Raw genomic sequence first — 55,181 nt, 5'->3', positions numbered from 1 at the left:
TTCCTCGAGACCAAGGCGGTCATCGGCTACAAAGCCGCGTGACGCCATGACCGAACGAGTGGCCGGTGCGAGTGCCCTCGCCCGGCCACTTGGCAGTGCCGAGGGGTCGCACCTCGGCTGCTGGCATTGGCAGCGGCGCATCTGCCATACTTCAGCAATGCAGCATCCCGAGTCGCCTTATACGCCCGTCGACATCGCAATCGTCGGCGGCGGCGCCAGCGGTGTTCTGCTGGCCGCACAGCTCGTTCGCAAGACCCGCCTGCGCGTCGCCCTCATCGAGCGCGACGCCCAACCCGGGCTGGGGGTCGCCTATTCGACGCGCAGCCTGGGCCACCTCCTCAATGTCCGCGCCAGCGACATGACGGCCCTGGCCGACGAGCCCGACCACTTCGTCCAATGGCTCGCGCGCGACCGAAGAGGCTACGGACGAACGGATTTCGTTCCCCGCGCCATCTACGGCCGGTATCTGCAAGACCTTCTCGCCGACGCCGTCCAGCGCTCCGATGGCCGCCTCCAGGTGATCAGGGGCGACGTCGTCGCCGTTCGACACGAGGACGATGGCGTCGAACTCGACATCGACGGCTGTGCCTCACTCAGGGCGCGCAAAGCCGTCCTGGCGACGGGCCACCGCCCGCCCTCGAAGGATTCCGGGGCCTATTTCGGCAATCCCTGGCGTGACGACGCCGTCTCCGGGCTCGCGCCCGATGCGTCGATCCTGCTGATCGGCACCAGTCTGACGATGATCGACGTGTTGATCTCGCTGCTGGAGCATGGACACAAGGGCCCGATCGTCGCCCTTTCGCGGCGAGGACTGGTGCCGCATCGCCATCCGCCGGCACCGATCCCCACGCCCGAAGCCGATACGAGCGATCTTTTCACCGGCAGCCTGTCGCGGCGTACCGCGCGTTTCCGCGCCAGGCTACGGGCCGGCTTGGGTTGGCCGGGCCTCATGCAGCTCCTGCGGCCGCACAACAACGAACTGTGGCACGGCCTCGACCTCGATCAGCGGAAGCGTTTCCTGCGCCACCTGCGTCCCTGGTGGGACATCCATCGCCATCGCGTCGCGCCGCAGATCGGCGCTCAGATCGACGCCGCCCGGGCGCGGGGGCAGCTCTCGATCGCCTCGGGCCGGATCGAGATCGGGCCCAAGATGGACGACAAGGTCGAGGTCACGATCATCCGCCGCGGCTCGGACGTTCGGGAAAGTCGCAGCTTCGACCGCGTGATCGATTGCCGGGGCCCCCGCAACGAGGTCGACGTGCATGTGCCATTGCATGCGCAGCTGGTGGAGGATGGGCTGCTGCGGCCCGATCCTCTCAACCAGGGTTTCGACGTCGCGGTCGACGAGGTGCTGATCGGGCGGGACGGGAGGCCGTCGGACCGGCTCTTCGTCCTCGGACCTCCCACCCGCGGCCGCTATACCGAGATCGTGGCGATCCCCGATATCCGCCTGCAGGCGGCGGATATCGCCAATCGGCTGGTCGCCGCCCTGCAAGAGCCATCTGGCCTTGCAGGCAGTCCCGCCGCATAATCTGCGCATGGGACGTGGACCTGCAAAAGCGGCGGCCAAGCCGGCCGAGAAAACCTCCTTGCACCTCCGGATCGATTTCGGCGGCGAACGCTCGATCGGCCCCGGCAAGGTCCGGTTGCTCGAACTGATCAACGAGACCGGATCGATCTCCGCCGCCGGGCGTGCCCTTGCGATGTCCTACCGGCAGGCCTGGCTGCTGGTCGACGAGATGAACCAGATGTTCCGTGAACCCGTGGTGACGGCCCAGACCGGCGGCGGCGGCGGCGGCGGCACGTCGGTCACCGAAACCGGCAATGACATCGTGCGCCTCTATCGCGAGATGGAGCGGCGGGCCTACGGTGCCTCGTCACCGGAAATCCGCTCGCTGGCCCGCCTGCTCACGCCTCCGGACGCCAAGTTTCACTAGGGTTCGCGGCCGATCCTCCGTACCGCGACCACTTGCGCGCCTCATCGTTATATCTTACTAGATATAACGTCATTCACGGCAGCGGGGTGTCGATCATGGAGATCGTCGGCAAGGGTCTGACGGATTGTCAGGTGGACCCGACAGGCGTCTCGTTCCGCCTCAACCTCGAAAGCGTCGACGGTCATCCGGCCTCGGTGGTCCTGCCGGTCGACTGCCTGCGTTCGCTGCTGATGACCCTGCCGAACGTGATCGAGAAGGCGCTGAAGGCGCGCTACCAGGACGACACGCTGAAGATCGTCTATCCGATGGGTGGTTTCACACTCGAGGCCGCGGCCGGCAGCGACAGCACCATCCTGACGATGAACACGCCCGATGGCTTCAAGGTCTCCTTCGCCCTGACGCCCGAGGACGCCGGTGGCCTCGCGACCTCGCTGGTCGGGATCGACATGATGCAGCCGCACGCGACGTTCAATTGATGCCCGATGACGGCCAACGGATAGATTTCCGCCAGGCCGCCGAGGTCAGCGGCGAGTTGCTGCCGCAGGACAATGCCGTCCTGATCACCCTGGTAGGCCACGACGGCGGGCGCTCTACCCTGACCATCCCGGCCGCAGACCTGCAACGGCTGGTGCCTCTCCTGCTCCTGCTGGGCCGCGCCCTGCCGCAAAGCGAGCCGTCGGATTCCGCCAGTCTCTCCCTGGTGCCGACCGATTCGCTGAGCGTCGGCGGCCTGCCGGGCGGCGAAACGCTGCTCGCCGTGGCGGTCGGTCCCGCCACGGTCGGCTTTTCGATGCCCGCCTCCGCCGCCGAGAAGCTGGGACGATCCCTGCTCCTCGCCGGCAGCGACTCAAGCGAGACTACTTTAATACAGTGAAGCCCTGCTTCTCGAAGAAGGGTTTGGCGGCCGGGGTCCTCAGGTAGTCGATGAAAGCCTGCGCATCCGGATTGGTCGAGCTGGCAAGCAGCGCCATCGGGTAGATGATCGGGGGATGCGAACCGGCCGGGAAGGCGCCGACGATGCGCACGGCCGGATCGGACGCCGCATCGGTCGTGTAGACGATGCCGAACGGCGCCTCGCCGCGCGAGACCAGGGCGAGCGCCATGCGAACGCTCTCGGCCTGCGCGACGCGATCGGAGACCGACGGCCAGACGCCGAGATATTCCAGCGCTGCCTTGCCGTATCTGCCGGCCGGAACCGCGTCGACGCTGCCCATCGCGAGGCGCCCGTCCTTGCCCAACGCGCCACGCAGGTCGAAGCCCTTGTCGATCTTGAGGTCGATTCTGGAGTCCTTGCCGGCGATCAGGACGATCTGGTTGCCGAGGAAATCCGAGCGGCTGGCCGGCTTGATGAGCTTGCGCTCCGCGACATAGTCCATCCACGGCACGTCGGCCGAGATGAAGATGTCGGCCGGAATGCCTCCCTCCATCTGCTTGGCCAGCGCAGAGCTGGAGGCATAGGAGATCCTAGTCTTCTGGCCGGTCTTCTTCGTCCAGTCGGCCGACGCTTCGTCCAACGCGTTCTTCAGGCTGGCGGCGGCGAGGATGACGACGTCCTTGCCCTGCGCGGCGGCCTGCTGCGCGAGACCTCCGGCCGACAGGACGAAGGCGGCCGCGGCGAGGGCAGACGTGAAGGCCCGACGAGTACCCAGCATGTAATCCTCCAGTTTGATGAGGTTCGATATATCTCACTGAACATATCGTTTATCCACTCGAATCGCGGTTTTACGACATGGAATGGTATCGTTATGACAGAATGGATATGAATGTCCTCCAGCCCTATACTCCGGTCGTCAATTCTGAGGGGGAAGCATGCGGATCAGCGCCAGGAACCGGTTGAAGGGCACCATCGTCGAGGTCAGGAAGGGCCAGACAACCGCCCATGTCCGGATCGACGTGAAGAGCATCATCGTCACCGCCGCCATCACCAACGAAGCGGTCGACGAGCTTGGCCTGACGGCCGGTCAGGAGGCCTATGCGATCGTCAAGGCGTCCGACGTCATGGTCGGCCTCGACAACTAGCCGCCATGGTCCGGCTGAACGAAATCCGCCAGAGCGAGCGGGCGGTCGATCTGCCGAACCGCTTCGACGCCTCCCTCTACTTCATCGGGCGCATCCGCACGCCGTGGACGTCGCGGCTGGAGACGCCGCGCCAGGGCCGGCTCGACGGTCCGACCTGTCGTATCGAGTTCGACGCCCATTGGGCCGACGGCCTGCGGGGCATCGACGCGTTCGAGCGCCTGGAGGTCCTGTACTGGCTGCACGAATCGCGGCGCGATCTCGTCCACCAGAGCCCGCGCAATGACGGCGAGGCGCGCGGCGTGTTCTCGCTGCGCACGCCGGTGCGACCCAATCCCATCGGCACCTCGATCGTCCGGCTCGTGAAGATCGAGGGCCCGGTCCTGATGGTGCGCGGCATGGACTGCCTCGACGGTACGCCCCTGCTCGACGTGAAGCCCGACCGTACCCTGTTCGAACCGCTGGCGCCGGCCCAGCCCGGCGACTTCCAGATCGGCGACAAGTGAAGCGGCGCAGCGCCCTCGCCCTGCTCGGCGCCGGCCTGCTGGCGAGGCCAGCCCTCGCGCAAGCCACGCGCACCCTGGTCGACTCGACCGGCCGCAAGATCACGCTGCCGGCGCGCATCGAGCGTGTCTTCGTGGCGGGGCCGCCCGCCTCGGTGCTGACCTACACCCTGGCCCGCGATGCCATGGTGGGATGGGTGCGCACGCCCTCGCCCGTTGAGAAGGAATTCCTGGCCGCCCCTGCACGCGATCTGCCCGAAACAGGCCGGCTCACCGGGCGCGGCGATACGGTGAGCCTCGAGCGGCTCGTCGCGGCCAAGCCCGACATGGTCCTGGATTTCGGGTCGACCTCCGACACCTTCGTGTCGCTGGCCAACCGCGTGCAGGAACAGACCGGCATACCCTACGCGCTGATCGACGGCCGCTTCGCCGCCACGACGACCTCGCTGAAGCTCGCGGCCGAGATGCTGGGCAGGATCGAGCGCGGCACCGCGCTGGCCGCCTATGCGGAGGCGGCCTTAGCCCAGGTCGACGGCGTGCTCGCTCGCGTGCCCGCCGACAAACGGCCGCGGGTCTATCTGGCCCGTGGCCCCGAGGGCCTCGAGACCGGCAGCCGCGGCTCGATCAACACCGAGATCATCGAGCGTGCCGGTGCGGTCAACGTGGCGGAAGGCCTGGGCGGCGGCGGCAACATCTCCAACGCCTCATTGGAGCAGATCATCGCGTGGCAGCCCGACATCGTGGTCACGCTGGATCGCGACTTCTTCAACGTCGTCGCAACCAAGCCCGGCTGGAAGCAGGTCCGCGCCGTTGCGAACAGACAGGTCTATCTTGCGCCCGGCCTGCCCTGGGGCTGGATCGATGCGCCGCCGTCGCTCAACCGGCTGATTGGCCTGCGCTGGCTGCTGTCGATCTTCTATCCCGCCGAGGCCAACCTCGACCTCAAGGCGGAGACGAGGAAGTTCTATGACCTGTTCTACGGCGTGGCCGTGACCGACGATCGACTGGCGCGGCTGCTGGGTGGCACGGCAAACTGACGGCGTCATGCGCGCCGGCATCGTCCTTGCTCTCCTCGCCCTGTGCATGGCCGCTTCCATGCTGGCCGGCAGCATCATCGGCCCCTACCAGATCCCACCCGGCGACGTAATGAAGGCCCTCTTCGCGCGGTTTACCGGCGCGCCGGCCGCGGCGCCCATCGACACGATCCTGTTCCAGATTCGCCTGCCGCGGGTGCTGGCCGCCGCGCTCGTCGGCGGGGCGCTGGCGGCGGCCGGCGCGAGCTACCAGACCCTGTTTCGCAATCCCCTCGTCTCGCCCGACATATTGGGCGTCTCGGCCGGCGCCGGGCTGGGCGCCGTGCTCGGCATCCTGCTGTCGTTGCCGGTCATCGCCATCCAGGGGTTGGGCTTCGTCACCAGCCTTGTCACCGTCGTCATCGTCTACGCACTGGCGCGTGCGCTGCGCAGCCAGAACGAGGTGCTCGTCCTGGTGCTGGCCGGCATCGTGGTCGGTGCGCTGGCCGGCGCCGGCATCTCGCTGGTGAAGATCCTGTCCGATCCCTACAACCAGCTCCCCGCAATCACCTTCTGGCTGCTGGGCAGCCTGTCGGGGATCAAGGTCTCCGATGTCTGGAACGTAGCGCCGTTGGTGGTCGCGGGCCTCGTGCCGCTTGTGTTGTTGCGCTGGCGGATCGGCGTCCTGTCGCTGGGTGACGACGAAGCCCGCGCGCTCGGGGTCAATGTCTTGTTCATCCGAGGTATCGTCATCGCGGCGGCGACCCTCGTCACGGCCGCCGCAGTTTCCGTATCGGGCGTAGTCGGCTGGGTCGGCCTGATGATCCCGCACATGGTCCGCCCCCTGGTCGGGCCGCGCTACGACCGCGTCCTGCCGGCCGCGATACTGATGGGCGCCGCCTTCCTCGTGCTGGTCGATACGCTCGCACGCTCCGCCGCGCGCATCGAAATCCCGCTCGGCCTGCTCACCGCCCTGATCGGTGCACCGATCTTCGTCTGGCTGCTGGCGCGCGGCCGCCGCGTGTGGAGCTGACGTTGATCGAGGCCCGCGGTCTCGCGATCGGTTACGGCATGACCCAGGTCGCCACCGGCATCGATCTGGCCGTTGTCCCGGGCGAGATCCTCTGCCTGCTGGGTCCGAACGGCGCCGGCAAGACGACCTTGTTCAAGACCCTGCTTGGTCTCATTCCCGCCCTGAAGGGAACGGTTTCCATGGGCGGCAAACCCGTCGATGAGCTGTCGCGCGCCGCCCTCGCCCGTTCCGTCGCGTACGTGCCGCAGGGACAGGTGATGGAATTCGCCTACACCGTCCTCGATCTGGTGCTGATGGGCCGCACCGCGCATCTCGGCCCGTTCGCGGCGCCCGGCGCGGCCGATCACGACCGCGCACGCTACGCGCTCGACTCGCTCGGCATCCTCGATCTCAGTGAGCGCGAGGCCAATCGCATTTCCGGCGGCCAGCGCCAACTCTGCCTGATTGCACGCGCCATCGCGCAAGATGCGCCGATGATGGTGATGGACGAGCCGACCGCCAGCCTCGATCTCGGCAACCGCTTCCTCGTGCTGGATCGGATACAGGCGTTGCGTGACCGCGGCTTCGGCGTCGTCTTCTCGACCCACGATCCCGACCAGGCCCGCGAACTGGCAACCCGCATCGCCATCATCGCCGACGGTCGCCTCGCCGCCTACGGCACGCCCGATGAGACGCTGACCGCTGCGACACTATCGGAGGTCTATGGCGTCCCGGTTGCTCTCGAACGGACCAATACCGGCCGCACCGTCATTGCACCGGTCAGACCAGCCTCCTACTGAAAACGGCGCCCGCGGGGGCGCCGTTCCGGCTCAAGAACTCCCGATGAAGGGCCCTCTCAAGCAGCGTAGCGGCTTTCGGTGAGCGCGGGCCACAGCTCGTCCTTGCCGGCCTTGGCGAAGGACTGGCCGATCTGTTCACCCCAGAAGCTTTCGCTGCCGAAGTCGCGCCGCCACACCCAGAGCCTGCGCGTGTAATGGTGCAGGATGTGCTCGTGGGTGAAGCCCATCGCGCCCATCGACTGGTGCGAGATGGCGGCGATGCGGTGCGCGAAGTCCGAGCACTGCGTCTTGGCGGCGGCGATCGAGAAGCTGCCACCATTCTCCAGCCCGCCCTCGTCGGCGTCGCGCGATGCCGCCTCGGCGGAGGCGATGGTCGCAGCGACATAGCTCGCCAGTTCGGCCAGCATGTGCTGGATCGCCTGGAAGGTCGAGATCGGTCGGCCGAACTGGACGCGCTGCTTGCAGTATTCCGTTGCGGTCACCAGCACCTTGTCGGCCGCGCCCGCCATCTGCATGGCGCGGGCGAGTGCGGCGAGCTCGAGCGCACGGTCAGCGCTGACCGGGGACGGCGCCGAATATTCCGGCGTGGCGCCGTCGAAGGTCACGGTGCCATAGGGCTCGCCGGCATGGCTCGGCGCATCCTCGATCTTGACCGCGTCGCGCGGCACGACCACCAGGGTCGACTTGCCGCCGGCCGTGACGACCGAGACGAAACGCTCGGCGACACCAGCGAAAGGTACGCGCGCGACCTTGCCACTGACCCTGCCGCCCTGGAGCGACAGTTCGCCCAACGCCACGGTCGACGGGCCCGTAGCGGGCTTGCCGCCCGCGGCGGAGACGAGAAGGTTGGCAAGCGCAGTCTCGGCGACCGGCACCGGCACAGCATGCTCGCCGGCCACGCGCAGCAGCGCCATCAGGTCGGCCAGCGTGCCGCCCACGCCTTCCTGTTCCTCGGGCACCGCGATCAGCGGCAGGCCCATCTCCTCGATCTCCTTCCAGAGATCGCCGGGCCACAGGCCCTTCTCGACGCCGTTCACGACGTCCTTGCCGGCGCGCTCGGCGAAGAAGCGGCTGGCGGTTTCCAGCAGCATGTCACGGGTATCGCGATCCATGATCTTTCTCCTTCAGCGCAGACCGAGGCCGCGGGCGACGATGCCGCGCAGGACCTGGGTGGTGCCACCCTGGATGGTGTAGCTCGGCGCCATCATCGAGGCGTATTGGGCGATGTCGAGGAAGTCGGCGAGATCGTCCTCGGTGGTGGCATCGGATTCGGCCAGCGTGCGCGCGATCTCCGGCAGGTCCTGCTGGTAGATGGTGCCAAGATCCTTCACCAGCGACGCCTCGATGGCGGGCGACTTGCCGCCCTGCATCATACCGGCGACGGCGGTCGACATCTGCCGCAGCGTCCACAGGCGCGCAATCAGGCGGCCCAGGATGGCGCTGGCGCGCTTGGCCGGCTGACGACCCAGCACGCGCACCAGTTCGCGCAGCACGTAGAAGTTCTGCATGAAGCGCTCAGGGCCCGAACGCTCGAACGCGAGTTCGCTGGTGACCTGCAGCCAGCCGTCGCCCTCGTTGCCGATCAGGCAATCCTCGGGGATGAAGGCGTCGGAGAAGGTCACCTCGTTCCAGTCGTGGCGACCGGCAAGGTTGATGATCGGGCGGATGGTGACGCCCGGTGTCTTGAGGTCGACCAGCAGCTGGCTCAGACCCTTGTGGCGATCGCCGTGCTGGCCGGACGTGCGCACCAGCGTAATGCAGTAGTGGTTGCGATGAGCGCCGGAGGTCCAGACCTTGGTGCCGTTGACGCGGAAGCCGCCGGGCACCGGCTCGGCGCGCGTGCGCACGGAAGCGAGGTCGGAACCCGAGTCCGGCTCGCTCATGCCGATGCTGAAGTAGCACTCGCCGCGCGTGATGCGCGGCAGGATCGCCTGACGCTGCTCTTCGGTGCCGAACTTCAGCAGCAGCGGGCCCGACTGGCGATCGGCAACCCAGTGCGAACCGGCAGGCGCGCTGTTGCCGAGCAGTTCCTCGGTCACGACGAAACGGTCCAGGAAGGAGCGCTCGCCGCCGCCGTACTTCTTCGGCCAGGTGACGCCGAGCCAGCCCCTGGCGCCCAGTGCCTTGCTGAACTCGGGCGACGCCGTGTTCCAGCTCGCGAAGCGATCCTCCGATTTGATCTTGGGCAGCGTTTCCTTGAGGAACGCGCGGACCTCGCCGCGCAGGGCCTCGGCCTCGGCCGGCAGATGGAAGGGCGGGAATTCGAGCTTGGGAATGGACATCATCATCTCGACGGTTGGATGCCTCTTCTCTGTCGGCTAATCCTGTGCCGCGCAACCCGTGAGTTTCGAGGGTCGAATGCCCCGCCGCATGCCACGCCTGCCGCCGCTCTTGGCGGAATTCGACGATGACGAACGCGACGCCGTCCTGGCGGCCAACCGCGCCTTCTATCGTGCCTTCAACGATCGCGACGCCGCGGCGATGGACCAGATCTGGGCGCAGACCGGCTCGGTGATCTGCCTGCATCCGGGTCAGCCGGCCCTCCACGACCGCGCCGAGATCATGGCGAGCTGGCGCGCCATCATGAAGCATCCGGAGGCACCGCGCGTGCGCTGTACCGAGGAATGGGTGGTCGGCCGGCCGGGCCTCGCCCTCGTGATCTGCCGCGAGGTGCTGCCCGACGGCCAACTCATGGCCAGCAACCTCTATGTGCGCGCGAGCGATGGTTGGCACATGGCGAGCCACCATTCGGGCCCGGTGCCACCGGTTCCGACCGGGCGCGCGACACAAGCCGCCTCACCTGCCCCGGCGCGCGACCGGCGCAAACTGCACTAGCGGGAGATGGGCCCTTCGGCGCGCAGCAGAGGCTTCAGCCGGCTATAGGGAATGTCGACCGTATAGGGCCCGGCCGAATAGGGCCCGACCTCGTACTGGTTGAAATAGATCTGCAGCCTGTCGGCCTGCCAGCAGAAATGGCCGCTCGTGTTGACCGTCTTGGTGAGCTTGTTGGGTTGCAGCGCGTCCTCGAAGCCGGGATTGTCGACGAACTGCTTTTTGAGATCGGCGCCGACGATCGCGACGACCTCCTTCAGCCAGGGTGTGCCCGGCGCGAACGCGCCCTCGGGGTCCACGGTCTTGCCGGTACGCAGGTCGACCAGGGTGCAGCTCGTGCTGCCGTAACCGTGGGCACCGCCGGTGAAGGCCCAGAAGGTCAGCGCCACCGTGATGACGTTGGGGTCGGGTCGATAGAGCGAATAGCCCTGCTCTGCCTGCCATTCCTGTTCGCGATCGACGCCGGCATCCGCCGTCGGCGTCGTCTCGCGCGCTGCCTTCGCCGCCGCGTCCGCGAAGGAACGGTTGATGGCCGTGAAATCCGCCGTGTTGCCGGCGAACTTCGGATAGCGGAGGTCGATCCCGTACGTCACCTTGCCGACCTTCCCGGCCTTCTCGATCGACTGTTCCTCTACGAAGGGATAAGGACCCGCGGCTGATGCCTTGAGGTCGGCAATGCGGGTTTCATAGCGCGTCTTGAGGCAGCGCTGGAGAACGTCTGGATCGTCGTTGGGCATGCAGGCACGGTTCCGGCCGACGATCCAGCGGACCTGGCTCTTCTCCAGGCTTTCCTTGGCCGGCCCGGTGAGCTTGGCCAGAAGCGCCGTATAAAGGCTCGACAGTTCGCGATCGGCTTTTGCCAAGGCAGGATCCTTGCAGACCGCGCGCTCCGCGCTGTTGGATGCCTTGCCACAATCGAAGCTCGGCCCACTCTGCGCGAGAGCCGCGACTGGGGAAAGCGCCACCAGGGCTGCGACGACAAGAGCCCTCATACCCGCCTCCATTGCTTCAGCCGGCGCACGGCCTCCTCCATCTCGGCGGTCGACCCTGCGAAGGAAATGCGCAACGTACCGGCGCCGCGGGCACGGTCGAAGTCGACGCCAGGCGTGGTCGCCACACCGGCTTCGCGCAGCATGCGGCTGCAGAAATCACGACTGTCGTTGCTGAGGTGCGAGACGTCGGCGTAGATGTAGAAAGCGCCCTGCGCCGGTGTCAGCCGGTCGAGCCCCGCCTCCGGCAGCCCGGCCATGAGCAGGTCGCGGTTGGTGCGGTAGCGCTTCACATGGCCGTCGAGTTCCTCGCGGCAGTCGAAGGCGGCAAGAGCAGCGTGCTGGCTGAGCGTCGGCACGGAGATGAAGAAGTTCTGCGTCAGCCGCTCGATCGATCGCACCATGTCGGACGGCACGACCAGCCAGCCGACCCGCCAGCCGGTCATCGAGAAATACTTGGAGAAACTGTTCACAACGATCGCCGTGTCGGACACCTCGACCGCCGAGTGGGTCTCTCCCTCGTAGACGATGCCGTGATAGATCTCGTCGGAAATCAGCCGCACGCCATTGGCATTGCACCAGTCCGCAAGCGCTTTCAGTTCGCTGCGCGTGACCATGGTGCCGGTCGGGTTTGACGGGCTGGCCACGATCAGCCCGTCGAGCGGACCGGCTTTCTCCAGCGCCGCGACCGTGGGCTGGAATCGATCGGCCGCCGAGGTCGGCAGGTCGACGGCCTCGAGATTCAGTGCCGCCAGGATGTTGCGATAGGCGGGGTAGCCCGGCGCCGCCAGCGCCACCCGGTCGCCGGCGTCGAAACTCGCGAGGAAGGCCAGCGGAAAGCCGCCGGAGGAGCCGGTCGTCACGATGATCCGCTCCGGCGAAACGTCAGCGCCGTAGGTCTCGCGATAGTGACGGGCGATGCGTTCGCGCAGCGCCGGCATCCCCAGCGCCGCGACATAACCGATCCTGTCCGTGTCGAGGGCCGCGTGCGCGGCCTCGAGGGCCGCCTTCGGGGCCGGCGTGCTGGGCTGCCCGACCTCGAGATGAATGACCACGTCGCCCGCCGCTTCCTTCTCGGCGGCGGCGGCCATCACATCCATGACGATGAAGGGGTCGACGCCGGCCGAGCGGCGCGAAAGCTTGCCCGACATGTCGCTCTCTACTGGGCGATCGTCGAGAGGCCAGCGCCGGCTGGATCCGCCGCGGTCCGGCACGCTTCGGGCTTGCCGCGCAGGCCCGAGGGGCAGGCAATGGCGTTCACGAAGCCGCCCTGTGCCCGGCGATTGGCGATAACGGTGGCCAGGTTCCGGTCATTTTCGATGACCTCGCGCGCCACGTAACCGACGGCTTGGGCGGCCGTGGGCGCGCCGCCGCCCGCACCGGCGAAGGTGAACTCGCCATTGCCGGGATTGGCGATGATCATCGGGCTGACCGAAGCCGCCTCGGGATTGGGCGAGCCGAGCATGATACCGCTGCCGGGGACCACGACGCGGGCCCCGAAAAGCTGCCCCATCGAGACCGCACAGGCCGCCGCACCGCCCTTGCCGTCGACGGCGGCGAACCCCGCAAAGCCACCGGAATCCACGGCGGAGCCGCCGGCCGGCTGCTGACCGTTCCAGCCCGCGAGGACCGCTGAACCGGCCGCCGGTGACGGCGCGACATAGACGCGGCTGCGATAGTGGCTGACCGACAGCGGCGCCGAGGCGATCGGCACCGCCGCGCGCAATGCATCGACGGGAAGACTGCCGCCGGCCTGGGATACCTGTTCGGAAAAGGTGCGTGCGAGCGCGCCCTGGAAGAACTCCGCCCCGCCGCGTTGGCGAATGCCGCCCAGCACCGCGGCGAGTTCGGGCTGGGTGAGAAGCGCACCCTCCGAGACGTTGCCGAAGATCCGGCGCGCCTCGGCGTCCGCACCGAGCAGCGCACCACCTGCCTGCAGATCGTGGGCCAGCGCACGCGACACCTGGAATCCGAAGCGGGCCAGACGCTCGGCCGGCGACACTGTCTGCTCCCAGCGCAGCTGGCCGTGGCGGACATGCATCAGGGTAATGGCGCGCACGCCCGTCGGCACAGAGAAGGGCGTGCCCTTGACCGCGCCGGGCGCCGCGACCGGCGGGAACACGAAAGCTTCCGCCTTCTTCGTCTTGTCATTGTGTACGACGCAGGCACCGGATGCGCCCAGCGACGCCGCCGACGGCAACGTCACAGAGAGTGCAAAATACATGGCGACGGCGGCGTCGGTGGCGTTTCCACCGGCTTCCAGAATCTCGCGCCCGACCTCGGCCGCCCGGCCTTCCTCGGCCGTGGTCGCCGCAAAGCTGCTGCCCTTGGTGATCGGCGAGAAGGTTCTCTTGTTTTGCGTCAGGCCCGCGGGATTGGCGGCATTGTCGGCACGGTCCCGCTCACGGTCCGTCTCACTAAAGCCACAACCGCCCAGCAAGAGAACGCCGACGAGGACCGCGTTGCGCAATTGACGCGGCCGACGACCGTTCCTAGCCTGCCTGAGCCCCGTGCTGACCTTGTTCAAACGCATCACCACCCTCTTATGTCTGACGCTCTTCGCGCTGGCACCGTTTCGTGCCGCGACGGCTCAGCAAGGTCAACGCCTCAATCTGATCCGTGACGCCGAGATCGAGAGTACGATCCGCACCTTCACGATCCCGATCTGGAAGGCGGCGGGTCTCGACCCCAACGGCGTCGAAATCATGCTCGTCCAGGATGGCTCGCTCAACGCCTTCGTGGCGGGCGGCCAGCGCATCTTCATCAATACCGGCCTGATCATGCGGACCGAGAGGCCCAACCAGCTGATCGGCGTGATGGCCCATGAAAGCGGGCACATCGCGGGCGGCCACCTCGCCCGCATGCAGGAGGAACTGCGCAGCCTCTCCACCTTGCAGATCCTGGAGACCATCCTGGCCGGCGGCGCCATGGCGGGGGGAATTGCGGGCGGCGCCGGTGCCGGGACCGGCGGCGGCCATGGCGGCGGCACCGGGCGACCGATGGCCCCCGGCTCGCTGATGTCGTTCCTAAAGTACACGCAAACCCAGGAAAGCGCGGCCGACCAAGCGGCGATCTCCTACCTGCAGCGCACCGGCCAGTCGCCCAAGGGCACGGTCGAGTTCCTTCGCTACCTGCAGCGCGAGGAGAAGCTCGCGATCAATCGCCGCGACCCCTATCTCACCACCCATCCCCTGACTCCGGAACGCATTTCCGCCTTCGAGCAGGCCGCGGCGAACTCGCCCTACGCCAACACGCCGGATACGCAGCAATTCCTGATCCTCCACCAGCGCATGGTGGCGAAGCTCTATGGGTTCATCGCTCCCGATGCGGCGCTGCAGCGCTACGCCGAAGCCGACCGGTCGCTGCCGGCGCGCTATGCCCGCGCCATCGCGCTCTATCGCAAAGGGGCGCTCGGCTCGGCCCTGCTGACGATCGACGGATTGCTGAAAGAGTATCCCAACGATCCATACTTCCACGAAGTGCGGGCCCAGATGCTCTACGAGAACGGCCGCGCCGCCGAATCCATTCCGTCATACCGCCGCGCCGTGCAGCTCGCGCCTTCGGCGGCGATCCTGAAGATCGACCTCGCGCGGTCCCTGCTCGACGTCAGCAATCCCGACAATATCCGGGAGGCGATGCGCAATCTCGATCTGGCGTCGCAGCAGGAGTCCGGAAACTTCGAACTTTGGCGCCTGATGGCGTCGGGCTACTCCCAGCTCGGCAATCAGGGTATGACCTCCCTCGCCCGCGCCGAGATGGCGGCGCTCCGCGGCCAGCGTTCCGAAGCCCAGGCCCATGCCGAAGCAGCGTCGCGCCAGCTCACCGCCGGGACTCCGGCCTGGCAGCGGGCGCAGGATCTCAAGGCCTATATCAACAGCCGGCCCCGAAAGTAGCCGGCTCTGGAGAACACACGATATGCGTTCCATTCTGTTGGCTTTCATGGCTGGCCTGGTCATCGTCGGCGCCGTCGCCGCGATCCGCACGAGCCCGTCCCGCGTTGCCGCGGTGCCTGCAGCACCCAGCGCTCCGCCCCCGGCCGCCAGCGCTTCCGTCCCATCCGATCTCGGCAACAGCATCCGGGCCTATCTGATGGCCAATCCGGAAGTCCTGGTCGATGCCATGCAGGAGCTCGAGCGCAAGCAGGATTCGCAGCGCGATGCCGTGGCGGTGAAGGCGATCGGCCAGAACGAGGCCGAGCTGTTCCGTGATCCCGACAGCCCCATTAGCGGCAATCCTGCGGGCGACGTCACCATCGTCGAGTTCAACGACTACCAGTGCCCCTACTGCAAGCGCGCATACCAGGCGGTGAAGTCGGTCACCGGCGCCGACGGCAAGGTGAAGATCATCTACAAGGACCTGCCGATCCTCGGCGAGCCGTCGCGCATCGCCGCTCTCGCCGCCCTCGCCTCGATCAAGCAGGGCAAGCACCAGGCGCTGCACAACGCGCTGATGGAGTTCAACGGCAAGCTCGACCGCGAGAAGATCCTGCAGACCGCCGTGTCGGTTGGCATCGACGTGGCGCAGCTCGAGAAGGACATGGAAGATCCCAAGCTGAAGCAGATCATCGACCGCAACATGGCGCTCGCCGCGGCGCTCGGCGTGCGCGGCACGCCAGCCTTCGTCATCGGCAAGCAGTTCGTGCCGGGCGCGGTCGACGCCGAGTCCCTGAAGGCCCTGATCGCCGACGCCCGCAAGAGCTAGCGCGACACCGTCGCGGTGAGGCCGAGGGCGTTTACGAGGTCGGCGCCCGGCTTCAGGAGGTAGTCGAGCTTTTCCAGGCCCAGCGCCGGTTGCGGCGCGGCCTCGACGGTGAGCGTGCCGCCCTGCTCGACGAAGCGGGCGACCGCATCGAGCAGCTTCGACATATCCTGAGTGATCAGCACGCCAGGGGGTTGATAGCGCCGGATTTCGGCTGCCAGAGCCGCGCGCTCCGCCGCCACCGGCTGACCGCTGAGCCGCGCCTTCGCCTGCAGGCTGCGCTGAAGGAGGCTCCTGTCGGCAACCACCAAGCTGGCCGAGGCCAGCGCCGCCTTGGTCCCCAGCAGGCCAAGGATGTCGGCTTCGTCGACCGATCGCCAGAACTCGTCGTCCGTGTCGATGATCCGCGCTGCCAGAGAGATATCGATCAGGTCCGGACCGTCCAGCTTGCAGTCCTCGACCTTCAGCGCGTGGCGGGCGCGATCCTCGATGGTGCTGCAGTCGAAGCCCAGCCGCACCTCCTTCAGGTTCATCGACTGCAGGACCATGCGCATGCCGAGCGCCTCGACGCTGCGCAGCGACGGCGCCAGCACGAACCCCTCGATGCGCATGCGCGACCGGCTGACGTCGCCGCTTTCGCGCTTCGTCTCGGTCGAAACGCTGCCCAGCGACAGACCGTAGCGCGTCAGGAGATCGCCGCCAAAACCCGACAGCCGCCCCTCGGCCACGGGAACCCGGCCGATCGGCATTCCAGGCTCCCAGTCGAGTGACGAGGCCAGGGCAATCGGTCGGCGCAGGTCGATGCCCCGTGCCCGGGTGTCGGCAACCGTGACTCCGGCCACACGCGCGCCTGCCGGCTTGACCTGCAAGTCCGTGATCTTGAGCGAGTCGATCAGTCCCCGCACGTACCCCGTCATGGAGAGCCGGCCCATGCTCTGGGTCATCAGCTCCAAAGACGTGTAGGTGAAATCGCTCTGCTCCAGGCGATCCACCGAGAGCGCCCCCAGCAGGCGGGCCACCATCACCTCGTTGCGAAACGGCCCGTCATAGTTCGAATCGTAGCGTGGCAGGTCGATATTGGTGCCGATCAGCTCTCCGATGGTCCAGGAATTGCCGGCGTCCGGCTCGGCCAATCGGAAGTTACGCAGGTGAAGACGCGCCACGTGCAGGGGATCGCCCCAGTTCAGGCCGCGGAACGGCAGGCGTCCCTTCAGCAGTTCGTCCAGCGGCCAGGCAAGCCCGGATGCCTGCCATTCGTCGATCTTGAGTTCGCCGTTCGGTCCACCGGCCACGCCGCGCAACTCGATGCTGCGGTCAAGCAGGCGCACCTTCACCGTTTCGACCTGAACGCCATTCTGCGCGAGTCCGGCCTTGAGACGGGAAGCGGCCACGCCCTCGGCAAACGGGATTGCTGCAGCGCCGATCCCGATCAGGGCGATGACGGCGCCGAGAGCGATGACGGATTTCCTCACGGTTCGGCATCCGGCTGCTTCGAGGGCTGGGCAGCATCGAAGGCGGGATGCTTCATGCAGGCGTCATAGATGCGCTGGATGGTCGGATAGCGCCTCATGTCGACCTTGAAGCGCGTTGCGTTGAAGACCTGCGGCACCAGGCACATGTCAGCCATCGTAGGATGGTCGCCATGGCTGAACACGCCGGCGCTCCCTTGGTCCAGGGTCGCCTCGTAGGCATCGAAACCTGTCTCGATCCAGTGTCGCGACCAGGCGAACGCGCTCTCCTCCGTCTGGTCGAATTTGTGCCTGAGGTAGGCCATGACGCGGAGATTCTGGATCGGGTGGATGTCCGCACTGACGATCAGCGACAAGGCCCGCACCCTCGCCCGGCCGACCGCATCCCTCGGCAGCAGCGGAGGCTCGGGATGCGTCTCCTCAAGATACTCCAGGATGGCCAGCGACTGAGTCAGCACCGTCCCGTCGTCGAGGACGAGCGACGGCACGAGCTTCTGCGGATTGAGCGCCGCGTAGTCGTCCGAAAACTGCTCGCCCTTCCGCAGGTGCCGCGACGCGTGCTCCACCGAGATGCCCTTCAGGTTGAGCGCGATGCGCACGCGATACGCCGCCGAGGACCGAAAATAGCCGATGAGCTTCATGACCGCCTCCGCGGCCACTCTAGCACGGCTCAGGCGGGCGGCGTGTAGCGCACGACCTTCTGGTCGATGGCCCCGAAGATCGACTTGCCGGCACGGTCGAACATCTCGATGCGGATGTGATCGCCGAAACTCATGAACGGAGTCACCGGCTTGCCGCCCTCGAGCGTCTCGCGCACACGCCGCTCGGCAATGCAGGAGCAGCCGACGGCCGGATCGCGATTCGCCACCGTTCCGGAGCCGACGATGGTGCCGGCCTCGAGGTGCCGTGTGCGCGCGGCGTGCGCAATCAGCTGGCCGAAGTCGAAGGTCAGGTCCGTGGCGGCATTGGGATGCCCGAATTCCTTGCCGTTCAGGGTGGAGATCAGCGGCCGGTCGAGCCGCGCCCCGTTCCAGTCGTCGCCCAGCTCTTCAGGCGTCACGGCAACGGGCGCGAAGGCCGTCGCGGGCTTGCCATGGAAGAAGCCGAAGCCCTTGGCCAGCTCGCCCACGATGACGTTGCGCAGCGACACGTCGTTCAGGATCGTCACCAGCTTGATGTGCTTTCGGGCGGCCTCCGGCGAGATACCCATCGGTACGTCGTCGACCATTACGCCGATCTCCCCCTCGAAATCGATGCCCCAGGCCTCGTCCGCCATCTCGATCTCGTCATTGGGACCGATGAAGGAGTCCGAACCGCCCTGGTACATCAGCGGATCGGTCCAGAAGGACGGCGGCATCTCCACACCGCGCGCCTTGCGCACCAGCTCGACGTGCACGACATAGGCCGAGCCGTCGGCCCACTGGTAGGCGCGCGGCAGGGGCGCCGCCAGCGCGGTCGTGTCGAGCTCGAACGAGCCGACCGCCTTGTCGTCCTCGAGCTGCTCGGCCAGCGCCCGCAGCTTCGGCGCGGCGGTGGCCCAGTCGTCGAGCGCCTTCTGCATCGTTGGTGCGACGGTCGTGGCCCGGACGCCGCGCGTCAGGTCGCGATTCACGACGATCAGCGTGCCGTCGCGGCCGCCTTCCTTGAGCGATCCCAGCTTCATTGTGGCGCCTTCCCTATTCCGCAGCCTGCTTCATGTCCTGCGGCCGCCAGGACTTCACGTACCCTTCGAACTCGACACCGGCCGGCATCTCCGCGACATCGATCGCATCGCGCGTATCGATCATCACCGCGACCTCGTCGGTCTCGGTCTTGCCGCCCTTGGTGGCAGCGTTGAAAGCCTTGGGATGCGGGCCGTGCGTAAAGCCGGTGGGATGCACCGTCATCATGCCCGGGTGGATGTTGTCACGGCTGAAGAAGCTGCCCTTGTGATAGAAGATCACTTCCTCGAAATCGTCGTTGTTGTGGAAGAACGGCAGGCGCAACGCCTCCGGATCGCTCTCCAGCGGGCGTGGCACGAAGGTGCAGACGACGAAGCGGCTGGTGGCCCAGGTCGTGTGCGCCGAGGGCGGCAGATGCACGCGGTGGCTCATCAGCGGCCGCAGGTCGCGCCAGTTGATGCGGACGACGCTGAGATCGCCGTGCCAGCCCACCGCGTCGAGCGGATTGAAGGGATAGGTCACGGTCGAGAGCGCATTGCGCCGCTTCACCGAGACTTTCCAGGTGCGCTCGTCCTGCTGGGCGCGGAAGGCCTCGTCGATGCGCGGCGTGTCGAGCATCGCCGGATCAAAGATGGCGTGGTGGCCAACCAGGCCCTTCTCCGGCAATGTGAAATGATCGTTGGTCGCCTCGATCATCAGCGCAACGGTGGGCTTCACGGGCTCCAGGCGCCACATCGTGCCCCGCGGGATGACGAGATAGTCGCCCTCGACATAGTCGAGATGCCCGTAGTCGCAGAAGAGCGCGCCGTTGCCCTCGTGGACGAACAGCAGCTGATCGCCGTCGCTGTTGCGAACCAGCTCCCGCATCGGCTCGTCCAGCCGCCAGAAGCGCATCTGCATATGGCTGTTGGCCATGACCAGATCGGCTTCCCAGGGATTGGTCCGGGGCGTCGCCAGCTTGTTGAGGTCGAGCGCGCGCGGGCGGATCGGGCCGTCGAATTCGACCCAATCGGTCGGCTTGTGCTTGTGGTGGAACTGCGCGGAGGGCCCGAAGAATCCTTCCTTGCTGATCTCGCGCTCGTAGGTGCCCTCAGGCAAGCGCACATGGGCCTGGCGCGAGGCGATGCCCTCTACCTGGCGCAACGGAATCCAGTTCTTGGCCATGGTTCCCTCCGTCGTTTTTTCGATTCGCTGGTTTCGTTCGTTTCGTTTGTCTAGGCCTTCAACACACCGCGACGGATCTGGTCGAGTTCGATGGATTCGAACAGCGCGCGGAAATTGCCCTCGCCGAAACCTTCATTGCCACGGCGCTGTATGATCTCGAAGAAGATCGGGCCGATCACCGTCTGGGTGAAGATCTGCAGCAGCAGCCCGCCGCCCTTGGTCGGCGCGCCGTCGATCAGGATGCGGTCGGCCGCGAGCCGCGCCAGATCCTCGCCATGCCCCGGCAGTCGCTCGTCGACCTGCTCGTAGTAGGTGTCGGGCACGGTCTGGAAGGGTACGCCCTTCCCTTTCAGCGTCTCGACCGTCTCGTAGATGTCGCCGGTGCCCAGCGCGATATGCTGGATGCCCTCGCCGTGATAGGCGGAGAGATATTCCTGGATCTGTGACTTGTCGTCGGTGCTCTCGTTGATCGGGATGCGGATCTTGCCGCACGGGCTGGTCATCGCCTTCGACTTGAGGCCGGTGAGCTTGCCCTCGATGTCGAAGTAGCGGATCTCGCGGAAATTGAAGAGCCGCTCGTAGAAGTCGGCCCATTCGGCCATGCGGCCGCGATGCACGTTGTGGGTGAGGTGGTCGATGTAGGTGAGGCCCACGCCCTGGGGATTGCGGTCGACGCCCGGCAGGTACTCGAAATCGACATCGTAGATCGAGCCGCGGTCGCCATAGCGGTCCACAAGATAGAGCAGCGAATCGCCGATGCCCTTGATGGCCGGGATGTTGAGCTCCATCGGCCCGACCTTGCCCTCGACGCCCCAGGCGCCCAGCGACAGCGCCCGCTTGTACGCGGCGCCGGCGTTCTTCACGCGGAACGCGATGGCACAGACGCTGGGTCCGTGTACGCGCGCAAAGCCCTGGGCGAAGCTCTCCTTCTCGGCGTTGATGATGAAGTTCACGCCGCCCTGTCGATAGAGCGAGACGTCCTTGGAGCGATGCCTGGCCACCTTGGTGAAGCCCATGCTCTCGAACAGGGCGCCGAGCGCCGCGGGATCGGGGGCAGTGTATTCGACGAACTCGAACCCGTCCGTGCCCATCGGGTTCACGTCGTCGATCTCCAGGACCTTGGCGTCGCCGACACTTGCCATGTTTGACCTCCCGGCTGAATTAGTTTCAAATGTAACTATTATGCCGACCGAAGCGCAAGCCCTCGAACTGGAGAAATTCCTCCCCTACCGGCTGTCCGTGCTCGCTCAGCTTGTGAGCGAATCCCTGCACGACCTCTATGCCGAGCCGTACGGGCTGAGCGTCACCCAGTGGCGGGTGATGGCGGCCCTGGGGCGGTTCGCCCCCCTAACCGCCTCCGAGGTGGGGCTGCGCATCGTCATGGACAAGGTAGCGGTCAGCCGTGCCGTCGCCGGCTTGATGAAGCGCGGCCTGGTCGAGCGTGCGACCGATCAGGAGGACCGCCGGCGGGAACCTCTCAGACTGACGGCCAAGGGAAGCACGATGCATGACGAAATCGTTCCATTGGCCCTGGAATACGAGGCCGAACTCTACCAGGCCCTGTCGGCCGAGGAGCGACGCACCCTCAACGCCTTGTGTGACCGCTTGTTCGCCCACGCCAAGCTGTTGAGAAACCATCCCTGAGGCCGCCTTGTGGCCCCGACTCCCCATGCTATAACGCCCGCCTCTTGTGATTCTCGGAGGCAGGATTGGCTAAGGCCGCCCAGCGCCCCCCGGCCAAGCCGGTGCTGGTGCTCAATGGGCCCAACCTCAACATGCTGGGCAAGCGTCAGCCGGAGATCTACGGCCGCGAGACGCTGGCGGACGTCGAGGCGGCGTGCCGCGCCGAGGCGGCTCGCCTCGGCCTCGAGGTCGAGTTCGCGCAGAGCAATCATGAGGGTGTGCTGGTCGACCGCATCCAGGCCGCGCGAGAGGGCAATTCCGGCATCGTCATCAATGCCGGCGCCTATACCCATACGTCCGTGGCCCTGCTCGACGCGCTGAACGCCGCCGAGCTGCCGGCCATCGAAGTCCATCTTTCCAACATCTACAAGCGTGAGAGCTTCCGCCATCATTCGTACATTAGCCCGGCCGCAGTCGGGGTGATCGCGGGTCTCGGCACTCAAGGCTATCTCCTGGCCCTCCAGGCGCTGGCGCGCCTGCTGGCACGCTGACCAACATCGGGAGCGTTTCTCCATGGCAAAGTTCGAACTGGATACCGAGTTCGTCCGCAAGCTGGCGGCGATCCTCGAAGAGACCAAACTCGGCGAGATCGAGCTGGCTGACGGCGAGCGGCGCATCCGCGTCGCCCGACCGACCGCCCCTGTCGCACAGGCAGCGCCGGTGGTGATGGCTGCGGCGCCTGCAGCCGCTCCCGCCGCGTCGGCTGCAGCCGCGCCCGCGGCAGCCGGCGGCGACCTGTCCAAGCACCCCGGCGTCGTGAAGTCGCCGATGGTCGGTACGGCCTATCTGGCCCCGGAGCCCGGCAAGCCGAATTTCGTCTCCGTGGGCGACAAGGTGACGGCCGGCCAGACCCTGCTGATCATCGAGGCGATGAAGACCTTCAATCCGATCAAGGCACCCAGGGCCGGCACGGTCATGCAGGTCCTGATCGAGAATGCCCGGCCGGTTGAATTCGGCGAACCGCTGATGATCGTCGAGTGAGGGCCTCGGCACCGATGTTCGACAAGGTCCTGATCGCAAACCGCGGCGAGATCGCGCTCCGCATCCATCGCGCCTGCCGCGAGATGGGTATCCAGACCGTCGCGGTCCACTCGACCGCCGACAGCGACGCGATGCATGTGCGGCTGGCAGATGAATCGGTGTGTATCGGCCCGCCCCCGGCCCGCGAGAGCTACCTCAACATTCCCGCGATCCTGTCGGCAGCAACCATTGCCGGCGCCGATGCGATCCATCCCGGCTACGGCTTCCTCTCGGAGAATGCCCGCTTCGCCGAGGCTGTCGAGGCACACGGCTTCACCTTCATCGGGCCGACGCCACAGCACATCTCCATGATGGGCGACAAGATCGTGGCCAAGCAGACCGCTAAGGAGCTCGGACTGCCGCTGGTTCCGGGCTCGCCCGGCCCCGTGGAGTCGGTCGAGGAAGTGATCGAGCTGGGCGGCAAGATCGGCTGGCCCGTGCTCATCAAGGCCGTTGCCGGCGGCGGCGGACGCGGCATGAAGGTCGTGGAGAATGCCGAGGCGGCCGCGGAAGCCTTCTCGCTCGCGCGCGCTGAAGCCAAGGCCGCCTTCAGCAACGACGCGGTCTATCTGGAGAAGTATCTCGCGCGGCCGCGCCATATCGAGATCCAGGTACTGGGTGACGGGCTGGGCGCCGGCATCCATCTCGGCGAGCGCGACTGCTCGCTGCAACGGCGCCACCAGAAGGTGCTCGAGGAAGCTCCCTCGCCCGCGCTGAATGCCGAGCAGCGAAACAGGATCGGCGAGCTGGCGGCCGATGCCGTGCGGAGCCTCAAGTATCGCGGCGCCGGCACGATGGAGTTCCTGTTCCAGGACGGCGAGTTCTACTTCATCGAGATGAACACGCGCCTCCAGGTCGAGCATCCGATCACCGAGGCGGTGACCGGCATCGACTTGGTGCGCGAGCAGATCCGCATCGCCTCCGGATCGCCGCTGGCGCTTACGCAGAAGGACATCGTGATCCAGGGCCACGCCATCGAGTGCCGGATCAATGCCGAGCATCCCGAGACCTTCGTGCCCTGCCCCGGCCTCGTCACCGACTATCACGCACCGGGCGGGCTGGGCGTGCGTGTCGATTCCGGCCTCTATGCCGGCTATTCGATCCCGCCCTACTATGATTCGATGGTCGCCAAGCTGATCGTGAACGGCAGCAGCCGCAACGAATGCTTAATGCGGCTACGCCGCTCGCTCGAAGAGTTCGTGATCGGTGGCATCGACACGACGACTCCGCTGCACCAGCGCATCATCGGCGAGCAGGCGTTCATCGACGGCGACTACGACATCCACTGGCTGGAGAAGCTGGTCGGCCTAAAGAAATAGCGTTGCGATGCTGGAGATCACCCCCGACCTCCTGCTCCAGGCCTATCGCATCGGCGTCTTTCCCATGGGAGAGAGTCGCGACGATCCCAAGCTCTACTGGCTCGATCCTCGCCAGCGCGCGGTCCTGCCGCTCGATGGCTTTCATCTCTCGCACCGGCTCGCCCGCACGGTCCGCAGTGGCCACTTCGAGGTGAGCGCCGACACCGCCTTTGCGGACACGGTACGGGCCTGCGCCGAGCCGCGCCCCGGTCATCCGGAAAGCTGGATCAACGAGCCGATCGTCGACCTCTACACAGCGTTGCACGCGCGCGGCCATGCGCACAGCCTGGAGTGTCGCGTGGACGGCCGGCTGGTCGGCGGTCTCTACGGCGTTTCGATCGGCGGCACCTTCTTCGGCGAAAGCATGTTCAGCCGCGAGCGTGATGCCTCGAAGGTAGCGCTGGTTCACCTGGTGGCGCGGCTGATCAAGGGAGGATTCGCCCTGCTCGACTGCCAGTTCATGACCGAGCATCTGCGCAGCTTTGGCGCGATCGAAATCCCGCGCGACGACTTCAAGGCACGGCTGGCCGAGGCGATCGACCGGCCGGCGGTCTTTCAGCGTGAGCTGGGCGGCGACGATCCCTGCGCCATCGTGCAGGAGAGCACGCGCAGGTCGTAGACGCCGTGGTCGAGCGCCGACAGCGACGGCGTCGAGGCGAACATCCAGCCAGCGAACAGCTTCTCCTCCGCCTGACCGGGCTTGTGGTCGATGATGGTGAGATAGGCCACGGATTCAGGGGGTGCCTCGGGCACATTCACCAGGCAGTCACCGACTGTGATCTCCAGCGTACCGAAGCGCGTCGACTTCCCGACCGGCGCATAAAAGCGCTGGGTGCGCGCCGTCACCTTGTCGAGTCCCTGCAATTCGGCCGACCGGATGCCCGGACCGTCCGGTACCGGCCGCAGGTTGGTGTTGCCCGGACGCTGCAGCGGCTGTTGCGGTGGAGGCAGCGGCGCCTGCGCGGACGCCGCGCCGATCCCGGCCGCCAGGACAGCAAGCACGATCGTGCCGCGCATGCTCACCCTTTGGCGCGGGGCGGCGTCAACCCGTCGATCAGCTCGTGAAGCGCCTGCTTGATCTGCGCGGCGTCGCATCCCATCAGAACTCCGTCCTCGAGCGCATCGGCGCAGAGGGTTTCGATTTCCTGTATGTTCTGGTTCAGGACTTTGATCTTTTCGAGGCACGACACCGGCTTGCCGTCGGGCTGCCGCCAGACGGTGGGTTCCTTCGGGGAGTCGGCGCCCATCACTTGCTTCCCGTGCTGCCGAACATGAACTTGGCAATCAGCTCGGTGAGCGGGATCGAGTCCTGCGTTTGCTCGATCACGCCCCCGCTCTTCAGCATCGTGTTGTCGCCGCCCGGCTCGAGCACGATCACCATGCCTCCCAACAGCGACTCGCTCACGATCTTGGCGTGCGTATCGGCCGGCAGGTTGACGTTCGACGCAATGCCGAGACGTACGACGGCCTGATAGGTCTTCGGATCGAGACTGAACCCGGTCACGCTGCCGACCTTCACGCCGCTCAACGTCACGTCCGCGCCAGGCTTCAGCCCGTCGATGCGGCCAAAGCGGGCGACGAGTTCATATCCGCCCGGTCCGGCGCGGTCGGACTTGGAAAAGGCATAGACGACGAAGGCGCCGGCCACCACCAGCACCAACGCGCCCACGATCGTCTCGACAATATTTCGGCCCACGCTCTTGTCCCCCGCTCGCTGCCCGCAGCGTCAGCCTGGCCGCCAAGCCTCGTAAACCGGCTTCGGCTTCTCGCCTTCGGACAAGGAGTGGCCCGGGGGCCTGTAGGCATGGTCGGTGCCGGTGAGATTGGGCAGATGCTCCTTCTGCCACGGCTTGCGCGGCACGCCGCCGGCGGGCGGCGGTTCGGCGAGCGTGTGATGCAGCCAGCCATGCCATTCGGCAGGAACACGCGAGGCCTCGGCCACGCCGTTATACATGACCCAACGCTTGCGTCGCATTCCAGGCACGACGCGCTTGTCCTGGAAGTAGCGGTTGCCTTCCGCATCCGTGCCGACGAGTTCGCCGCGCATCTTCGTGAAGAGCCAGGTGCCGATGATCATGAACCAACCACTTCTTAGATGATGCGCCGCTTGTACGCGGCCGCTCCATTGCGTGCAACGCGACGCGAACGACACGCGATTCATGTCGCTCGAGAACATGCGAATGACGGTTTCGGTCGACTGTTGCGCACTTGCATCATCTAGTACCATCAACAGCCGGGTCTACAAAATATAGTTGCGCACACAAGATTTTGTAATTTACTATCATCGCGTGCCCATATGTGCGTGTTCGATTTTGGATCGAACACCCCCCGCGACAGGGAACCAATTGACGGGAACGGGCACGGGGGATCGTCGATGCGCTTCGAGCGTCGGTATACGCAAGCTGGCAACTCACCATTCACAGGAATGGCATTTCGTGCTGCCGACTCCGAGATCCGCAATCCCGACGGCTCCGTCGTCTTCCAGTTGAAGAACATCGACGTGCCGGCCGAGTGGTCTCAGGTCGCGTCCGACGTTCTCGCCCAGAAGTATTTCCGTCGCGCCGGCGTTCCTGCGCGCATGATCCGCGTCGCCGAGGCCGACCTGCCCGAATGGCTGTGGCGGTCGATCCCCGACGAGGCCGCTCTCGCCGTGCTGCCGGAAGCCGATCGCTTCGGCAGCGAGACCAGCGCGCGCCAGGTTTTCCATCGCATGGCCGGCGCCTGGACCTACTGGGGTTGGAAAGGCGGCTACTTCGACAGCGAGGAAGACGCCCGATCCTTCTATGACGAGCAGTGCTTCATGCTCGCGGCGCAAATCTGCGCGCCCAACTCGCCGCAATGGTTCAACACCGGACTTCATTGGGCCTACGGCATCGACGGTCCGGGCCAAGGCCACTGGTTCGTCGATCATCTCGACGGTGAGGCGCATCCCTCTCTCTCCGCCTATGAGCGGCCGCAACCGCATGCCTGCTTCATCCAGAGCGTCACCGACGATCTGGTGAACGAAGGCGGCATCATGGATCTGTGGATCCGCGAGGCCCGCCTCTTCAAGTACGGGTCCGGCACCGGCTCCAACTTCTCCCGCGTACGCGGCGAGAACGAGAAGCTCTCCGGCGGTGGAGCCTCGTCGGGACTGATGTCGTTCCTCAAGATCGGTGACCGGGCAGCTGGCGCGATCAAGTCGGGTGGCACGACGCGACGCGCGGCAAAGATGGTCACTGTTGACATCGACCATCCCGACATCGAGGCCTTCATTTCCTGGAAGATGCTCGAGGAGCAGAAGGTGGCCGCCCTGGTCGCGGGCTCCCGCCTTGCCAACCGCCATTTGAATGCCGTCATGCAAGCCTGCCTCGACGGCGGCGGCGGCGACGCGGCGTTCGATCCGCGGCGGAATCCGAACCTGCGGCGCGAGATCGTTGCAGCCCGGCAGGCCGAACTGCCCGAAAACTACATCCAGCGGGTCATCCAGTTCGCACGGCAGGGTTATCGCCACATCGAGTTCCCGGCCTTCGATACGGATTGGGAGTCGGAGGCCTATGCCTCGGTCTCCGGTCAGAATGCCAACAATTCGGTGCGCGTCAGTGATGCGTTCCTGCGCGCGGTCGAGGAAGACCGGTCCTGGTCGCTGACCGCACGCACGACCGGCAAGGTCACCCGCACGATCGGCGCCCGCCTCCTCTGGGATCAGATCGCCGAGGCTGCCTGGCATTCGGCCGATCCCGGCGTCCAGTTCGATACCACGATCAACGACTGGCACACCTGCCCGGAGTCGGGGCGCATCAACGCCTCGAACCCGTGCTCGGAGTACATGTTCCTCGACGACACGGCGTGCAATCTCGCCTCGCTGAACCTCATGCGGTTCCGGCGCGAAGACGGCTCGATTGATGTCGAGGCGCTGGAGCATGCCAGTCGCCTGTGGACGGTCGTCCTCGAAATCTCCGTGATGATGGCGCAGTACCCATCGCGCCGGATTGCCGAGCTTTCGTACCGGTACCGCACCTTGGGCCTCGGCTACGCCAACCTCGGCGCGCTGCTGATGGCGTCGGGCCTGGGCTATGACAGCGCCCGGGGCCGGGCCATCGCCGGCGCGGTCACCGCGATCATGACCGGTACCGCTTACGCGACCTCGGCGGAGATGGCCGGGTTGATGGGAGCGTTCCCCGGCTTCGCTGCCAACCGCGCACCGATGCTACGGGTCATCCGAAACCATCGCCGGGCCGCCCACGGGGCGAAGGAGGCCTATGAGGGCCTGTCCATCGCACCGCTGGCTCTCGACGCGGCCAACTGCGCGGACAGCCGGCTCGTCGCCGCAGCCCGCCGGGCCTGGGACCGCGCGCTGGAACTGGGTGAGCGGCACGGCTATCGCAACGCCCAGGTCTCCGTTATCGCGCCCACCGGCACGATCGGGCTGGTGATGGATTGCGACACCACCGGCATCGAACCCGATTTCTCGCTGGTGAAGTTCAAGAAGCTGGCCGGCGGCGGCTACTTCAAGATCATCAACCAGACCGTTCCACTGGCGCTGCGCACCCTGGGCTATAACGAAGACGCGATATCGCGCATTGTCAGCCATGCCGTGGGCCACGGCTCGCTCGCCGTAGCGCCCGCCATCAATCACGAGAGCTTGTCGGCGCGCGGCTTCGATGCCGCGACCCTGACTCGGATCGACAAGGCGATCGCCACGGCCTTCGACATCCGCTTCGCCTTCTCGCGCCATACTTTGGGCGACTCCTTTTGCCGCGAGGTGCTCGGCCTCGACGACGAGGCGCTGTGCGATCCGAAGCTCGACATCCTCACACGCCTCGGCTTCTCGCGCGGCGATGTTGCGGCAGCAAACATCCACGCCTGCGGTACGATGAGCGTCGAAGGCGCACCCGATCTCAAGAGCGAACATCTTTCCGTGTTTGATTGTGCGAATCCCTGTGGACGAGATGGCACACGCTTCTTGTCTGCGGAGAGTCACATACGCATGATGGCTGCAGCACAACCCTTCGTATCGGGCGCCATCTCCAAGACCATCAACATGCCCAACGCAGCGACGGTCGAGGATTGCCGCAAGGCCTATGAGACCTCCTGGAAGCTCGGATTGAAAGCAAACGCCCTCTATCGTGACGGCTCCAAGCTTTCGCAGCCGCTCTCTGCGATGGCGCTGGGTGACGACGTCGCGGCCAACGACGATCTTGCCGAACTGTCGCCGGCCGCGCGTGCGCCGATCATCGCCGAGCGGATCGTCGAACGCATCGTAGAGCGCGAAGTCCGGGCGGGCCGCGAGCGGCTGCCGCAGCGCCGCAAGGGCTATACGCAGAAGGCGAACGTCGGCGGCCACAAGGTCTATCTGAGGACCGGCGAGTACGAGGACGGTCGCGTCGGCGAGATCTTCGTCGACATGCACAAGGAAGGCGCGGCGTTCCGCAGCCTCATGAACAACTTCGCCATCGCGATCTCGATCGGGTTGCAGTACGGCGTTCCACTTGAGGAATTCGTCGAGGCCTACACGTTCACGCGCTTCGAGCCGTCAGGCCTGGTCGAGGGCAACGACGCCATCAAGATGTCGACGTCGGTCCTCGACTACATCTTCCGCGAACTCGCGATCTCCTATCTGGGGCGCAACGACCTGAGCCACGTCGAGCAGGCCGACCTCCGGCCCGACGGAGTCGGCCGCGGCGAGATCCAGGGCGAGCTGCCGCCACCCGGCACGATTGCCGCAGAGGCGGCGGCTGCCGCGGTGAGCCGCATCGCCAGCGTCGGATATGTGCGCAGCAACCTTTACGTATTGAACGGCAGGACTGCCGGCAATGCCGCGATCGCCGACGAGGCGAGTGCCGGCGCCGCCCTGCCCAACGGACTGACGGACGGATCAACCGTCGCTTCGGCGCCCATCGCCAAGGCGGCCGTCGTCAGCGTCGCGCTCGGAGAAACCTCCTCCTCCCCACTGGGACTGGTCCTCGAGGCCAGGCTCAAGGGCTTCGAAGGGGATGCATGTCCGGAATGCGGCAACTTCACCATGGTCCGCAACGGGACGTGCCTCAAATGCACGACCTGCGGTGGGACCACCGGCTGCAGTTGAGCATGCGTGGCGTAGCGTACCGGCGTACCCCGGGGGCCTCGCGGTTGGGGACCCTATAGCTAACCATAGGAGACAGTTATGGCTGCTAAGAAGAAAGTTGCGAAGAAGAAGGCTGTTAAGAAGAAGAAGCAGTAATTAGGAAAGGGCGGAGGTCAAAGGCGACTTTGACCCCTCTAACAACGCCTTTCGGCTTCCGCGTGGGTGCCCTCTTCCAGGGCCCCACCGGAAGCCCCCTAAATAGAAGACGAGCCTGAAGCCGATCCGACGCTTTCGTTTTTCGGAAGCGGAAAGGCGAAACTAGTCAAAGCGTCCGGCGACTTCGGTCTGCCGGACTTTTTTCTTTCCGGCTTGAACCGGACCGGCATTCGCACTACATGCCGGAACATGAATACTGACCGGTCAGTCAATAGCAGTTCGACCGCGTTCCCACGAGTGCGGCGGCCGGAAGATCGCGCGGCCGAGATCGCCCGGGCGGCCCTCGAACTCTTCGTGACCCGCGGATTCGCGGCGACGAAGCTTGAGGACGTCGCCCGGCAGGCCTCGGTCAGCAAAGGACTTCCCTACCTCTATTTCAAGAACAAGGAAGAACTCTTCAAAGCCGTCATCGCCGAAGCCGTCGCCGGCCCGCTGGCGCAGGCCAATGACGTGATCGACCACTTCGAGGGAACGAGCGAGGAGTTGCTTCGCACCCTGGTGGCGGGCTTCCGCGCCTTCGAGGAGACGCCGGCCGGCGGAGTCGTGAAGCTGATCCTGGCCGAGGCCGGGAACTTCCCGGACGTCGCCCGCTTCTACTGCACGCACTTCGATATACGGGGCCGCGACCTCTTCATCCGAACACTGCGCCGGGGTGTCGAACAGGGCGAGTTTCGCCCGCTTGCAGACCTCGAAACCACGGCCATCGTCATTCTCCAGCCCCTCGCCATGTTCTCGGTATGGAAGCGCTCCCTGGCACCTTTCGATCCCTCGAAGATCGATGGAGACCAATTCTACACCGCCTATCTCGACTTTGTTCTCAAAGGGCTCCGGCCATGAAGACCAGCACCAAGATCATCATTGCCATTGTCGGCGCCGCCGTCGTGCTGGGAGGCGGTGCGGCTGCCTGGAAGAACGGCAAGGCAGCGAAGCCGGCCGGAGATGGTGCCGCCGCGACCAAGACCGCCGATCGTCCACTGGAACTGATTCCGGCCGAGATCCACACGATAAAGCCGCGCGGCCTCGTCGATGTCGTCCGCTTCACCGGCACCACCCAGCCGATCGACCAGACCATCGTGAAGAGCCGCGTTGCCGGCCGCTTGGCCGAGGTGCTCGTCCGCGAAGGCGACCGGGTTACCGAGGGCCAGGTGCTCGCCCGCTTCGAGACGACGGAGTTGCAGGCAAAGTTGAACGAACGGCAGTCGGCCCTCGAAGCGGCGCGAGCCGACGCGCGCTGGACCGCGCGCGACCGTTCCGACAAGGAGACGCTGGCGAACCGCAATATCGTCTCGCAATCGGCCGCCGACCAGGCGCGTGCGACGGCCGAGAACCGAGCCTCCATGGTCGCCGTTGCCGAGGCTCAGCTCGAGGTGGCGCGCAAGAATCTCGCCGACGCCGAGGTCAAGGCTCCCTTCGACGGCGTCGTGGGCGAGCGAATTGCAAACCAGGGCGAGTCACTGCCGATCGACGGCAAGATCCTGGCCCTTCTCGACACCAGCCACGTCGAGATCGCGGCGCAGATGCCGGCCGCGGACGTGATCCGCATGAAGGTCGGGCAAAGCGCGCGGGTCGATCTCGAAGGCTTCGGCGACCGCGTGTTCGACGGCAGGATCACCCGGATCAGCCCGACCACGCAGGCGGGTTCGCGCTCGATTCCGGTCTACGTCGAGATCACGGATCGTCACGAGGCCCTGCGCGGTGGCCTGTTCGGCACGGGCACCGTCACCGTGCAGGAGAAGGGCCATGCCCTCGCCGTCCCTGCCTCGGCGATGCGCAAGGACGATCAGGGCGACTACGTGCTGGTCGTCGAGAACGAAACGCTGGTGCGCAAGCCGGTGGGCGCCGTCCGCACCTGGTCACGCGGCGAGCTGGTCGAGGTGAAAGGCCTGGAATCGGGCATGACGGTGGTTTCCGCCCCGCTGCCCGGCCTTCATGCCGGCCAGAAGGTCAAGATCGTCGAGACGCGCTAGGAGACCGGCCGTGAAGCTCACCCAGATCGCGGTCGACAATCCGGTCTTCGCCACCATGATGATGGTGGCGTTGCTGGTGATGGGACTGTTCTCCTACCGCCAGCTCGGTATCGACCAGTTTCCCAACGTCGACTTTCCCATCGTCGTGGTCACCACCGACTATCCTGGCGCCTCGCCGGAGACGGTCGAGAGCGAGATCAGCCGCAAGATCGAGGAGTCGGTCAACGCCATCGCCGGCCTCAAGACGCTCACCTCGCGCTCGCTCGAGGGCAAGTCGATCGTCATCGCCGAGTTCGAACTGTCGGTCCCCTCTGCCGTCGCCATGCAGGACGTGCGCGAGAAGGTCCAGATGGTCCGGGCGTCCTTCCGGCCCGAAATCAAGGAACCGTTGATCCAGCGGTTCAATCCCGACGACCAGCCTATCGTGTCGATCGCGGTGCGCTCCGACGTCCGCTCGGTGCGCGACCTCACGACCCTGGCCGACCAGATCATCATCAAGCGCCTGCAGACGGTCCGCGACGTCGGTCGCGCCACCATCGCCGGCGGGTTGAAGCGGCAGATCAACATCGATCTCGATCCCGGCCGCATGCACGCGCTGCGCGTCGGCGTGAACGACATCATGCGGGCGATCAAGGACGAGAATCAGAACTTTCCCGCCGGCAACGTCCAGCGCGGCAACGACGACCGCGTGATCGAGGTCACCGGACGCGTCGGCGAGCCGGGCGACTTCGCCGACCTGATCGTGGCCCGGCGCGGCCAGGCCCCCGTCTATCTCCGCCAGGTCGCCAATGTGGTCGACGGCCAGCAGGAGCTGGAAAACGTCGCCACGCTGAACGGCGAGCGGGCGCTCGCCATCGATGTGGTGAAGACACAGGGCTCGAACACGATCGAGGTCGCCCGCGGCGTGCGGCGCGCGGTCGCCGAACTGCAGTCCTCCCTGCCCGCTGACGTGAAGCTCGAGATCGTCCGCGACAGCTCGCGCGGAATCCAGAACTCGGTCGACAACGTCCAGCAGACCATGGTCGAGGGCGGCATTCTCACGATCGCCATCGTCTTCCTGTTCCTGCATTCCTGGCGCAGCACCGTCATCACCGGCCTCGCGCTGCCGATCTCGGTGTTCGGCGCCTTCATGGTGATGGCGGCCTTCGGCTTCACCCTGAACGTGCTGACCCTCATGGCGCTGAGCCTGGCCATCGGCATCCTGATCGACGATGCGATCGTGGTGCGCGAGAACATCATGCGCCATATCGGCTTCGGCAAGTCGCACCGCCAGGCCGCCATCGACGGCACCAACGAGATCGGCCTGGCCGTGCTCGCCACCACCTTCTGCATCGTGGCGGTGTTCCTGCCCGTCGCCTTCATGGGTGGCATCATCGGCCGCTTCTTCTTCCAGTTCGGCGTCATGGTCTCGGCCGCCGTGCTGATCTCCCTGTTCGTATCCTTCACCCTCGATCCGATGCTGTCGTCGGTCTGGTACGACCCGCAGGCCCACGGCAACGGCCGCTTCGCGCGGATCGTCAACGGCACCCAGGAAAAGGCCAATGGCGTCTATCGCGTCGTGCTGGGCTGGGCGCTGCGCTGGCCCAAGACCACCTTGCTGATCGCGCTGGCGTCCTTCGTCGGCAGCTTCGCCTTGCCGAAGTACATCGGCTTCGAGTTCGTGCCGCAGGCCGACCTCGGCGAACAGGTCGTCAGCATCGAGACGCCGGTCGGTTCCTCGCTGGAATACACCGAGGCGAAGCTGCGGCAGGTCGACGCCGCCCTGCGCGAGTTTCCCGAGATCGACTACACCTACGGCACGGTCAACACCGGCTACGCCAACGGCAAGAACCAGGCGAGCCTCTATCTCAAGCTGAAGCCGCTGAAGGATCGCAAGCGCTCGCCCGAGCAACTCGCCCAGCCGATCCGCGAGCGGCTGGCCAGCATCCCGGGCATCCTGGTCTCGATCAACATCCCCGGCGGGCCGGGCGGCGGCGTTCAGAAGCAGCTCCAGCTATCACTGCAGGGGCCCGACACCAACGTGCTCGATACGATCTCGCAGGACGTGATGAAGCGGGCCGCCGGTATCCGGGGACTGGTCGACCTCGACCGCAACCTCAAGGCCGCCAAGCCGATCCTGTCGGTCCGCCTGCGCCGCGACGCGGCGTCCGACCTCGGCCTCGGGACCGCCGCGGTCGCCCAGTCGCTGCGCCCCCTCTTCGCGGGCGACGAGACCAGCCTGTGGCGGGCGCCCGATGGCGAGAACTACATGGTCATGGTCCGCCTGCCGACCGACGACCGCACCGGCATCGCCGACCTGCATCGCGTCTGGTTCACCGCCGGCACCGAGCCCAATGGCCTGCCGCGCATGGTCCATATCGCGCAGATCGCCGACGTCGTGACCGATGTCGGCGCCTCGCAGATCAACCGCCGCGACCTCAATCGCGAGGTCCAGATCACGGCGAACGTCCACGGCCGCTCGGCCGGCGAGGTGTCGAGCGACCTGCAGCAGGTCCTCACCGAGATCAAGCTGCCCCCCGGCTACCGCTTCGTGTTCGGCGGTTCGACCAAGGACATGGCGGAAAGCGCCGCCTACGCCGGCCAGGCCCTTCTGATGGCGGTCATCCTGATCTACCTGATCCTGGCGTCTCAGTTCGGGAGCTTCCTGCAGCCGGTCGCCATCATGATGTCGCTGCCGATGTCGCTGATCGGCGTGTTCCTCGGCCTTCTGGTCGCCGGCACGACGCTCAACATCTTCTCGGCCATCGGTTTCATCATGCTGATGGGCCTCGTCACCAAGAACGCCATCCTGCTGGTCGACTTCTTCAACCAGGCCCGGGAGCGCGGCACGCCGGTCCACGACGCCCTGCTCGAAGCCGGGTCGATCCGGCTGCGCCCCATCCTGATGACCACGCTCGCCATGGTGTTCGGCATGCTGCCGCTGGCGCTGGGCCTCGGCGAAGGCGCCACCCAACGCGCGCCGATGGCCCATGCCGTGATCGGTGGCCTGATCAGCTCGACGCTGCTCACCCTGGTCGTGGTGCCCGTAGTGCTGGTCTACATCGACCGGGTCAGCCTGTGGACAACCCGCCGTTTCAGCCGCTCCGCCGACGAGGTGGCCCGCGGGCACAAGCCTGCCGAGTGAAACGGCGGCACCGATTGGCCATCGTGCTGGCACGATTCACGCTATGCTGGAGGCATGCCGGATGATGCCCCGACAATCGGTCTGCGCATCGTCGACTCGCTCGCCGCGGTCGACGGCGCCCAATGGGATGCCTGCGCGCTCGCGCCGGGCTCGGCGGGCAACCCGTTTCTCAGCTACGGCTTCCTGAAGGCGCTGGAAGACTCGAAGTCGGTCGGACGGCGCACCGGCTGGCAGCCGCAATACCTGCTGGCGGAGTCCGACGATGGCGTGCTCCAGGGTGCCGCGCCGCTCTACATGAAGAGCCATTCGCAGGGCGAGTATGTGTTCGACCATGGCTGGGCGCAGGCCCTGGAGCGCGCCGGCGGCCGCTACTATCCCAAGCTCCAGGTCGCCGTGCCCTTCACGCCGGTACCCGGCCCGCGGCTCTTCGCCCGTCCCGGCCCGCTGGCCGACGCGGTCCGCGATGCCCTGATCGACATGCTGGCCAAGATCGCCGACGACAACAACATCAGCTCCGTCCACGCCACCTTCTGCACCGAAGAAGAGTGGAAGCGGTTCGGCGAACGCGGCTGGCTGCTACGGCTGGGGCAGCAGTACCACTGGAGCAATGACGGTTACCGGACCTTCGACGATTTCCTGGCGGCGCTTTCCTCGCGCAAGCGCAAGGCGGTCCGCAAGGAGCGTGAGGCCGTGCGGCGCGAGGGGATTGCCATCCAGGCGCTGAGCGGTGACGACATCCGGCCCGAGCATTGGGACGCGTTCTTCGCCTTCTACATGGACACTGGCGGTCGCAAGTGGGGGACGCCCTATCTGACGCGTTCCTTCTTCGACATCCTGGGCACGACCATGGCCGACAAGGTCGTGCTGGTGATGGCCGAGGCCGACGGCCGTCCGGTCGGCGGCGCGCTCAACCTCAAGGGCGACGACACGCTCTACGGTCGCTACTGGGGTTGCCTCGAAAGCCACGCCTTCCTGCATTTCGAGGCCTGCTACTACCAGGCCATCGACTACGCGATCGCCCACGGGCTGGCCCGAGTGGAGGCCGGCGCGCAGGGCGACCACAAGATCCAGCGCGGCTACCTTCCGGTACCGACCTACTCCGCCCACTGGATCTCCGACCCGAACTTCCGGCGCGCCGTCGACGACTATCTCAAGCGCGAGCGCCCCGCGGTGCAGCAGGAGATCGAAGGGTTGATGCAGTACTCGCCGTTCAGGAAGGAAAACGAGGGCTGACGGCCTACTTGGCCATCAGCACCCCGAAGAAGAAGACCACGAAGAAGACGAGCTGCTCGGTCATCCCGAGCGGCGCCTGCCATCCGGTCTTGTCGATGATGAACAGGACCACCCAGAACACCGCGGTGGCAAGCACCGCGGCGCGGAAGGCGATCCAGAGTGGCTTGAAGGCGCTCACTAGCTGGCGAGCACCGGTTCCTGGTTGGCCGGCGGCAGCGCGCCGCGCTCAGGCGGCAGGAAGGTGAAGACGAGCTTGCCGGCTTCGCCCGGCGCGTCGACGTCGACGCGCACCGTGCCGCCGTCGGAAAGCTTGCCGAACAGCACCTCCTCGGCCAGCGGCTTCTTCACGTATTCCTGGATCACGCGAGCCAGCGGCCGGGCGCCGAACAGCTTGTCGTAGCCCTTTTCCGCCAGCCAGCGGCGCGCACCGTCGGTCAGCTCGATGAAGACCTTGCGGTCGGCGAGTTGGACCTCGAGCTCCGCCACGAACTTGTCGACGACCTTGCCCATCGACTCCGGGCCGAGGTTGGCGAACTTGATGATGGCGTCGAGGCGGTTGCGGAACTCGGGGGCGAACATGCGGTTGATCGCCTCGTTGTCCTCATCGTGCCGCTGCTCGCGACCAAAGCCCAGCGCGGGCTTGGCGATGTCGGCGGCGCCGGCATTCGTCGTCATGCACAGGATGACGTTGCGGAAATCCACCGTCCGACCGTTGTGGTCGGTGAGCTTGCCGTAATCCATCACCTGCAACAGGACGTTGAACACGTCCGGATGCGCCTTCTCGATCTCGTCGAACAGCACGACACAATGCGGATGCTGGTTCACCTTGTCGGTGAGCAGGCCGCCCTGGTCGAAGCCGACATAGCCTGGCGGGGCGCCGATCAGCCGCGAGACGCTGTGGCGCTCCATGTACTCCGACATGTCGAAGCGGATGACCTCGAGGCCGAGCAGGCGCGCGAGCTGGCGCGTCACCTCGGTCTTGCCGACGCCGGTGGGACCGGCCAGCAGGTAGCTGCCGATCGGCTTCTCCGGCGAACGCAAGCCTGCGCGGGCAAGCTTGATCGATGCGGCGAGCTGGTCGATTGCGTGATCCTGCCCGAACACGACGGTCTTGAGGTCGCGGTCGATGGTGCGCAGCAGCTCGGTGTCGTCCTTGGAGACCGACTTCGGCGGGATGCGCGCGATCTTCGCCACGATGTCCTCGATGTCGGCCACGTCGATCGTGGTCTTGCGCTGGTCGGGCGCCCGCAGCATCTGGGCCGCGCCGACCTCGTCGATCACGTCGATCGCCTTGTCCGGCAGCTTGCGATCATGGATGTAGCGCGCCGACAGTTCGACCGCCGCCTTGATGGCGTCGTCGGTGAAGCTCACATGATGATGCTTCTCGTAGACCGGCTTCAGCCCCTTCATGATCTCGACGGCGTCGCCGATCGTGGGCTCCGGCACGTCTATCTTCTGGAACCGGCGAACCAGTGCGCGATCCTTCTCGAAGTAGTTCCGGTACTCCTTGTAGGTCGTCGAGCCAATGCAACGCAGGTCGCCCGACTGCAGCGACGGCTTCAGCAGGTTCGATGCGTCCATCGAGCCGCCCGAGGTCGCGCCGGCGCCGATGATCGTGTGGATCTCGTCGATGAAGAGAACGGAGTTCGGCTTCTTCTTGAGTTCGGTCAGGACGGCCTTCAGCCGCTCCTCGAAGTCGCCGCGATAGCGCGTGCCGGCCAGCAGGGCGCCCATGTCGAGCGAATAGATGACCGATTCCTTGAGGACCTCCGGCACCTCGCCGTCGACGATCTTGCGCGCCAGGCCCTCGGCGATCGCCGTCTTGCCCACGCCGGGCTCGCCGACATAGAGCGGGTTGTTCTTGGTACGGCGGCACAGAACCTGGATCGTGCGCTCGACCTCATGGTCGCGGCCGATCAGCGGGTCGACGCGGCCTTCGCGGGCCTTCTGGTTGAGATCGACGCAGTAGGCGGCCAGCGCCTCGTTGCCCTGCTTGGCCGAGCCCTCGCCGCCGGCGCCCGCCTCCTCCTCGGAGCCGGTGACGCGGCGCGTGCGGGAGCGGCCCGGCACCTTCGCCTTGCCGTGACTGATGTAGTCGACGGCGTCGAGGCGCGTCATGCCCTGGTTCTCGAGGAAAGAGACGGCGTGGCTGTCGCGCTCGGAGAAGAGCGCCACCAGCACGTTGGCGCCGGTCACCTCGTTGCGACCCGACGACTGCACGTGCACCGCAGCGCGCTGAACCACCCGCTGGAAGCCTGCTGTCGGCAGCGGCTCGCTCGGATTTTGCGTGATGATGCCCTTGAGGCGATTGTCGACGAAGGTCTCGAGATCGTGGCGCAGCCGGTCGATATCGACGCCGCATGCCTTGAGGACGGGAACCGCATCCTCGTCCTCCGTCATCGCCAGCAGCAGGTGTTCCAGCGTCGCATATTCGTGTCGGCGCTCGCCGGCTAGTCCGAAGGCGCGATGCAGGGACTTCTCGAGGTTCTTGGACAGCATGGACATCGAAACACCTCGACAGGAAAAAACGAACTACTCTCGGTCGTCGTTACTCTTTCTCCAACGTGCACTGGAGAGGGTGCTGGTTCTTGCGGGCGTAATCCACCGTCTGCGTCACCTTCGTCTCGGCGATCTCGTAGGTATAGACACCGCAGACTCCCACGCCCTTCTGATGGACGTGGAGCATGACCTCGGTCGCCTCTTCGCGATTTTTCTGGAAGATGTTCTGCAGAACATCGACCACGAACTCCATCGGCGTGTAGTCGTCGTTCAGCATCAGCACCTTGTACATCGATGGCTTCTTGGTGCGCGTGCGCGTAAGCGTCAGTGCGCCCGTGCGGCCATCGTCTCCGCCTTCGCCGTCATCACGACGCGGCGGCTGCTGGGGTGGCTGTTGGGGAGGCTCGCCCGCCCCGCCGCCGAGCCGCCATTCGCCTGCACTGCGCAGAAAATACATCGCCGTCGTCACGCTCCAAAATCAAGCAACCCATGAATTATATAGGTAGCGTTACGGGTTCCGCTACCTCGGCCGGAGACCATCCTTTCCGACGACCAGCATCCAGCGGTCGGCACGGGCGCGGTCAACCGGAGCGTTCCAGTCACGCCGCAGCTCCGCGGGCTCCAGCTTGCGGGGCGGATTGACCGGTATCGGCACCTTGTCCCACGAGAACAGTCTGGCCGAGAATTTCACGTTCGCGAAGCCGTCGGTCGGATAGTGATAGGCTTGGAAGCCCCAGACGCCATTGCGGCAGGAGGCGACGGTCCACCAGAAGTCGTTGTCGGGCAGTCGCATTCCGTCCCGCGGCGGACCGAAGGCGCGGCTCTCCTCCATCGATCCGAGCAGTTCCCGGGTTTCGTCCACGGTCAGAATGCGCTGGCCGCCCTTCATGCTCCAAGGGGCAAAAATATCCTTCGGGTTGGAGATGAGCATATTGGTGATGCCGGTCGTCGCATAACCTTGCCCCACCAGAACGCCGATGTTCATGCCGGCCGTGCCGTCGGGCTGCAGGAAGATCTCGTAGACACGGACCTGCTCCTCCCAGAGGGCGTTGTAGACGAGCCTGAGCCGGTTGCGGCCGCCCGGCGCGCAGGCGTCGCGGATGTCGTTGGCCGCAACGAAGTCGAACCAGTGAAAACTGCGCACGACCGGCAGTTCGACGTTGCGATCGGGCCGCTGCGCCATCGCCGGCGCCGCTGTCAGGGCGGTCAGGGCAGCCAACGCCGCCAAAAAAGCCTTCATCACGCCTCCAAAGCGAAACGCCTGCATAATCCGAACCAACTACGGCAGCAGAGCGGCATGTCCAAAGTTGCATAGCCCTACAAACTTTAGTAAAGTTCCAGCAATTGCTCATAACCTATTGGGCGATCACAAGAATCAGATTTCGCGTGTGGCGTATTCGCAATGATTTTTCCCCTCAGGCGAATTGCGGTCGGCTTTTCTTGGGTCGCCGTCAGCATTCTTTTTCTAGGTGCCTCGCTCGCGCCATCGCCCGTTGACGCGCAGACCCAAGCGAAGTCGGTCAAGCGCGCCGCCCCGCCCGCAAAGGCTCGCGCCAAGGCCTCCTCGCGCAATACCTCCTCCTCGTGGGTGGCCAATCCGGCCGTCTCCGCGAAGGAATCCTATCTGATCGTCGATGCCACCAGCGGCCGCGAGCTGGCTTCCGATCGCGCCGACGAACTTCGTCATCCGGCCTCGCTCACCAAGCTGATGACGATCTACCTCACCTTCTCGGCCCTGGATTCGGGCCGCCTGTCTCTTGGCGACGGCCTTCCCGTTTCGGTCAATGCGCTGAATGCCCCGCCGACCAAGATGGGCATGACCCCGGGCGGCACCGTGAACGTGCGTGACGCGACGATGGCTCTGGTCACGCGTTCGGCCAACGACGCTGCTGTCCTCCTGGCCGAAGGCCTCGCCGGCAGCGAGGAGGCGTTTGCCCGCCTGATGACCCAGAAGGCGCGTCAGCTCGGCATGAGTTCGACGGTATTCCGGAATGCGTCGGGCCTGCCCAACAGCGAGCAGGTCACCACGGCGCGAGACCTGGCGAAGCTCGCCAACGCGTTGCTGCGCGACTATCCGCACTACTATGCGATCTTCTCGGTACAAAGCTACTCGTACCGCGGCCGCACCCTCGAGAACCACAATCGCATGCTCGGCAGCTACGACGGCGCCGACGGTCTGAAGACCGGCTACACGAATGCCTCGGGCTTCAATCTCGTGATGTCGGCGGTGCGCGACAACCGCCGCCTGATCGGCGTCGTCATGGGGGGCACGAGCGCCGCCCAGCGCGACCGCACGATGGCGGCCCTGATGGATCGCGGCTTCACGCTGGCCGCGGCCATGCAGCTCTCGCCCTGGACGTCGGTGCGCAAGCCCCCGTCGGCGCGCTACACGGCGGCCCAGTTCGATCCCGGCGCCAGCTTCGCCGAGGCCTATCGACCGCCGGCCGCGCCCTCGAAGCAGGTCAGCCCCAAGTATGCAGGCTTCGTTCCGCCCGCCCCGGCAACGCCGGCGGCGCCGGCCGCCTTCGCAGCCGTCCCTCCTGCCCCGCCTCCCGTCGCGACGGACACGCCCGCTCTCGGAAGCTGGGTGATACAGGTCGGGTCGTTCAGCGAACCGCAGGCCGCCCAGGCAGCCCTTGAGCGCGCGACCGCGGCGCTGCCAAATGCGCGCTCGGCCTCGGCGATCGTCGACGAGGTGCAGATGGCCAATCGCGTCTTTCATCGCGCACGTTTGATCAACCTGTCGCAGGAGCAGGCCGTCGAGGGCTGCAAGCGCCTCGAAAAGCGGAAAGTCTATTGCTCGGCGCTGCAGGTCACGGCGTGGAATACGCCGGGTGCACGCTGAGGGCTCTCCTCAGACGGTCCACGAACGATCGTTTGTGACGACGCTGCCAGACCGTCAGATCCCACAATTCTCGGCTGGGCTTTAGTCGTGACTGGATGGGTTCGAAAACCGATACCACGGTCGTCCTGCCCTGCACCCTGACCCTGAGCGGAGCGACCTGGTAGCCCGGTCCTTCATAGGCAGCGAGGTGCGCAACGTCGCGCGCGCTGAGACCGCCGACGATCGCGCCCGGCACTTCGCCGCACGGATCGGCGATGACGATGGGATAGGTCGCGCCCTGCACCCGCCGCCGCGCATGACCCTGCAGGCTTGCTTCCGTATAGGCCTGGGGTGGCAGCCGCCGCCCCAGTACCAGTGCGGTCACGTCACGATCGAGCAACGTGCCGTAGAAGAAGAAGCGCATCAGTGATGGCCGGACGAGGCGTCGTCCGGAAGCTCCACGCCGCATGCCGCCAGGGCGGCCTTCAGGTCCGTCATCAGGCGTCCCAGTCCCGCATCGTCGGTCGCCTCGCAGCGCGCCACCAGCACCGGCTGGGTGTTCGACGCGCGCAGGAGCCACCAGCCGTCCTTGGTGCTGACGCGCACGCCGTCGATGTCGGAGAACTTCGCGCCGTCCTTCTGCAGCTTCGCCTTGACCTTCTCGACGACACCGAACTTCTGGTCGTCCGGGCAGTCGAAGCGCAGCTCGGGCGTGTTCACGGGCTGGGGCAGCCCGTCGCGCATGTCCGCCAGGCTCTCCTTGGCATTCGCCACGATGTTGAGCAGGCGCAGGGCGCAATACAGCGCGTCGTCGAAGCCATAGAAGGTGTCGGCGAAGAACACATGCCCGCTCATCTCGCCCGCAAGCGGCGCACCGACCTCGGCCATCTTGCTCTTGATCAGCGAATGGCCGGTCTTGAACATCATCGGCTGGCCGCCGGCCTTGGCGATCTCGTCGAACAGGACCTGGCTCGCCTTCACATCGGCGATGATGGTCGCACCGGGCTTGTTCTTCAGCACGTCGCGCGCCCACAGGACCAGGAGCTGGTCGCCCCACAGGATACGGCCCTTGCCGTCGACCGCGCCGATCCGGTCACCGTCGCCGTCGAAGGCGATGCCGAGGTCGCAGCCCCGCTTCTTCACCTCCGCGATCAGCTGCTCGAGGTTCTTCGGCACTGTCGGGTCGGGATGGTGTGCCGGGAAGGTGCCGTCGACCTTCTCGTTGAGCACGAAATGCTCGCCTTCGAGCTTGTCGACGACCGCATGGATCGAGACGCCGACGGCGCCGTTGCCGGTATCCCAGGCGACCTTGAGCTTCTTGCCCGGCTTCACGTCCCGCAGCAGGCGAACGGCATAGTCGGCGAGGATCGGCCGCTTCTCGACCTTGCCCTGCCCCGATTCCCAGTCTCCCCTGCCGGACATCTCACCCAGCGTCTGGATGTCGGCGCCGAAGAACGACTTCTTGCCCATCATCATCTTGAAGCCGTTGTAGTCCGGCGGATTGTGCGATCCGGTGATCTGGATGCCGCCGTCGGCTTCGAGGTGATAGACTGCGAAGTAGAGCATCGGCGTCGCCGCGAGGCCGATGTCGACCACGTCGATCCCGGCCGCGGTCAGTCCTTCGATGCAGGCGGCCGCGAGTTCGGGAGAACTCAGCCGGCCATCGTAGCCCAACACCACCCGCTTGCCGCCCTTGCGCCGCACGAGCGTGCCCAAGGTTCGACCGATGGCCCGCGCATCCGCGGCATGGACGGTCCCGCCCACGATGCCGCGGATGTCGTACTCACGCAGGATGCTCGGATCGAACTTGTGCGCCGTCTGGCTCATGCCATGAACTCCGGAAGAGGATCGTTGGAAAAGACTCAGGAACGCGGGCCGGGCCGGCCGATGCTCTCGTAGGCGAAGCCGAGGGACCGCATTTCGTCGGGATCGAAGATGTTGCGCAGGTCGACGATCCGCGGCTGGCGCATCGCCTCCTTCAGCCGCCGCGGGTCGAGGCCGCGGAACTCATGCCATTCGGTGATCACCACCAGCACGTCCGCCCCCGTCGCCGCCTCGTAGGCCGTCCGGGCGAAGCTCACGTCCTTCATCAGACGCCCCGCCTCCTCCATCCCCTCGGGATCAAACGCCACGATCCGCGCCCCCGCCGCCTGCAGCGCCGGCACGATGTCCAGCGACGGCGCATCCCGCATGTCGTCCGTGTTCGCCTTGAACGTCAGCCCCAGCACACCGATCGTCTGCCCAGACACCGAACCGCCGCAGAAATCGATGACCTTCTGCGCCATCTTCTTCTTGCGGCTGTTGTTCACCTCGATCACCTGCTCCACGATCGTCTGCGGCGCATTCGCCTCGCGCGCCGTGTAGGCCAGCGCCAGCGTGTCCTTCGGGAAGCACGAGCCCCCGAACCCCGGACCCGGATGCAGGAACTTCCGCCCGATCCGCCCGTCCAGCCCGATCCCCCGCGCCACGTCGTGCACGTCCGCCCCCACCCGCTCGCACAGGTCCGCGATCTCGTTGATGAACGTGATCTTCGTCGCCAGGAACGCGTTGCCCGCGTACTTCGTTACCTCCGCCGTCTCGATGTTCGTGAACACCATCGGCGTCTGGATCAGGTTCAGCGGACGGTAGATCCCCGACATCACCTCCTGCGCCCGCTCGCTCTCAACCCCGATCACCACGCGATCCGGCTTCATGAAGTCCTCGATCGCCGCCCCCTCGCGCAGGAACTCAGGGTTCGACGCCACGTCGAACTCCCCGGCCGGATGCGCCTCGCGGATGATCCGCGCAACCTCACGACCCGTCCCCACCGGCACCGTCGACTTCGTCACCACCACCGTGTAGCCCCGGATCGAGCGCGCGATCTCCGCCGCCGCCGCGTAGACATACGTCAGGTCCGCATGACCGTCGCCCCGACGCGTCGGCGTCCCCACCGCGATGAACACCGCGTCCGCATCGCCCACCGCCGCCGCAAGGTCCGTCCCGAACCGCAGACGGCCCGCCTCCACATTGTCCGCCACCAGCTTGTCCAGCCCGGGCTCGTAGATCGGCATCACCCCCTTCAGCAGCCGATCGATCTTCCCCGCATCCTTGTCCACGCAGAAAACATCGTGCCCGAAGTGAGCAAAGCACGCCCCCGACACCAGACCGACGTAGCCAGACCCGATCATCGCTATACGCATGTGCTCAGCCCTTCAGCATGCGAGCCAGGAGAGCCCGCGTGTCCGCGCTGGTATCGGCACGATGCAGGGCCACGGCGACATTCGCTTCCAGGAAGCCGAGGCGACTGCCGCAATCGTAGCGCTGGCCGGCATAGCGCAGTGCATGGAACGGGCTTTGGCCGATCATCTTCGCCATGGCGTCGGTGAGCTGGATTTCATCGCCGGCGCCGGTTTCGTGCCGGTCCAGATGGTCGAAGACTTCAGGCAGCAGAACATACCGGCCGATCAGCGCAAGATTGGACGGCGCTTCCTCGGGCTTGGGCTTCTCCACCATGCCGGTGATCTCCGACAGGTTGCCATTCTCGTTCCTGATTGCCGCGATACCGTAGCTCTTCGTCTGTTCGCGCGGCACTTCCATCACGGCGACCACGCTGCCGCCGGTCTTTTCGTGCGCCTGCACGAGCTGGCCGATGCAGCTCGGCGTATCGAGCGTCAACTCGTCCGGCAGCAGGACGGCGAACGGCTCGTTCCCGATCCAGTGTCGGGCGCACCATACGGCATGGCCGAGGCCCAGCGGCTTCTGCTGCCGCGTGAAGATGGCATTGCCCGGCTTGATGGTGGCGGCTTGCGTCTGCTTCAGCTCCGCCGCCTTCTTGCGCTGCTCGAGCGTCGCCTCGAGTTCGTAGGCGTGATCGAAGTGATCCTCGAGCGCACCCTTGTTGCGCCCCGACACGAAGACGAACTCCTCGATGCCGGCGGCAAGGGACTCTTCGACCGCATACTGGATCAGAGGGCGGTCGACGACGGTCAGCATCTCCTTGGGCATGGCCTTGGTTGCAGGAAGGAATCTGGTGCCAAGACCGGCAACCGGCAGGACGGCTTTACGGACACGCTGCGCCATGCTTGTCGACCTCATTCAACGGCGGGATTGAATATTAAAATCAATGATTTGACAGGATCGTGGCATGAGGGCCCACATGCGCGTTTGATGCCATGCCAGCGCTCTCCCTGGCAAGGTCAACCACCCAGCAGCACGTCCTTGGCGCGGTTGATGCGCGCGGCGAGGTCGGCCGTTCCACCGACATCGGGATGCATGCGCTGGATCAGTCGCCGATGCGCCGCCCTGATGTCATCGACGCTGGCGCCCTCGGCCAGTCCCAGCACCGCCAACGCCTCCTCCCGTGTCATGTCTGTGCGTGGGCCGCGGGGCGGCTGCGTGTGCTGCGTGTTGCGCCAGTCCGCGCCCAGGCGGCGGTCGAGATAGGCTTCGAGGACCCGAAGAGAATCGCCATCCGCTGCGCATTCCGCCCGCAGCTCGAGCAGCTCGGCGTCGGTCAGCAGGTCGAAGGGCCGGCCCGCGAATTGGCCCGCCAGCACCGTGCCGCCGACATCACCGCTCGCGTGATCAATCCAGGCTTTCAGGAATGCCGTGTTGACCTCGGTGCGCTGCCCGGTTCCCGGCGAACTGAAACCACCGGATGGGCGGTTCCTGACGGCCCGTGCGATCAGCGCGGTGATGACCACGCCCGCCAGTCCCATCAACTCCGGCAGAAGACCGGGCAGGAAGCGCAGGCCAAAAATCAGCATCGCGCCCACACCGATGCCACCCAGGATCACCATGATGACCCGCAGCGCGCGGGCCATCGAAGAAGGATTGGCCCGCAGAAACCAGGCGATCACGAGGGCGATCGCCGCCAGAACCAGAAGCGCCAGCAGGACCGCCGCTGGCACGGTCTATTGCCGGGTGGTGGCCGGCGCCTGCGGCGCCGGCGCTTGCGGCTGCGTCTGGGATTGGGATTCCGCGCGATCGCGCTGGATCTGGCGCCACCGCTCGACGTTGCGATTGTGTTCGAGGAGCGTGGTGGCGAAGACGTGCCCGCCCTGTCCGTCCGCCACGAAGTAGAGGGAGCGATCGCGTGCCGGATTGGTCGCCGCCACGATCGATGCGCGGCCGGGATTGCAGATCGGCCCACGCGGCAGGGCCGCGATCACATAGGTGTTGAACGGCGTGTTCGACTGCAGGTCGGCCCGCGTCAGGTCACGGCCGAAAGGCACCTTGCCTTCGGTCAGACCGTAGATGGTGGTGGGGTCGCTCTCGAGCTTCATGCGGCGCCGCAGGCGGTTGATGAACACCGCGGCCACCTTCGTACGCTCGGCCGGCACTGCCGTTTCCTTCTCGATCATCGACGCCAGGATCAATGCCTCGCGCTTGTTGGCGAGCGGCAGGCCGGCGGCGCGCTTGCGCCACGCCTCGTCCAGCGTCTTCTCCATCGCCTCCTTCATGCGCAGCAGCAGCCCGTCGCGGGTGTCGTCGCGCGAATAGAAGTAGGTCTCGGGCAGGAGGTCCCCCTCCTTCACGTCGAGCGTGATCTCGCCGGTCAATGCCTCCGTCTTCCGGACCAGTTCCAGCACCTCGGGCGTGGTCATGCCTTCGGGGATGGTGAGACGGCGCTGCACGACCTTGCCCGACTGCAGCAGTTCGACGAGCGCCTGCATCGAGGTATGGGCCGGCACCTCGTACTCGCCTGCCTTGATCGGCTTGGGCGAGGGATCGATCATCAGTGCCACGCGGAACAGGCGTGGATGGGCGATGACGCCCTCCTCCTGCAGCAGCTTGGACATCGTGGTCGGTCCTGCGCCGCGCGGAATCACGATATTCTTCGTCTTCTCGAGCGGCCCCTCCGCCGTAAGGATGGCGTGCCCGACATAGATCGAGCCGCCCATCAAGGTGGCGAACAGGGCGATGAAGAAGAGAACCCAGCGGAAGTAGCTGAGCATGACTCAGCTCCTCAGGATGATGATCAGACGGGGCCCACGATCAGCGATGCGTTGGTGCCGCCGAACCCGAACGAGTTGCTCAGCGCATGGCGGACCTTGCGCTGCTTGGCCTGCTTGGGAACCAGATCGATATCGCAGCCTTCGTCCGGCTCGTCGAGGTTGAGGGTCGGCGGAACGGCCTGCTCGATCAGCGACTTGATGGAGTAGATCGCCTCGATCGCGCCGGCGGCGCCCAGCAGATGGCCGGTCGCCGACTTGGTCGACGACATCGAGAGATTGTAGACGTCCTGGCCGAAGGCGCGCTTCACGGCGCCCAGCTCGATCACATCGGCCATCGTCGACGTGCCGTGCGCGTTCACGTAGTCGATCTGGTCGGTGCCGAGATTGGCCCGCTTCAGCGCCGCCTTCATGGCACGCAACGCGCCATCGCCATCCTCGGACGGAGCCGTGATGTGATAGGCGTCACCCGACAGGCCGTAGCCCAGGATCTCGGCATAGATCTTGGCGCCACGCTTCCTGGCGTGCTCGTATTCCTCAAGCACGAGGCAGCCCGCTCCCTCGCCCATCACGAAGCCATCGCGCTTCTTGTCCCAGGGACGCGATGCCTGTGTCGGCGTGTCGTTGAAGTCGGTCGACAGCGCCTTGCAGGCATTGAAGCCCGCGATGCCGATGCGGCAGATCGCGGCCTCGGCGCCGCCCGCCACCATCACGTCGGCATCCTCAAGCTGAATCAACCGCGCCGCATCGCCGATGGCATGGGCGCCCGTGGCGCAGGCGGTGACGACGGCGTGATTGGGGCCCCTGAAGCCATACTTGATCGAGACCTGCCCCGAGACGAGATTGATCAGCGCCGAGGGAATGAAGAACGGGCTGACGCGACGCGGCCCCCGCTCCTTCAATGTCAGCGACGTCTCGTAGATCGTCTGCAGGCCGCCGATCCCGGAGCCGATCATGACGCCGGTCCGGTTCAGACCTTCCTCGTCCTGCGGCATCCAGCCGGAATCCTCCACCGCCTGCTGGGCGGCCGCGATTCCGAAAATGATGAACTTGTCGAGCTTCCGCTGCTCCTTGGGTGCAAGGTAATCGTCCACGTTGAAGTGGCCGTTCGCCTTGTCGCCCTGGGGCACCTCGCCCGCGATCTTGGTCGCGAGGTCGGACGTGTCGAAAGCCTGGATCGATCGGATGCCGGACTCCGCCGCCATCAGGCGGCGCCAGTTCGTGTCGACGCCGTCACCCAACGGCGTCACCATCCCCATGCCGGTAACGACAACTCTCCTCATCTTCCGCCTTTCCTCTTGCAGGAACCGGTGGAGATCAGGATTTCGCGGTGCCCTTGATGAAGCCGATGGCGTCGCCGACGGTCTGGATCTTTTCCGCCGCGTCATCGGGGATCTCGATGCCGAACTCTTCCTCGAACGCCATCACCAGCTCGACCGTGTCGAGGCTGTCCGCGCCCAGATCGTCGATGAACTTGGCCTCTTCCTTGACCTGCGCGGCCTCGACGCCGAGATGTTCGACGACGATCTTCTTAACGCGCTCGGCAATATCGCTCATTGTCTTGTCCTTCCCGTGTATCCAAAAATTCCGGTCGCCAGGGGGTTGGCGAATGTCGCGCTCTTAACATAGCTCCCGTGCCATTGGCTAGGTCCGGAAAGCCCACAGAATCAGGCACTTGTAAGCCTGTCCCTCAGATCATCGCCATCCCGCCGTTGATGTGCAGCGTCTGGCCCGTGACGTAGGCGGCCTCGTCGCTGGCGAGATAGACCACGCCGGCCGCAATCTCCTCGGGAGTCCCGAGCCGGTCGGCGGGCACGCGCCCCAGGATGGCTTTTTTCTGGTCGTCGGTCAGCACATCGGTCATCGGCGTGGCGATGAAACCGGGCGCTAGGCAATTCACCGTGATGCCGCGCGACGCCAGCTCCTGCGCCAGCGACTTCGACATGCCGATCAGACCAGCCTTCGCGGCCGCATAGTTCGCCTGGCCCGGATTGCCGGTGACGCCGACGATCGAGGTGATGTTGATGACCCGCCCGAAGCGGCGCTTCATCATTCCCCGCATCGCCGCACGGGTCAGGCGGAAAGTCCCGGTCAGGTTCACCTGCAGGACCTTCTCCCACTCCTCGTCCTTCATGCGCATCGAGATGTTGTCGCGCGTGATCCCGGCATTGTTCACCAGGATGTCGAGCTTGCCGCCCATCGCGGCCTCCGCCTCCTTGGCGAGCCGGTCGATGTCGGCGGGGTCATCCATCTTCGCCGCGACCACGTGCGCGCGTTCGCCGAGCGAGGCCTTGAGCTGCTCCAGGGCTTCGGCGCGCGTGCCCGACAGGGTCACGGTCGCACCTTGCTTGTGCAGCGCGCGTGCAATCGCCCCGCCGATTCCCCCGGACGCTCCCGTCACGAGAGCTGCCTTGCCGGTCAGATCGAACATGGCACTCTCTCCTTATGCCGTCTTGAGGAAGGCTTCGATGTCGGACGGCGTGTTCAGGGCCACGCCGGTCATGTCCTTGTCGATGCGCTTCACGAGCCCCGACAGGACCTTACCGGAGCCGCATTCGACCAGGGCGTCGACCTCCTTGGTCTTCATATATTGGACGCTTTCGCGCCAACGAACGAGGCCGGTGACCTGTTCCACTAGCCGCTGCTTGATGGAATCGGGGTCGCTGAGCTCCGAAGCCAGTACGTTGGAAACGAGCGGCACGCGCGGCGGTATCAGCACCACTTCCTCCAGTGCGACCTTCATCGCATCGGCAGCCGGCTGCATGAGCGGACAATGGAAGGGGGCGCTCACCGGCAGCATCATGCCACGCTTGCAGCCCCGCGACTTGGCCGCCTCGACGGCCCGTTCCACGGCGCTCTTGTGGCCGCTCACCACGATCTGGCCACCGCCATTGTCGTTGGCGACCGCGACGACCTCACCCTGGGCGGCTTCCTTGCAGGCTTCCTGCGCGGGCTCCAGCTCGATCCCGAGCAGGGCCGCCATGGCACCGACACCCACCGGTACGGCCTTCTGCATCGACTGTCCGCGCAGCTTCAGCAGCCGGGCGGCATCGGCCAGCGTCAGGGCGCCGGCGGCGGCAAGCGCCGAATACTCGCCGAGCGAATGGCCCGCTACATAGGCTGCGAGCGACGGGAGCGGCTTGCCCCCGTCCTTTTCCAGGATCCGGACGACCGCGACGCTGACGGCCATGAGGGCGGGCTGCGCATTCTCGGTCAGAACGAGATCGCCCTCCGGGCCCTCGCGCATCAATTTCGAGAGATTCTGCTTCAGCGCCTCGTCGACTTCACCGAAGACCTCCCGGGCGGTGGCGAAGGCGCCGGCGAGGTCGGCTCCCATGCCGACGGCCTGCGATCCCTGTCCCGGAAAGACAAAAGCCCGACTCATGCGCGTTTTCCCCTGATTTCGGCTCGAATTGCGGCAGTCATACCGGGGTAACCAACGCAGTCAAGCCGCGCGGGGAATACTTGCTTTCAGGCCGCTTGCCTGTATAACCGCCCCTCTTCGGGGCCTCAGTCGGCCCCGATCTCCTTGCCGCCCCGATGCATTCCGCGATGGGGCGGCTAGATCCGGCCGGTTCCTCGGAACTCCGGGTCGCTAACAGCCATAAGGAGCCAAATCTACATGGCACTCTACGAGAATGTCTTCATTGCGCGTCAGGACGTTGCGACGACGCAGGTGGAGGCTCTGACCACCCAGTTCTCCGAACTGGTCGCCAGCCTGGGCGGCACCGTCTCCAAGAAGGAGTACTGGGGCCTGCGTTCGCTGACCTACCGCATCAAGAAGAACCGCAAGGGTCACTACACCCTGCTCAACATCGACGCCCCGGCGGCGGCGGTGAAGGAGCTGGAGCGCACGATGTCGATCAACGAGGACATCATCCGCTACATGACCGTGCGCGTCGACGAACTCGAAGAGGGCCCGTCCGCCGTCATGGTTCGAAGCGCCGAGAAGTCCGACCGTCCGGGCGGCGATCGTGGCGACCGCTGGGGCGATCGCCCGCCGCGTCGCGAGCGTTCGCGCTTCGGCGACGAGGGCGCCGCCGCCACCGCCTCTGACACGGGAGAAGAAGCATGAGCGCCCAGCGTCGTCCGTTCACCCGCCGCCGCAAGAGCTGCCCGTTCTCCGGCGCGAACGCGCCGAAGATCGACTACAAGGACGTGCGTCTCCTGCAGCGCTTCATTTCGGAGCGCGGCAAGATCGTACCGAGCCGTATCTCGGCGGTTTCGTCCAAGAAGCAGCGCGAACTCGCCCAGGCGATCAAGCGCGCCCGCTTCCTGGCGCTCCTGCCTTACCTCATCGCCTAATCGGGAGACGCAATCATGCCGATGAACGTCATCCTGCTCGAGCGCGTGCCGAAGCTCGGCCAGATGGGCGACGTTGTGAAGGTGAAGCCCGGCTTCGCCCGCAACTTCCTCCTGCCGCAGAAGAAGGCCCTGCGCGCGACCAAGGACAACATCTCGTACTTCGAATCGCAGCGTAAGGTCCTGGAGGCGCAGAATCTCGAGCGCCGTCAGGAAGCCGAAGCGGTCGGCGCAAAGATGAGCGACCTCAAGGTCTCCATCATTCGTCAGGCCTCCGAGGCGCTCCAGCTCTACGGTTCGGTCACCTCGCGCGACATCGCCGACGGCGCAGCCGCCCAGGGCGTGAAGATTGAGCGCAGCCAGGTCGAACTCGACAAGCCGATCAAGGCGCTGGGCGAGCACAAGATCAAGATCCACCTCCATCCGGAAGTCGTGGTCGAGATCTCCGTGCTGGTCGCCCGCTCGGCCGACGAGGCCGAGTTCCTCGCCAAGGGTGGCAAGCTGGTCGCCGAGACCGAGCGTGCGGCCATGGAGGCGGCGGAAGCCGCCCAGCGTGCGGCCGACCAGGCTGCCGCGCTGTTCGAGGCCAAGTCGGCCGAGGCTGCCGAGGCTGCCGAGGGCGAGACCGCCGAGGCTGCGGCCGAGGAAACGCCAGCCGACCAGAAGTAACGCGCGTGCCGACAGGCACCGCACGGCTCTTCGAACGCATGCCATCGCACCGCGGTGGCATGCGTTTTCTTTTGGTGCTTCCATGATCTGGCGCCTCGGCGCCCTCGCCGTGGCGGCCGTCGTTGCGCTGCCGCTTCTGGGCGTCGCCTCCAGCCTCTTCAGCGACCAGGGCGAGCTCTGGCGACATCTCGCCGAGACCCAGCTTCGCGACATCGTGGGCAACACGATCGTCCTGCTGGTCGGCGTCGGCCTCGGTACCGTCGTGATCGGGACGGGCACGGCCTGGCTCGTGACGACATGCCGGTTTCCCGGAAGCCGGATGCTGCAGTGGGCGCTGCTGTTGCCGCTGGTCATGCCGACCTACATCATCGGCTATGCCTACGCCGACCTGCTGACCTTCGCCGGTCCGCTGCAGTCGGCGCTGCGCGCCGCGATGGGATGGGGACGCGGCGACTACTGGTTCCCCGATTTCGGCTCATCCCAGGGCGTTGCCCTGCTGTTTACGCTGGTCCTCTACCCCTACGTCTATCTTGCCGCGCGCGCAGCGTTCCTTGCCCAGTCGCAGTCGCTGCTCGAGGCGAGCCGCATCCTCGGCAACGGACCCTGGCGCACCTTCCTGCGAATCGGCCTGCCGCTCGCCCGGCCGGCCATCGCCGCAGGCGCGGCCCTCGCGCTGCTCGAGACCCTCGCCGACTTCGGCACCGTCCAGTATTACGGCATTCACACCTTCACCACCGCGATCTACCGAACCTGGTACGGCATGGGAAACCGCGAGGGAGCCGCACAGCTCTCCATGGTCCTGATACTGATCGCGGTTGCCCTCGTCGCGCTGGAGTACCGGTCACGCGGACGGGCGGGGTTCACGATCGCCTCGAACCTGCGCTTCGTCGCCGAGCCGGTACGGCTTACGCCGCCCGCGGGCCTCGCCGCGTTCGCCGCCTGCGCCCTGCCCATCCTGCTCGGCTTCGTGGTGCCAACGGCACATCTCGCGCAGCTCGCCCTGTCGTCCGGGGTTCTGGTGACCGACCGGCAATTCATCGGCGATGCCTTGAACAGCCTGACCCTGGCGACGGTCGCAGCCGCAATCATCGTCGGCCTTGCGGTATTCCTGAGCTACGCCGGACGTCTCGTCCGACGCCGACTGCTCCACCGCACCATTGCTTTCGCATCACTGGGCTACGCCATCCCCGGCGCCGTCATCGCCGTCGGTGTCCTGCTTCCGCTGGCATTCGCCGATCGCGGCCTCAACCTGCTCTCGCGGCAGGTGCTCGGCATTCCCACCGGCCTGCTGCTGAGCGGCACCGCCTTCGCCCTGATCCTCGCCTATACGGTTCGCTTTCTCGCCGTCGGCATGGCCAACGTCGCACCCGGACTTGCGGCGATCGATCCCGCCATGGATGCGAGCGCACGGATCCTCGGTGCCAGGCCACGTGACGTCCTGTGGCGTATCCATCTGCCGATGCTGCGGGCGCCGGCCCTGACGGCCGGCATCGTCGCCTTCGTGGAGGTCCTGAAGGAGCTTCCGGCGACCCTGCTGATCCGGCCCTTCAACTTCGACACGCTGGCTATCGGGGTCTACCGCTTCGCATCCGACGAACGCCTTGCCCAGGCGGCCGTCGGATCGATTCTCATCGTCATCGTGTCGCTGCTGCCGGTGATCCTCCTGAGCCGCACCGTGGCGGCGTCAGGACGCCTCACTTCCAGCCGGCCCGGTCCATGATCTTCAGCGCCTCGGCGTTGTTCTGTGCAAAGACGCGGGCGTTGAGCTGATCCTCCTTGAACGTACCGAGCGACTTGAGCTCCGGTGAGAGCTCGACCGAGGCCACGACCGGATACTCCGAATTGCCGTCGGCGAAATACTTCTGGGCCTCAGGCGAGACCAGATACTCGAGGAACTTGACCGCCGCCTGCTTGTTCGGCGCATACTTGGCAACACCACCTGCGCTCAGGTTCACGTGGGTGCCGCGGTTCGCCTGGTTCGGGAAGATCACCCCCAGCTTGGCGGCGATCTCGCGGTCTTCCGGCTTGGTCGAGCGCATCAGGTTCACGAAGTAGTAGGTGTTCACGACGGCGACGTCGCCCTCGCCTGCTGCAGCGGCCTTGATCTGGTCGGTGTCGCCACCGCGCGGCGGCCGCGCCAGGTTGGCAGCGACGCCCCTCGCCCAGGCTTCGGTCTTCTCCGGACCATCGGCCGCGAGGATCGAACCGGTAAG

General features: G+C 66.0%; 58 protein-coding genes (2 of these 58 only partly in view). 28 read left to right on the top strand and 30 right to left on the bottom strand.

All coding sequences use genetic code 11. From position 1 onward, the window contains the following. From Q0Q48_RS06990 to Q0Q48_RS06970, 5 genes are all read left to right on the top strand, one after another. Positions 1 to 42, top strand: the 3' end of a protein-coding gene (locus Q0Q48_RS06990; protein WP_295135977.1) for an aldehyde dehydrogenase family protein. The gene continues 1,389 nt to the left of window position 1, outside the view; the window shows 42 of its 1,431 coding nt (coding positions 1,390-1,431); its start codon lies beyond the left edge, outside the window; the stop codon is at positions 40 to 42. A 115-nt stretch (positions 43 to 157) separates the two neighbouring features. Further along, positions 158 to 1,531 (top strand): FAD/NAD(P)-binding protein, encoded by a 1,374-nt coding sequence (locus tag Q0Q48_RS06985; protein ID WP_295135974.1) that lies wholly within the window; start codon positions 158 to 160, stop codon positions 1,529 to 1,531. A gap of 7 nt (positions 1,532 to 1,538) precedes the next feature. After that, positions 1,539 to 1,937 carry a LysR family transcriptional regulator gene (locus Q0Q48_RS06980; protein WP_295135971.1) on the top strand — a complete coding sequence of 133 codons (399 nt, stop codon included), beginning with the start codon at positions 1,539 to 1,541 and terminating at the stop codon, positions 1,935 to 1,937. Positions 1,938 to 2,032: 95 nt separating this feature from the next. After that, positions 2,033 to 2,413: a hypothetical protein gene (locus Q0Q48_RS06975; RefSeq protein ID WP_295135968.1), complete on the top strand. Its 381-nt coding sequence runs from the start codon at positions 2,033 to 2,035 to the stop codon at positions 2,411 to 2,413. Beyond that, complete coding sequence (locus tag Q0Q48_RS06970; protein WP_295135965.1) at positions 2,413 to 2,811, top strand: hypothetical protein; 399 nt, start codon at positions 2,413 to 2,415, stop codon at positions 2,809 to 2,811. Before Q0Q48_RS06975 ends, Q0Q48_RS06970 begins: the two co-directional genes overlap by 1 nt. Here Q0Q48_RS06970 and modA read toward each other — a convergent pair. After that, complete coding sequence (gene modA / locus Q0Q48_RS06965; RefSeq protein WP_295135962.1) at positions 2,795 to 3,589, bottom strand: molybdate ABC transporter substrate-binding protein; 795 nt, start codon at positions 3,587 to 3,589, stop codon at positions 2,795 to 2,797. The genes Q0Q48_RS06970 and modA overlap by 17 nt on opposite strands. A gap of 157 nt (positions 3,590 to 3,746) precedes the next feature. On the opposite strand from modA, the gene Q0Q48_RS06960 reads away from it, so the two are divergent. The 5 genes from Q0Q48_RS06960 to Q0Q48_RS06940 are packed head-to-tail and all read left to right on the top strand — an operon-like array spanning position 3,747 to position 7,281. Further along, positions 3,747 to 3,956 carry a TOBE domain-containing protein gene (locus tag Q0Q48_RS06960; RefSeq protein ID WP_295135959.1) on the top strand — a complete coding sequence of 70 codons (210 nt, stop codon included), beginning with the start codon at positions 3,747 to 3,749 and terminating at the stop codon, positions 3,954 to 3,956. Positions 3,957 to 3,961: 5 nt separating this feature from the next. Beyond that, positions 3,962 to 4,459 (top strand): tRNA (N6-threonylcarbamoyladenosine(37)-N6)-methyltransferase TrmO, encoded by a 498-nt coding sequence (gene tsaA, locus Q0Q48_RS06955; protein WP_295135956.1) that lies wholly within the window; start codon positions 3,962 to 3,964, stop codon positions 4,457 to 4,459. After that, positions 4,456 to 5,493, top strand: coding sequence for an ABC transporter substrate-binding protein (locus tag Q0Q48_RS06950; protein ID WP_295135953.1), 1,038 nt, complete (start codon positions 4,456 to 4,458; stop codon positions 5,491 to 5,493). Before tsaA ends, Q0Q48_RS06950 begins: the two co-directional genes overlap by 4 nt. A 7-nt stretch (positions 5,494 to 5,500) precedes the next feature. After that, positions 5,501 to 6,502, top strand: coding sequence for an iron ABC transporter permease (locus tag Q0Q48_RS06945; RefSeq protein WP_295135950.1), 1,002 nt, complete (start codon positions 5,501 to 5,503; stop codon positions 6,500 to 6,502). 2 nt (positions 6,503 to 6,504) lie between these two features. Next, entirely contained in the window at positions 6,505 to 7,281 is a 777-nt protein-coding gene (locus Q0Q48_RS06940) for an ABC transporter ATP-binding protein (protein WP_366915271.1), read from the top strand. Positions 7,282 to 7,337: 56 nt separating this feature from the next. On the opposite strand, the gene Q0Q48_RS06935 is transcribed toward Q0Q48_RS06940, so the two are convergent. Next, positions 7,338 to 8,393, bottom strand: a complete 1,056-nt coding sequence (locus Q0Q48_RS06935) for an acyl-CoA dehydrogenase family protein (protein WP_295135947.1) — start codon at positions 8,391 to 8,393, stop codon at positions 7,338 to 7,340. Positions 8,394 to 8,405: 12 nt separating this feature from the next. Further along, positions 8,406 to 9,563 carry an acyl-CoA dehydrogenase family protein gene (locus tag Q0Q48_RS06930; protein WP_295135944.1) on the bottom strand — a complete coding sequence of 386 codons (1,158 nt, stop codon included), beginning with the start codon at positions 9,561 to 9,563 and terminating at the stop codon, positions 8,406 to 8,408. A 76-nt stretch (positions 9,564 to 9,639) separates the two neighbouring features. Between Q0Q48_RS06930 and Q0Q48_RS06925 the strand changes: the two genes are divergently transcribed. Continuing rightward, positions 9,640 to 10,116 carry a nuclear transport factor 2 family protein gene (locus Q0Q48_RS06925; RefSeq protein WP_295135943.1) on the top strand — a complete coding sequence of 159 codons (477 nt, stop codon included), beginning with the start codon at positions 9,640 to 9,642 and terminating at the stop codon, positions 10,114 to 10,116. Here Q0Q48_RS06925 and Q0Q48_RS06920 read toward each other — a convergent pair. The 3 genes from Q0Q48_RS06920 to Q0Q48_RS06910 are packed head-to-tail and all read right to left on the bottom strand — an operon-like array spanning position 10,113 to position 13,635. Beyond that, entirely contained in the window at positions 10,113 to 11,105 is a 993-nt protein-coding gene (locus Q0Q48_RS06920; RefSeq protein WP_295135941.1) for a DUF3298 domain-containing protein, read from the bottom strand. The genes Q0Q48_RS06925 and Q0Q48_RS06920 overlap by 4 nt on opposite strands. After that, positions 11,102 to 12,253, bottom strand: a complete 1,152-nt coding sequence (locus Q0Q48_RS06915; protein ID WP_295135938.1) for a pyridoxal phosphate-dependent aminotransferase — start codon at positions 12,251 to 12,253, stop codon at positions 11,102 to 11,104. Before Q0Q48_RS06915 ends, Q0Q48_RS06920 begins: the two co-directional genes overlap by 4 nt. An 8-nt stretch (positions 12,254 to 12,261) precedes the next feature. Next, positions 12,262 to 13,635, bottom strand: coding sequence for a gamma-glutamyltransferase (locus Q0Q48_RS06910; RefSeq protein WP_295135935.1), 1,374 nt, complete (start codon positions 13,633 to 13,635; stop codon positions 12,262 to 12,264). On the opposite strand from Q0Q48_RS06910, the gene Q0Q48_RS06905 reads away from it, so the two are divergent. Both Q0Q48_RS06905 and Q0Q48_RS06900 read left to right on the top strand, forming a co-directional pair. Continuing rightward, positions 13,613 to 14,995: a M48 family metalloprotease gene (locus Q0Q48_RS06905; protein ID WP_295135931.1), complete on the top strand. Its 1,383-nt coding sequence runs from the start codon at positions 13,613 to 13,615 to the stop codon at positions 14,993 to 14,995. The two genes, Q0Q48_RS06910 and Q0Q48_RS06905, sit on opposite strands and share 23 nt — an antisense overlap. Before the next feature lie 46 nt (positions 14,996 to 15,041). Continuing rightward, positions 15,042 to 15,803, top strand: coding sequence for a DsbA family protein (locus Q0Q48_RS06900; protein WP_295135928.1), 762 nt, complete (start codon positions 15,042 to 15,044; stop codon positions 15,801 to 15,803). Here Q0Q48_RS06900 and Q0Q48_RS06895 read toward each other — a convergent pair. Genes Q0Q48_RS06895 through hppD form a run of 5 tightly spaced genes read right to left on the bottom strand, consistent with a single transcriptional unit; the run spans position 15,800 to position 21,236 of the window. Next, positions 15,800 to 17,272: a hypothetical protein gene (locus tag Q0Q48_RS06895; protein ID WP_295135926.1), complete on the bottom strand. Its 1,473-nt coding sequence runs from the start codon at positions 17,270 to 17,272 to the stop codon at positions 15,800 to 15,802. The genes Q0Q48_RS06900 and Q0Q48_RS06895 overlap by 4 nt on opposite strands. Beyond that, entirely contained in the window at positions 17,269 to 17,910 is a 642-nt protein-coding gene (maiA, locus tag Q0Q48_RS06890; RefSeq protein ID WP_295135924.1) for a maleylacetoacetate isomerase, read from the bottom strand. The genes Q0Q48_RS06895 and maiA overlap by 4 nt, the downstream gene beginning before the upstream one ends. A 29-nt stretch (positions 17,911 to 17,939) precedes the next feature. Next, positions 17,940 to 18,932, bottom strand: coding sequence for a fumarylacetoacetate hydrolase family protein (locus Q0Q48_RS06885; protein WP_295135921.1), 993 nt, complete (start codon positions 18,930 to 18,932; stop codon positions 17,940 to 17,942). A 13-nt stretch (positions 18,933 to 18,945) separates the two neighbouring features. Further along, on the bottom strand, positions 18,946 to 20,094 hold the full coding sequence (locus tag Q0Q48_RS06880; protein ID WP_295135918.1) for a homogentisate 1,2-dioxygenase: 1,149 nt from the start codon (positions 20,092 to 20,094) through the stop codon (positions 18,946 to 18,948). Positions 20,095 to 20,144: 50 nt separating this feature from the next. Further along, positions 20,145 to 21,236, bottom strand: a complete 1,092-nt coding sequence (gene hppD / locus Q0Q48_RS06875) for a 4-hydroxyphenylpyruvate dioxygenase (RefSeq protein WP_295135915.1) — start codon at positions 21,234 to 21,236, stop codon at positions 20,145 to 20,147. Positions 21,237 to 21,276: 40 nt separating this feature from the next. On the opposite strand from hppD, the gene Q0Q48_RS06870 reads away from it, so the two are divergent. The 5 genes from Q0Q48_RS06870 to aat all read left to right on the top strand — a co-directional run bounded on the left by Q0Q48_RS06870 (position 21,277) and on the right by aat (position 24,774). Further along, on the top strand, positions 21,277 to 21,738 hold the full coding sequence (locus tag Q0Q48_RS06870) for a MarR family transcriptional regulator (protein WP_295135912.1): 462 nt from the start codon (positions 21,277 to 21,279) through the stop codon (positions 21,736 to 21,738). A 65-nt stretch (positions 21,739 to 21,803) separates the two neighbouring features. Next, positions 21,804 to 22,268: a type II 3-dehydroquinate dehydratase gene (gene aroQ, locus Q0Q48_RS06865; protein ID WP_295135909.1), complete on the top strand. Its 465-nt coding sequence runs from the start codon at positions 21,804 to 21,806 to the stop codon at positions 22,266 to 22,268. Between the two features lie 22 nt (positions 22,269 to 22,290). Continuing rightward, a complete protein-coding gene (gene accB / locus Q0Q48_RS06860; RefSeq protein ID WP_295135906.1) occupies positions 22,291 to 22,758 on the top strand; it encodes an acetyl-CoA carboxylase biotin carboxyl carrier protein in 468 nt (155 codons plus the stop codon). Between the two features lie 14 nt (positions 22,759 to 22,772). Beyond that, positions 22,773 to 24,116 (top strand): acetyl-CoA carboxylase biotin carboxylase subunit, encoded by a 1,344-nt coding sequence (gene accC, locus Q0Q48_RS06855; RefSeq protein WP_295136341.1) that lies wholly within the window; start codon positions 22,773 to 22,775, stop codon positions 24,114 to 24,116. A 7-nt stretch (positions 24,117 to 24,123) separates the two neighbouring features. After that, complete coding sequence (gene aat, locus Q0Q48_RS06850) at positions 24,124 to 24,774, top strand: leucyl/phenylalanyl-tRNA--protein transferase (RefSeq protein ID WP_366915270.1); 651 nt, start codon at positions 24,124 to 24,126, stop codon at positions 24,772 to 24,774. Here the strand turns inward: aat and Q0Q48_RS06845 are convergent. The 4 genes from Q0Q48_RS06845 to Q0Q48_RS06830 are packed head-to-tail and all read right to left on the bottom strand — an operon-like array spanning position 24,711 to position 26,232. After that, the gene (locus Q0Q48_RS06845; RefSeq protein ID WP_295135903.1) at positions 24,711 to 25,172 is read right to left on the bottom strand and encodes a DUF2155 domain-containing protein; all 462 of its coding nucleotides are present in this window, start codon (positions 25,170 to 25,172) and stop codon (positions 24,711 to 24,713) included. The genes aat and Q0Q48_RS06845 overlap by 64 nt on opposite strands. A gap of 2 nt (positions 25,173 to 25,174) precedes the next feature. After that, the gene (locus Q0Q48_RS06840; protein ID WP_295135900.1) at positions 25,175 to 25,402 is read right to left on the bottom strand and encodes a hypothetical protein; all 228 of its coding nucleotides are present in this window, start codon (positions 25,400 to 25,402) and stop codon (positions 25,175 to 25,177) included. Beyond that, on the bottom strand, positions 25,402 to 25,851 hold the full coding sequence (gene mlaD / locus Q0Q48_RS06835; protein WP_295135897.1) for an outer membrane lipid asymmetry maintenance protein MlaD: 450 nt from the start codon (positions 25,849 to 25,851) through the stop codon (positions 25,402 to 25,404). Before mlaD ends, Q0Q48_RS06840 begins: the two co-directional genes overlap by 1 nt. A 30-nt stretch (positions 25,852 to 25,881) precedes the next feature. Beyond that, positions 25,882 to 26,232 carry an NADH:ubiquinone oxidoreductase subunit NDUFA12 gene (locus tag Q0Q48_RS06830; RefSeq protein ID WP_295135895.1) on the bottom strand — a complete coding sequence of 117 codons (351 nt, stop codon included), beginning with the start codon at positions 26,230 to 26,232 and terminating at the stop codon, positions 25,882 to 25,884. Between the two features lie 297 nt (positions 26,233 to 26,529). On the opposite strand from Q0Q48_RS06830, the gene Q0Q48_RS06825 reads away from it, so the two are divergent. From Q0Q48_RS06825 to Q0Q48_RS06805, 5 genes are all read left to right on the top strand, one after another. Continuing rightward, complete coding sequence (locus tag Q0Q48_RS06825; RefSeq protein WP_295135893.1) at positions 26,530 to 30,222, top strand: vitamin B12-dependent ribonucleotide reductase; 3,693 nt, start codon at positions 26,530 to 26,532, stop codon at positions 30,220 to 30,222. 348 nt (positions 30,223 to 30,570) lie between these two features. Further along, the gene (locus Q0Q48_RS06820) at positions 30,571 to 31,254 is read left to right on the top strand and encodes a TetR/AcrR family transcriptional regulator (RefSeq protein ID WP_295135891.1); all 684 of its coding nucleotides are present in this window, start codon (positions 30,571 to 30,573) and stop codon (positions 31,252 to 31,254) included. Further along, positions 31,251 to 32,384 carry an efflux RND transporter periplasmic adaptor subunit gene (locus Q0Q48_RS06815; protein ID WP_295135889.1) on the top strand — a complete coding sequence of 378 codons (1,134 nt, stop codon included), beginning with the start codon at positions 31,251 to 31,253 and terminating at the stop codon, positions 32,382 to 32,384. Before Q0Q48_RS06820 ends, Q0Q48_RS06815 begins: the two co-directional genes overlap by 4 nt. A 10-nt stretch (positions 32,385 to 32,394) precedes the next feature. After that, a complete protein-coding gene (locus Q0Q48_RS06810; RefSeq protein WP_295135887.1) occupies positions 32,395 to 35,508 on the top strand; it encodes an efflux RND transporter permease subunit in 3,114 nt (1,037 codons plus the stop codon). A 54-nt stretch (positions 35,509 to 35,562) separates the two neighbouring features. After that, positions 35,563 to 36,741 (top strand): GNAT family N-acetyltransferase, encoded by a 1,179-nt coding sequence (locus Q0Q48_RS06805; RefSeq protein WP_295135885.1) that lies wholly within the window; start codon positions 35,563 to 35,565, stop codon positions 36,739 to 36,741. Positions 36,742 to 36,745: 4 nt separating this feature from the next. On the opposite strand, the gene Q0Q48_RS06800 is transcribed toward Q0Q48_RS06805, so the two are convergent. Genes Q0Q48_RS06800 through Q0Q48_RS06785 form a run of 4 tightly spaced genes read right to left on the bottom strand, consistent with a single transcriptional unit; the run spans position 36,746 to position 40,480 of the window. Next, a complete protein-coding gene (locus Q0Q48_RS06800) occupies positions 36,746 to 36,919 on the bottom strand; it encodes a hypothetical protein (RefSeq protein ID WP_295135883.1) in 174 nt (57 codons plus the stop codon). Further along, on the bottom strand, positions 36,919 to 39,246 hold the full coding sequence (clpA, locus tag Q0Q48_RS06795; RefSeq protein ID WP_295135881.1) for an ATP-dependent Clp protease ATP-binding subunit ClpA: 2,328 nt from the start codon (positions 39,244 to 39,246) through the stop codon (positions 36,919 to 36,921). The genes Q0Q48_RS06800 and clpA overlap by 1 nt, the downstream gene beginning before the upstream one ends. A 43-nt stretch (positions 39,247 to 39,289) precedes the next feature. Then, positions 39,290 to 39,709: an ATP-dependent Clp protease adapter ClpS gene (gene clpS / locus Q0Q48_RS06790; protein ID WP_295135879.1), complete on the bottom strand. Its 420-nt coding sequence runs from the start codon at positions 39,707 to 39,709 to the stop codon at positions 39,290 to 39,292. 51 nt (positions 39,710 to 39,760) lie between these two features. Next, positions 39,761 to 40,480, bottom strand: coding sequence for a hypothetical protein (locus Q0Q48_RS06785; protein WP_295135877.1), 720 nt, complete (start codon positions 40,478 to 40,480; stop codon positions 39,761 to 39,763). Between the two features lie 348 nt (positions 40,481 to 40,828). Here Q0Q48_RS06785 and Q0Q48_RS06780 point away from each other — a divergent pair, with 348 nt between their 5' ends. Further along, positions 40,829 to 42,085 carry a D-alanyl-D-alanine carboxypeptidase family protein gene (locus Q0Q48_RS06780; protein WP_295135875.1) on the top strand — a complete coding sequence of 419 codons (1,257 nt, stop codon included), beginning with the start codon at positions 40,829 to 40,831 and terminating at the stop codon, positions 42,083 to 42,085. Here Q0Q48_RS06780 and Q0Q48_RS06775 read toward each other — a convergent pair. The 10 genes from Q0Q48_RS06775 to fabD form a co-directional block, all read right to left on the bottom strand. Then, the gene (locus tag Q0Q48_RS06775) at positions 42,054 to 42,488 is read right to left on the bottom strand and encodes a gamma-glutamylcyclotransferase family protein (RefSeq protein WP_295135872.1); all 435 of its coding nucleotides are present in this window, start codon (positions 42,486 to 42,488) and stop codon (positions 42,054 to 42,056) included. The genes Q0Q48_RS06780 and Q0Q48_RS06775 overlap by 32 nt on opposite strands. Continuing rightward, positions 42,488 to 43,891, bottom strand: coding sequence for a phosphoglucomutase/phosphomannomutase PgmG (gene pgmG, locus Q0Q48_RS06770; RefSeq protein WP_295135869.1), 1,404 nt, complete (start codon positions 43,889 to 43,891; stop codon positions 42,488 to 42,490). Before pgmG ends, Q0Q48_RS06775 begins: the two co-directional genes overlap by 1 nt. A gap of 35 nt (positions 43,892 to 43,926) precedes the next feature. After that, complete coding sequence (locus Q0Q48_RS06765) at positions 43,927 to 45,243, bottom strand: UDP-glucose/GDP-mannose dehydrogenase family protein (protein ID WP_295135868.1); 1,317 nt, start codon at positions 45,241 to 45,243, stop codon at positions 43,927 to 43,929. Positions 45,244 to 45,247: 4 nt separating this feature from the next. Further along, positions 45,248 to 46,123, bottom strand: a complete 876-nt coding sequence (galU, locus tag Q0Q48_RS06760) for a UTP--glucose-1-phosphate uridylyltransferase GalU (protein ID WP_295135865.1) — start codon at positions 46,121 to 46,123, stop codon at positions 45,248 to 45,250. 116 nt (positions 46,124 to 46,239) lie between these two features. Continuing rightward, a complete protein-coding gene (locus tag Q0Q48_RS06755; RefSeq protein WP_295135862.1) occupies positions 46,240 to 46,953 on the bottom strand; it encodes a molecular chaperone DnaJ in 714 nt (237 codons plus the stop codon). Positions 46,954 to 46,956: 3 nt separating this feature from the next. After that, positions 46,957 to 48,000 carry an endolytic transglycosylase MltG gene (gene mltG, locus Q0Q48_RS06750; RefSeq protein WP_295135859.1) on the bottom strand — a complete coding sequence of 348 codons (1,044 nt, stop codon included), beginning with the start codon at positions 47,998 to 48,000 and terminating at the stop codon, positions 46,957 to 46,959. A gap of 23 nt (positions 48,001 to 48,023) precedes the next feature. Next, entirely contained in the window at positions 48,024 to 49,280 is a 1,257-nt protein-coding gene (gene fabF, locus Q0Q48_RS06745; RefSeq protein ID WP_295135856.1) for a beta-ketoacyl-ACP synthase II, read from the bottom strand. A 34-nt stretch (positions 49,281 to 49,314) separates the two neighbouring features. Then, positions 49,315 to 49,554: an acyl carrier protein gene (locus Q0Q48_RS06740; protein ID WP_295135853.1), complete on the bottom strand. Its 240-nt coding sequence runs from the start codon at positions 49,552 to 49,554 to the stop codon at positions 49,315 to 49,317. 133 nt (positions 49,555 to 49,687) lie between these two features. Continuing rightward, positions 49,688 to 50,428 (bottom strand): 3-oxoacyl-[acyl-carrier-protein] reductase, encoded by a 741-nt coding sequence (fabG, locus tag Q0Q48_RS06735; RefSeq protein WP_295135850.1) that lies wholly within the window; start codon positions 50,426 to 50,428, stop codon positions 49,688 to 49,690. 12 nt (positions 50,429 to 50,440) lie between these two features. After that, a complete protein-coding gene (gene fabD, locus Q0Q48_RS06730; RefSeq protein WP_295135847.1) occupies positions 50,441 to 51,382 on the bottom strand; it encodes an ACP S-malonyltransferase in 942 nt (313 codons plus the stop codon). A 237-nt stretch (positions 51,383 to 51,619) separates the two neighbouring features. Between fabD and rpsF the strand changes: the two genes are divergently transcribed. From rpsF to Q0Q48_RS06710, 4 genes are all read left to right on the top strand, one after another. Further along, positions 51,620 to 52,072 carry a 30S ribosomal protein S6 gene (gene rpsF, locus Q0Q48_RS06725; RefSeq protein ID WP_295135844.1) on the top strand — a complete coding sequence of 151 codons (453 nt, stop codon included), beginning with the start codon at positions 51,620 to 51,622 and terminating at the stop codon, positions 52,070 to 52,072. Then, on the top strand, positions 52,069 to 52,302 hold the full coding sequence (gene rpsR / locus Q0Q48_RS06720; protein ID WP_295135841.1) for a 30S ribosomal protein S18: 234 nt from the start codon (positions 52,069 to 52,071) through the stop codon (positions 52,300 to 52,302). Before rpsF ends, rpsR begins: the two co-directional genes overlap by 4 nt. A 21-nt stretch (positions 52,303 to 52,323) precedes the next feature. Beyond that, entirely contained in the window at positions 52,324 to 52,968 is a 645-nt protein-coding gene (rplI, locus tag Q0Q48_RS06715) for a 50S ribosomal protein L9 (protein ID WP_295136338.1), read from the top strand. 82 nt (positions 52,969 to 53,050) lie between these two features. Beyond that, entirely contained in the window at positions 53,051 to 54,688 is a 1,638-nt protein-coding gene (locus Q0Q48_RS06710) for an iron ABC transporter permease (protein WP_295135837.1), read from the top strand. Here Q0Q48_RS06710 and Q0Q48_RS06705 read toward each other — a convergent pair. Further along, positions 54,663 to 55,181 carry the 3' portion of a Fe(3+) ABC transporter substrate-binding protein gene (locus Q0Q48_RS06705; protein ID WP_295135835.1) on the bottom strand. 516 nt of this gene lie beyond the right edge of the window, so the window shows 519 of its 1,035 coding nt (coding positions 517-1,035); the start codon falls outside the window, past its right edge; its stop codon occupies positions 54,663 to 54,665. The two genes, Q0Q48_RS06710 and Q0Q48_RS06705, sit on opposite strands and share 26 nt — an antisense overlap.

This window comes from uncultured Reyranella sp. (genome assembly GCF_945957355.1).
Classification (GTDB): Bacteria; Pseudomonadota; Alphaproteobacteria; order Reyranellales; family Reyranellaceae; genus Reyranella.
Note: the sequence above shows the minus strand (reverse complement) of the source record. Positions and strands in the feature narration are given on the sequence as shown.

Coding starts and splice junctions, on each gene's coding strand:
- Q0Q48_RS06985 (WP_295135974.1), top strand. CDS start 158: ATGCAGCATCCCGAGTCGCCTTATACGCCCGTCGACATCGCAATCGTC.
- Q0Q48_RS06980 (WP_295135971.1), top strand. CDS start 1,539: ATGGGACGTGGACCTGCAAAAGCGGCGGCCAAGCCGGCCGAGAAAACC.
- Q0Q48_RS06975 (WP_295135968.1), top strand. CDS start 2,033: ATGGAGATCGTCGGCAAGGGTCTGACGGATTGTCAGGTGGACCCGACA.
- Q0Q48_RS06970 (WP_295135965.1), top strand. CDS start 2,413: ATGCCCGATGACGGCCAACGGATAGATTTCCGCCAGGCCGCCGAGGTC.
- modA (WP_295135962.1), bottom strand. CDS start 3,589: ATGCTGGGTACTCGTCGGGCCTTCACGTCTGCCCTCGCCGCGGCCGCC.
- Q0Q48_RS06960 (WP_295135959.1), top strand. CDS start 3,747: ATGCGGATCAGCGCCAGGAACCGGTTGAAGGGCACCATCGTCGAGGTC.
- tsaA (WP_295135956.1), top strand. CDS start 3,962: ATGGTCCGGCTGAACGAAATCCGCCAGAGCGAGCGGGCGGTCGATCTG.
- Q0Q48_RS06945 (WP_295135950.1), top strand. CDS start 5,501: ATGCGCGCCGGCATCGTCCTTGCTCTCCTCGCCCTGTGCATGGCCGCT.
- Q0Q48_RS06935 (WP_295135947.1), bottom strand. CDS start 8,393: ATGGATCGCGATACCCGTGACATGCTGCTGGAAACCGCCAGCCGCTTC.
- Q0Q48_RS06930 (WP_295135944.1), bottom strand. CDS start 9,563: ATGTCCATTCCCAAGCTCGAATTCCCGCCCTTCCATCTGCCGGCCGAG.
- Q0Q48_RS06925 (WP_295135943.1), top strand. CDS start 9,640: ATGCCCCGCCGCATGCCACGCCTGCCGCCGCTCTTGGCGGAATTCGAC.
- Q0Q48_RS06920 (WP_295135941.1), bottom strand. CDS start 11,105: ATGAGGGCTCTTGTCGTCGCAGCCCTGGTGGCGCTTTCCCCAGTCGCG.
- Q0Q48_RS06915 (WP_295135938.1), bottom strand. CDS start 12,253: ATGTCGGGCAAGCTTTCGCGCCGCTCGGCCGGCGTCGACCCCTTCATC.
- Q0Q48_RS06910 (WP_295135935.1), bottom strand. CDS start 13,635: ATGCGTTTGAACAAGGTCAGCACGGGGCTCAGGCAGGCTAGGAACGGT.
- Q0Q48_RS06900 (WP_295135928.1), top strand. CDS start 15,042: ATGGCTGGCCTGGTCATCGTCGGCGCCGTCGCCGCGATCCGCACGAGC.
- maiA (WP_295135924.1), bottom strand. CDS start 17,910: ATGAAGCTCATCGGCTATTTTCGGTCCTCGGCGGCGTATCGCGTGCGC.
- Q0Q48_RS06885 (WP_295135921.1), bottom strand. CDS start 18,932: ATGAAGCTGGGATCGCTCAAGGAAGGCGGCCGCGACGGCACGCTGATC.
- Q0Q48_RS06880 (WP_295135918.1), bottom strand. CDS start 20,094: ATGGCCAAGAACTGGATTCCGTTGCGCCAGGTAGAGGGCATCGCCTCG.
- hppD (WP_295135915.1), bottom strand. CDS start 21,236: ATGGCAAGTGTCGGCGACGCCAAGGTCCTGGAGATCGACGACGTGAAC.
- Q0Q48_RS06870 (WP_295135912.1), top strand. CDS start 21,277: ATGCCGACCGAAGCGCAAGCCCTCGAACTGGAGAAATTCCTCCCCTAC.
- accB (WP_295135906.1), top strand. CDS start 22,291: ATGGCAAAGTTCGAACTGGATACCGAGTTCGTCCGCAAGCTGGCGGCG.
- accC (WP_295136341.1), top strand. CDS start 22,773: ATGTTCGACAAGGTCCTGATCGCAAACCGCGGCGAGATCGCGCTCCGC.
- aat (WP_366915270.1), top strand. CDS start 24,124: ATGCTGGAGATCACCCCCGACCTCCTGCTCCAGGCCTATCGCATCGGC.
- Q0Q48_RS06845 (WP_295135903.1), bottom strand. CDS start 25,172: ATGCGCGGCACGATCGTGCTTGCTGTCCTGGCGGCCGGGATCGGCGCG.
- Q0Q48_RS06840 (WP_295135900.1), bottom strand. CDS start 25,402: ATGGGCGCCGACTCCCCGAAGGAACCCACCGTCTGGCGGCAGCCCGAC.
- Q0Q48_RS06830 (WP_295135895.1), bottom strand. CDS start 26,232: ATGATCATCGGCACCTGGCTCTTCACGAAGATGCGCGGCGAACTCGTC.
- Q0Q48_RS06825 (WP_295135893.1), top strand. CDS start 26,530: ATGCGCTTCGAGCGTCGGTATACGCAAGCTGGCAACTCACCATTCACA.
- Q0Q48_RS06815 (WP_295135889.1), top strand. CDS start 31,251: ATGAAGACCAGCACCAAGATCATCATTGCCATTGTCGGCGCCGCCGTC.
- Q0Q48_RS06805 (WP_295135885.1), top strand. CDS start 35,563: ATGCCGGATGATGCCCCGACAATCGGTCTGCGCATCGTCGACTCGCTC.
- clpA (WP_295135881.1), bottom strand. CDS start 39,246: ATGTCCATGCTGTCCAAGAACCTCGAGAAGTCCCTGCATCGCGCCTTC.
- Q0Q48_RS06785 (WP_295135877.1), bottom strand. CDS start 40,480: ATGAAGGCTTTTTTGGCGGCGTTGGCTGCCCTGACCGCCCTGACAGCG.
- Q0Q48_RS06775 (WP_295135872.1), bottom strand. CDS start 42,488: ATGCGCTTCTTCTTCTACGGCACGTTGCTCGATCGTGACGTGACCGCA.
- pgmG (WP_295135869.1), bottom strand. CDS start 43,891: ATGAGCCAGACGGCGCACAAGTTCGATCCGAGCATCCTGCGTGAGTAC.
- Q0Q48_RS06765 (WP_295135868.1), bottom strand. CDS start 45,243: ATGCGTATAGCGATGATCGGGTCTGGCTACGTCGGTCTGGTGTCGGGG.
- galU (WP_295135865.1), bottom strand. CDS start 46,123: ATGGCGCAGCGTGTCCGTAAAGCCGTCCTGCCGGTTGCCGGTCTTGGC.
- mltG (WP_295135859.1), bottom strand. CDS start 48,000: ATGCTCAGCTACTTCCGCTGGGTTCTCTTCTTCATCGCCCTGTTCGCC.
- fabF (WP_295135856.1), bottom strand. CDS start 49,280: ATGAGGAGAGTTGTCGTTACCGGCATGGGGATGGTGACGCCGTTGGGT.
- Q0Q48_RS06740 (WP_295135853.1), bottom strand. CDS start 49,554: ATGAGCGATATTGCCGAGCGCGTTAAGAAGATCGTCGTCGAACATCTC.
- fabG (WP_295135850.1), bottom strand. CDS start 50,428: ATGTTCGATCTGACCGGCAAGGCAGCTCTCGTGACGGGAGCGTCCGGG.
- fabD (WP_295135847.1), bottom strand. CDS start 51,382: ATGAGTCGGGCTTTTGTCTTTCCGGGACAGGGATCGCAGGCCGTCGGC.
- rpsF (WP_295135844.1), top strand. CDS start 51,620: ATGGCACTCTACGAGAATGTCTTCATTGCGCGTCAGGACGTTGCGACG.
- rpsR (WP_295135841.1), top strand. CDS start 52,069: ATGAGCGCCCAGCGTCGTCCGTTCACCCGCCGCCGCAAGAGCTGCCCG.
- rplI (WP_295136338.1), top strand. CDS start 52,324: ATGAACGTCATCCTGCTCGAGCGCGTGCCGAAGCTCGGCCAGATGGGC.
- Q0Q48_RS06710 (WP_295135837.1), top strand. CDS start 53,051: ATGATCTGGCGCCTCGGCGCCCTCGCCGTGGCGGCCGTCGTTGCGCTG.